General features: G+C 72.8%; 38 protein-coding genes and 2 pseudogenes. 26 read left to right on the top strand and 14 right to left on the bottom strand.

Translation table 11 applies throughout. The annotated features are described in order from the left end of the window. Nucleotides 1-224: hypothetical protein (locus tag AB0I16_RS29905; protein ID WP_363252737.1), on the bottom strand; the 224-nt coding region annotated here is incomplete at its 3' end. 186 nt (nucleotides 225-410) lie between these two features. Here AB0I16_RS29905 and AB0I16_RS29900 point away from each other — a divergent pair. Next, nucleotides 411-3572: a DUF87 domain-containing protein gene (locus AB0I16_RS29900; protein WP_363252736.1), complete on the top strand. Its 3162-nt coding sequence runs from the start codon at nucleotides 411-413 to the stop codon at nucleotides 3570-3572. On the opposite strand, the gene AB0I16_RS29895 is transcribed toward AB0I16_RS29900, so the two are convergent. From AB0I16_RS29895 to AB0I16_RS29885, 3 genes and pseudogenes are all read right to left on the bottom strand, one after another. After that, nucleotides 3551-3937, bottom strand: coding sequence for a hypothetical protein (locus AB0I16_RS29895; protein WP_363252753.1), 387 nt, complete (start codon nucleotides 3935-3937; stop codon nucleotides 3551-3553). The two genes, AB0I16_RS29900 and AB0I16_RS29895, sit on opposite strands and share 22 nt — an antisense overlap. A gap of 177 nt (nucleotides 3938-4114) precedes the next feature. Further along, a pseudogene (locus tag AB0I16_RS29890) lies at nucleotides 4115-4189 on the bottom strand (zinc-ribbon domain-containing protein); the annotation flags it as partial. A gap of 48 nt (nucleotides 4190-4237) precedes the next feature. Beyond that, nucleotides 4238-5665: an AlkA N-terminal domain-containing protein gene (locus AB0I16_RS29885; RefSeq protein ID WP_363252751.1), complete on the bottom strand. Its 1428-nt coding sequence runs from the start codon at nucleotides 5663-5665 to the stop codon at nucleotides 4238-4240. A 235-nt stretch (nucleotides 5666-5900) separates the two neighbouring features. Between AB0I16_RS29885 and AB0I16_RS29880 the strand changes: the two genes are divergently transcribed. Then, nucleotides 5901-7955: a restriction endonuclease gene (locus AB0I16_RS29880; protein ID WP_363252750.1), complete on the top strand. Its 2055-nt coding sequence runs from the start codon at nucleotides 5901-5903 to the stop codon at nucleotides 7953-7955. Nucleotides 7956-8009: 54 nt separating this feature from the next. On the opposite strand, the gene rsgA is transcribed toward AB0I16_RS29880, so the two are convergent. The 3 genes from rsgA to AB0I16_RS29865 all read right to left on the bottom strand — a co-directional run bounded on the left by rsgA (nucleotide 8010) and on the right by AB0I16_RS29865 (nucleotide 10763). Next, nucleotides 8010-9197 (bottom strand): ribosome small subunit-dependent GTPase A, encoded by a 1188-nt coding sequence (gene rsgA / locus AB0I16_RS29875; protein ID WP_363252735.1) that lies wholly within the window; start codon nucleotides 9195-9197, stop codon nucleotides 8010-8012. 208 nt (nucleotides 9198-9405) lie between these two features. Continuing rightward, nucleotides 9406-10224 (bottom strand): class I SAM-dependent methyltransferase, encoded by an 819-nt coding sequence (locus AB0I16_RS29870; protein WP_363252734.1) that lies wholly within the window; start codon nucleotides 10222-10224, stop codon nucleotides 9406-9408. Then, nucleotides 10221-10763, bottom strand: a complete 543-nt coding sequence (locus tag AB0I16_RS29865) for a GNAT family protein (RefSeq protein ID WP_363252733.1) — start codon at nucleotides 10761-10763, stop codon at nucleotides 10221-10223. Before AB0I16_RS29865 ends, AB0I16_RS29870 begins: the two co-directional genes overlap by 4 nt. Before the next feature lie 331 nt (nucleotides 10764-11094). On the opposite strand from AB0I16_RS29865, the gene AB0I16_RS29860 reads away from it, so the two are divergent. Together AB0I16_RS29860 and AB0I16_RS29855 are read left to right on the top strand one after the other, a co-directional pair. After that, nucleotides 11095-12324, top strand: a complete 1230-nt coding sequence (locus tag AB0I16_RS29860; protein WP_363252749.1) for a cytochrome P450 — start codon at nucleotides 11095-11097, stop codon at nucleotides 12322-12324. A gap of 7 nt (nucleotides 12325-12331) precedes the next feature. Beyond that, nucleotides 12332-12532: a ferredoxin gene (locus AB0I16_RS29855; RefSeq protein ID WP_363252731.1), complete on the top strand. Its 201-nt coding sequence runs from the start codon at nucleotides 12332-12334 to the stop codon at nucleotides 12530-12532. 29 nt (nucleotides 12533-12561) lie between these two features. Here the strand turns inward: AB0I16_RS29855 and AB0I16_RS29850 are convergent, their stop codons facing one another. Beyond that, on the bottom strand, nucleotides 12562-15189 hold the full coding sequence (locus AB0I16_RS29850; RefSeq protein ID WP_363252730.1) for a polysaccharide lyase family 8 super-sandwich domain-containing protein: 2628 nt from the start codon (nucleotides 15187-15189) through the stop codon (nucleotides 12562-12564). A gap of 430 nt (nucleotides 15190-15619) precedes the next feature. Between AB0I16_RS29850 and AB0I16_RS29845 the strand changes: the two genes are divergently transcribed. Beyond that, nucleotides 15620-18505 carry a glycoside hydrolase family 2 TIM barrel-domain containing protein gene (locus tag AB0I16_RS29845; protein ID WP_363252729.1) on the top strand — a complete coding sequence of 962 codons (2886 nt, stop codon included), beginning with the start codon at nucleotides 15620-15622 and terminating at the stop codon, nucleotides 18503-18505. Here AB0I16_RS29845 and AB0I16_RS29840 read toward each other — a convergent pair. Further along, a complete protein-coding gene (locus AB0I16_RS29840) occupies nucleotides 18486-18899 on the bottom strand; it encodes an ATP-binding protein (protein WP_363252728.1) in 414 nt (137 codons plus the stop codon). The genes AB0I16_RS29845 and AB0I16_RS29840 overlap by 20 nt on opposite strands. A 216-nt stretch (nucleotides 18900-19115) precedes the next feature. Here AB0I16_RS29840 and AB0I16_RS29835 point away from each other — a divergent pair, with 216 nt between their 5' ends. The 4 genes from AB0I16_RS29835 to AB0I16_RS29820 are packed head-to-tail and all read left to right on the top strand — an operon-like array spanning nucleotide 19116 to nucleotide 22504. Continuing rightward, nucleotides 19116-19955, top strand: coding sequence for a helix-turn-helix transcriptional regulator (locus AB0I16_RS29835; protein ID WP_363252727.1), 840 nt, complete (start codon nucleotides 19116-19118; stop codon nucleotides 19953-19955). Next, nucleotides 19952-20317, top strand: a complete 366-nt coding sequence (locus tag AB0I16_RS29830) for a DUF397 domain-containing protein (protein WP_363252726.1) — start codon at nucleotides 19952-19954, stop codon at nucleotides 20315-20317. The genes AB0I16_RS29835 and AB0I16_RS29830 overlap by 4 nt, the downstream gene beginning before the upstream one ends. Before the next feature lie 10 nt (nucleotides 20318-20327). Continuing rightward, a complete protein-coding gene (locus AB0I16_RS29825; RefSeq protein WP_363252725.1) occupies nucleotides 20328-21728 on the top strand; it encodes a hypothetical protein in 1401 nt (466 codons plus the stop codon). A gap of 50 nt (nucleotides 21729-21778) precedes the next feature. Continuing rightward, on the top strand, nucleotides 21779-22504 hold the full coding sequence (locus AB0I16_RS29820) for a hypothetical protein (RefSeq protein ID WP_363252724.1): 726 nt from the start codon (nucleotides 21779-21781) through the stop codon (nucleotides 22502-22504). A gap of 10 nt (nucleotides 22505-22514) precedes the next feature. Here AB0I16_RS29820 and AB0I16_RS29815 read toward each other — a convergent pair whose 3' ends face one another. Further along, nucleotides 22515-22925 (bottom strand): NUDIX hydrolase, encoded by a 411-nt coding sequence (locus tag AB0I16_RS29815; protein ID WP_363252723.1) that lies wholly within the window; start codon nucleotides 22923-22925, stop codon nucleotides 22515-22517. Nucleotides 22926-23167: 242 nt separating this feature from the next. On the opposite strand from AB0I16_RS29815, the gene AB0I16_RS29810 reads away from it, so the two are divergent. Further along, complete coding sequence (locus tag AB0I16_RS29810; RefSeq protein WP_363252748.1) at nucleotides 23168-23584, top strand: VOC family protein; 417 nt, start codon at nucleotides 23168-23170, stop codon at nucleotides 23582-23584. On the opposite strand, the pseudogene AB0I16_RS29805 reads toward AB0I16_RS29810, so the two are convergent. Then, nucleotides 23579-24301: pseudogene (locus AB0I16_RS29805) on the bottom strand (helix-turn-helix domain-containing protein); the annotation flags it as partial. The gene AB0I16_RS29810 and the pseudogene AB0I16_RS29805 sit on opposite strands and share 6 nt — an antisense overlap. A gap of 98 nt (nucleotides 24302-24399) precedes the next feature. After that, entirely contained in the window at nucleotides 24400-25542 is a 1143-nt protein-coding gene (locus tag AB0I16_RS29800; RefSeq protein WP_363252722.1) for a YihY/virulence factor BrkB family protein, read from the bottom strand. Nucleotides 25543-25559: 17 nt separating this feature from the next. On the opposite strand from AB0I16_RS29800, the gene AB0I16_RS29795 reads away from it, so the two are divergent. From AB0I16_RS29795 to AB0I16_RS29720, 16 genes are all read left to right on the top strand, one after another. Next, nucleotides 25560-27194: an acyl-CoA dehydrogenase family protein gene (locus AB0I16_RS29795; RefSeq protein WP_363252721.1), complete on the top strand. Its 1635-nt coding sequence runs from the start codon at nucleotides 25560-25562 to the stop codon at nucleotides 27192-27194. A gap of 220 nt (nucleotides 27195-27414) precedes the next feature. Next, the gene (locus tag AB0I16_RS29790; RefSeq protein WP_363252720.1) at nucleotides 27415-28755 is read left to right on the top strand and encodes a GAF domain-containing protein; all 1341 of its coding nucleotides are present in this window, start codon (nucleotides 27415-27417) and stop codon (nucleotides 28753-28755) included. Between the two features lie 23 nt (nucleotides 28756-28778). After that, the gene (locus tag AB0I16_RS29785) at nucleotides 28779-29366 is read left to right on the top strand and encodes a GNAT family N-acetyltransferase (RefSeq protein WP_363252719.1); all 588 of its coding nucleotides are present in this window, start codon (nucleotides 28779-28781) and stop codon (nucleotides 29364-29366) included. A 112-nt stretch (nucleotides 29367-29478) separates the two neighbouring features. After that, nucleotides 29479-29562, top strand: a complete 84-nt coding sequence (locus tag AB0I16_RS29780; protein ID WP_324611535.1) for a putative leader peptide — start codon at nucleotides 29479-29481, stop codon at nucleotides 29560-29562. Between the two features lie 136 nt (nucleotides 29563-29698). After that, nucleotides 29699-31396 (top strand): nitrite/sulfite reductase, encoded by a 1698-nt coding sequence (locus AB0I16_RS29775; protein WP_363252718.1) that lies wholly within the window; start codon nucleotides 29699-29701, stop codon nucleotides 31394-31396. Then, a complete protein-coding gene (locus AB0I16_RS29770; protein ID WP_363252717.1) occupies nucleotides 31393-31572 on the top strand; it encodes a hypothetical protein in 180 nt (59 codons plus the stop codon). The genes AB0I16_RS29775 and AB0I16_RS29770 overlap by 4 nt, the downstream gene beginning before the upstream one ends. Next, nucleotides 31569-32285, top strand: coding sequence for a phosphoadenylyl-sulfate reductase (locus AB0I16_RS29765; protein WP_363252716.1), 717 nt, complete (start codon nucleotides 31569-31571; stop codon nucleotides 32283-32285). Before AB0I16_RS29770 ends, AB0I16_RS29765 begins: the two co-directional genes overlap by 4 nt. Next, nucleotides 32282-32848, top strand: coding sequence for an adenylyl-sulfate kinase (cysC, locus tag AB0I16_RS29760; protein ID WP_363252715.1), 567 nt, complete (start codon nucleotides 32282-32284; stop codon nucleotides 32846-32848). Before AB0I16_RS29765 ends, cysC begins: the two co-directional genes overlap by 4 nt. Continuing rightward, complete coding sequence (cysD, locus tag AB0I16_RS29755) at nucleotides 32845-33783, top strand: sulfate adenylyltransferase subunit CysD (RefSeq protein ID WP_363252714.1); 939 nt, start codon at nucleotides 32845-32847, stop codon at nucleotides 33781-33783. Before cysC ends, cysD begins: the two co-directional genes overlap by 4 nt. 2 nt (nucleotides 33784-33785) lie before the next feature. Continuing rightward, entirely contained in the window at nucleotides 33786-35153 is a 1368-nt protein-coding gene (locus tag AB0I16_RS29750; protein ID WP_363252712.1) for a GTP-binding protein, read from the top strand. Nucleotides 35154-35416: 263 nt separating this feature from the next. Next, nucleotides 35417-36544 (top strand): ABC transporter substrate-binding protein, encoded by a 1128-nt coding sequence (locus AB0I16_RS29745; RefSeq protein WP_363252747.1) that lies wholly within the window; start codon nucleotides 35417-35419, stop codon nucleotides 36542-36544. 45 nt (nucleotides 36545-36589) lie between these two features. Then, nucleotides 36590-37381, top strand: a complete 792-nt coding sequence (locus AB0I16_RS29740) for an ABC transporter ATP-binding protein (RefSeq protein ID WP_363252711.1) — start codon at nucleotides 36590-36592, stop codon at nucleotides 37379-37381. Continuing rightward, the gene (locus AB0I16_RS29735) at nucleotides 37368-38294 is read left to right on the top strand and encodes an ABC transporter permease (RefSeq protein WP_363252710.1); all 927 of its coding nucleotides are present in this window, start codon (nucleotides 37368-37370) and stop codon (nucleotides 38292-38294) included. Before AB0I16_RS29740 ends, AB0I16_RS29735 begins: the two co-directional genes overlap by 14 nt. Before the next feature lies 1 nt (nucleotide 38295). After that, nucleotides 38296-39060, top strand: coding sequence for a sirohydrochlorin chelatase (locus tag AB0I16_RS29730; protein ID WP_363252709.1), 765 nt, complete (start codon nucleotides 38296-38298; stop codon nucleotides 39058-39060). An 11-nt stretch (nucleotides 39061-39071) separates the two neighbouring features. Then, nucleotides 39072-39929 (top strand): hypothetical protein, encoded by an 858-nt coding sequence (locus tag AB0I16_RS29725; RefSeq protein ID WP_363252708.1) that lies wholly within the window; start codon nucleotides 39072-39074, stop codon nucleotides 39927-39929. An 86-nt stretch (nucleotides 39930-40015) separates the two neighbouring features. After that, entirely contained in the window at nucleotides 40016-40528 is a 513-nt protein-coding gene (locus AB0I16_RS29720; RefSeq protein ID WP_363252707.1) for a GNAT family N-acetyltransferase, read from the top strand. On the opposite strand, the gene AB0I16_RS29715 is transcribed toward AB0I16_RS29720, so the two are convergent. Together AB0I16_RS29715 and AB0I16_RS29710 are read right to left on the bottom strand one after the other, a co-directional pair. Beyond that, nucleotides 40516-40893: a DUF4440 domain-containing protein gene (locus tag AB0I16_RS29715; protein ID WP_363252706.1), complete on the bottom strand. Its 378-nt coding sequence runs from the start codon at nucleotides 40891-40893 to the stop codon at nucleotides 40516-40518. The two genes, AB0I16_RS29720 and AB0I16_RS29715, sit on opposite strands and share 13 nt — an antisense overlap. Beyond that, nucleotides 40886-41434 (bottom strand): DUF1697 domain-containing protein, encoded by a 549-nt coding sequence (locus AB0I16_RS29710; RefSeq protein WP_363252746.1) that lies wholly within the window; start codon nucleotides 41432-41434, stop codon nucleotides 40886-40888. The genes AB0I16_RS29715 and AB0I16_RS29710 overlap by 8 nt, the downstream gene beginning before the upstream one ends. Nucleotides 41435-41605 lie beyond the last annotated feature (171 nt).

The following is a 41605-nucleotide window of genomic DNA, read 5'->3' as shown; positions in this document are numbered from 1 at the left end:
CCCTCGGGCTTCTTCTGCTGCTCGCCCTTCCCCTCGGGCTTCTTCTGCTGCTCGCCCTTCCCCTCGGGCTTCTTCTGCTGCTCGCCCTTCCCCTCCGGCGACTTCTGCTGCTCCCCCTTCCCCTCCGACTTCTTCTGCTGCTCCCCCTTCCCCTCGGGCCTCTTCTGCTGCTCGCCCTCCCCCTTGCCCTCCGACTTCTTCTTCTCATGGGTTCGGTCAGTCATCTCAGTCACCCCGTCTTCGCAGTCAGCCTCAGCCGGACGACGCGCCAGCTCATGCCACCACCCGAGCCCCGTACAGCAATTACAGGACGAAAACCCGGCGTCCGCGAATGCGGCGACGCACCCCAGCGTGCCCCGCCGTCGAGCGGATTCACCGCGCCTCGACTACCTTGGACGTGAGGCTTTGCCATGGTCACCGACCCGATCACCACCGCCACTGTCGACTATTTCCAGCGCGCCCGGCTCGTGCCGGAGCTGCCCGGTCGGATGGCGACGAGCGGGCCGCCGGAGTGCCGACGCGCCGTACGGATCGCGGGAGTCGGCCAGCCCACGCGCCCCGCGCCCCCGCGAGAGGCCGGTGCGACGGTCGAGCCGCCGACGTTGCCGCTCCTCGTCGGCCTCGCCGGCGCAGGTGTGCCGGTCGCGTTCCTTCTGGAAGGCCATGGCGAGGGCGTCACCGTACGTCTGGGCACGTGGTCGCAGGAGGGCATCGGCGACGCGGCGCTCGACGCCCGGCAGGCGATGCTGCTCGCCGTGTTCAACGCCTCCTATCCGGCCGTGGACATCGCCACCGCGGAAGTCGGGACCCCGGCATTCGCCTACGGCGCCGTCGGCCTGGGCGTGCCCGCCCTCCCCGTCGCCGACCCGCGCGACGGCGCCCTGCCCGTCGACCGCCTCGTACGGTCGATGACGGGCCGACGCTGGGCGGCGCTCGTGCTCGCGGCGCCGACCGACGCCGACGAACTCGGCGCGGACCGCAACCGCGTGCTCAACGAGATACGCGCGGTGGCCGCCGCGGTACAGGCCGCGGGCGTCCGCAGCCCGCTCGCCGAGCACTACCAGACCCTGCTGCGGAGCCGCCTGGACGCGCTCGCGGACGCGCAGCGGCGCGGCGGCTGGCGGACCGCCGTCTACCTCCTCGGCGAGCACCCGCGGGACATCGCGTCGCTGACCAGCGCCTGGCGGGCCGTCTTCTCAAGTGGCCCCCTGGTGCCGGAAGCCGTCCGCACGATCACGCACCCGGCGGTCGCCGGGCTGGCGACCCGCTGGGCGCTGCCGGACAGCCCGGAGCAGCCAGGCCCCAGCGGCTACCAGCACCCGTACAGCGCCCAGACCTTGCTGAGTTCCGCGCAGCTCGCCTCGTACGTGTGCCTCCCGGCCCTGGAGACCGCGGGGTTCGGTGTCCGCGTCGTGCCGCGCTTCGACGTGGAGCCGCCCCCGTCGACCGGTCCGAGCGTCGGCATCGGCGCGGTCGTGGAGCGGGACCGGCCGAGCGACACGGCGTTCACCGTGCCGCTCGCCTCGCTGGCCCGGCACGTCTTCGTCGCCGGGGTGACCGGGTCCGGCAAGAGCAACTCGGTCCTCCACCTGATCCGCCAGGTCGCCGCCGCAGGAGTCCCGTTCCTCGTGGTCGAGCCGGCCAAGGCGGAGTACCGCGCGCTGCTGCGCGATCCGGCCGTCGGTCCGGCCCTGCGCGTCTTCACCCTGGGCCGCGAGACCGTGTCGCCTCTCCGGCTCAACCCCTTCGAGGTGCCCGAGGGCGTCTCGGTCGCCGCGCACATCGACCTGCTGCGCGCCGCCTTCGAGGGGGCGTTCGGCATGTGGGTCCCGCTGCCGCAGGTGCTGGAACGCTGCCTCCACGAGGTGTACGAGGACCGCGGCTGGGACCTGCGGACCGACGCGAACCACCGCCTCGACCCGGACGCGGCGGCCTGGTCCGCCTGCCCCACCCTGAGCGACCTCCTCACGAAGATCCCCGCGGTCAGCCGTTCGCTGGGGTACGACGCGGAAGTCACCGCCAACGTCGAGGCAGCGCTCAGCACACGCGTCAACAGCCTGCGCATCGGCGGCAAGGGCGCGCTGCTCGACGTACCGCGTTCCCTCCCGATGGAGGAGCTGCTCGCGGCGCCGACCGTCGTGGAACTCGAAGCGATGGGCAGCGACGACGACAAGGCGTTCGTCATGGGCCTGCTGCTCATCCGGCTCGCGGAGCACCGCAGGGCGCGGGGGCAGCGGTCGGGACTCACCCATCTGTTCGTGGTCGAGGAGGCGCACCGCCTGCTCGGGGCGGTGCGGCCGGTACGGGGCGAGAACGCCGCCGATCCGCGGGCCGGCGCGGTCGAGACGTTCTCGAACCTGCTGTCCGAGATCCGCGCGTACGGTCAGGGCGTCGTCATCGCCGATCAGGTACCCACCCGGCTCGACCCGTCCGTCCTCAAGAACACCCTGCTCAAGCTCGCCCACCGGACGGTCGCCGCCGACGACCGCTTCGCCCTGGCGACCACCATGGGCATGGACCAGAGGCAGTCCGAGGCGCTCGTCCCGCTGGAAGTCGGGCGGGCCGCGGTCTTCGGGCACGGCGCCGACGCCCCCGTCCTGGTGCAGGTTCCGCCCGCGAAGGACGACAGGCTGATCCGGGAGACCGACGACGGCGCGGTCCGCGACACCATGGCGGGCTGGCGCAGGGCGGGCGGATGGGACGCGTACTGGCTGGCCAGGCCCTCCTGCACGGCGGCCTGCGTGGGCCACGCCCGGGAATGCGAGGCCGCCCGGGCGCTGCTCGACACCGCCGTCGTGCGCCGTACGTTCACCCGTGTCGTGCTGTCCCTGCTCGCCGACGCCACCAGCCTCGAACGCACCTGGCCGGACCTCGTCCAGACCGTCCGCCCGCGCCGCCCCGCGCGGCTCGACGAAACGGCCCTTCTGCGCTGCCTGGCCTCGCACGCGCCCGACTGGTACGCGGAGCGGCAGGGCGCGCGGGCGGGCTGGACGTACAGCGCGACCCTCACCTACGCCGAAGGACTGCGGCTCGCGCTGCTCGCGCCGGCCGGGAGCCGCGCTGCGGCGATCGAGACGTTCCGTACGTTCGCGACGGCGCGGCACGCCTGCGACATCCCGCCGTATCCCCGCTGCGAAGCGGTGTGCCCCGACCACACGTGCCTCTACCGGGGAGCGGCGGCCGACGTCGTCGCGACGGGGCGCTACGACGCGTCCTGGTCGGAGGCGGACGCCGAGGACCGGGGTGAGGGCGGGCGGGAGGCCACGTGGCAGGTGTGCGACGCGGTGGCGTACGAGCTGATGGAGTACCCGCCTGACGACGCGTCACCCGAGCTGAGCGCGGGGATCGCGGAGAGCAGGCGGCGGGCCGGCCTGTGCTTCGCGCAGCAGATGATCGCGGCGGACCCCACGGAGCTGCCGCGCTCGGCCCGGCAGATCATCGACAAGCTGCTCACCCGGGCATCCGATGATGCCGGACCGTCCGACGATGCCGGGCCCCCCGACGGTGCCGGACCGACCGACGATGCCGGACCGTCCGACGAAGGTTCGGCTCAGGGGAAGTCGGACGGATAGTCGGACGGAAGATCGGGGGCGGCGAAGAAGATGCTGTAGAAGTTCCACGCGATGAAAACGGCGATGGCGAGCACGATGACGCCGACGACGATCAGCACGGGCTTCGGTGTGCCCTTGGCGCGCACGGACGCACCGGTGGTGAGGTTCGCCAGCCGATTCACGTGCAGCGTTCCGCCCTTGACGCGGCCACCGGCCCGAACCCAGTCGCCCTCGTGGAGAGCGCCCTCGAACTTGTAGCCCCGCATCTCGACGGGAACGAGGGAGATCCGATTCCCGGCCTCGTCGTACCGCTCCACGCGGAACGTCCATACGGTCGAGTGGTCGGATTCCCCCTGCCGCTCGGTCCGGCTGCTCAGCGCGCGCACCTGCCCCTCGACCGTGTCGCCGGCCCCGGGGAGCCGGGCCGGTCCGCCCCTGGGCCCGGCGGGTACGGCATGCGCGGCCGCGTGTGAGGCCGCGTACGGGGCCGCGTGGGGAGGCGGCGGAGGCTGCTGCGGAGGCGGATCGGCAGGCCGCGCGGACTGCGCCTGGCTGGTCTGATGGCCGCAGTACCCGCAGAAACGCGCGGTCGGCCGATTCTCACCGCCGCAGCTGGGGCACACCCAGGGATCTTTCATGGCGGACGCTTCCGTCACCCGATGGATCGACCCTACTCACTTGCGGACTCACTTCCAGGAGACACCGGCGGCCTCGCCGCGGCAACCCGGCGCCGCCCCGGCAGCCGCCCTGAGGTGGCGCAGCGCGTAGGAGCGCCAGGGGCGCCAGGCGTCGAGGACGGGTTCGGGTTCGCCGGGCGGGGCCACGTCGGGGTCGCCGAGCGAGCGCATGCGGATGAACGCGGCCGTACGGGGGTCCATGCCGGGCAGCGCGGCGAGGCCGGCCTCGGCCTGGTCGCGGTCGGCGCCAGCGTCGAGGCGGAGGCTGCCGTCGCCGAGTGCCGAGGCCAGCGCGCCCAGCGGCCCCGCTTCGGCGGCGAGCGCGTCCGGCGCGGGAAAGAGGTGGGTGAGCCGCCCGCACGGGGCGTCGAGGGCCTGGCCGTACCGCTCGACGAGCCGCGCGGCCCGCTCCCGCCCGGCGAGCGCGCGTACGGCGTACTCCTCGGGGTCGGCGGCGCCCGGCGAACGCAGCCCCGGCCGGGCGGCGACGAGCGGGGCGAGGCGGGGGTCGGCGCCGAGCCGTTCGTCCACGGCGTAGGGGTCGGCGTCCAGGTCGAAGAGGCGGCGCAGGCGCTGCACGGCCGTGGTCAGGTCCCGCAGATTGGTCAGGTGCAGCCGGGCGTCCAGCCAGCCGCCGCGGTGCACGGCGCCGGTGGGCGTGCCCGCGTCGCGGCCCTCCTGGACGGCCACGATGCCGGTGCCGTGGGGCAGCCGGAGAGTACGCCGGTACGTACGGCCGCCGCGCTCCCCCGCGACCTCCTCGACGCCCGGCAGCGCTTCGTGGGCGAGCAGGTCGAAGACGGCGGCGGACTGGTAGGGGCCCCGGTGGGCGAGCCGGAGCGGAATCCCGGCGGCCGGGGTGGCCCGCGCGGTGCCCTTCCTCGGCGCGGCGGCGCGCAGGCCGGTCGGCGTGAGGGCGTACACCGCCTTGATGGTGTCGTTGAACTGCCGCACGCTGGCGAACCCGGCGGCGAAGGCGATCTCCGTGACGGGCAGATCGGTGGTTTGGAGCAGCACCCGGGCGGTGTGGGCGCGCTGGGCCCGCGCGAGGGCGACGGGCCCGGCGCCCAGCTCGGCGGTGAGCTGCCGCTGCACCTGCCGGGCGCTGTAGCCCAGCCGGACGGCGAGCCCGGGTACGCCCTCCCGGTCGACGACCCCGTCGCCGATCATGCGCATGGCGCGGCCGACGACATCGGCGCGGACGTCCCACTCGGCGGACCCGGGCACGGCGTCGGGCCGGCAGCGCCGGCAGGCCCGGAACCCGGAGGTCTGGGCGGCGGCGGCCGTGGCGTAGTAGCGCACGTTCTGCCGCTTGGGCGTGACGGCGGGGCAGCTCGGCCGGCAGTAGATCCCGGTGGTCTCGACAGCGAAGAAGAACGCCCCGTCAAACCGCGCGTCCCGACTCCGCACGGCCTCGTACCTGGTCTCCTCATCGATCACACCGTCCAGTGTGCGGTGTCGGTGACGGTGTCGCTGGCGGTTTTCGGACGGCGAAGGCACGCGAAGGGCACCGTCGGCGGCGCCGTTCCCCGTACGGGATATCCGTACGGGCCGCCTTGGCGCGCGCATATGCGGGACGGTCGTCGCTCGATAAAATGGGCTGGTTCACTTGGCTGCGGGGGCAGCCATGGCGCCTTTCGGGTGCCGACGTCCTGGGGAGGGCCCGCAGCACATGAGTCGTCGTTCCACCGGCTTCGCCGGCGCTTGGGCCGATATCCAACGGCAGCAGCAGCGCCAGGTACAAGCCGAGGCCAGGCGGCTCAGACAGCAGGAACAGGAAGCGCGGGCCTACCAGAGGCGAGCCGCCCAGAGCCACCGCGAGTACCGGCAGGCAGAGGCTTTACGGCGCACGGAAGAGCTGGACGCACAGGTGGCGGCGCTGCAGGGTCTGCTGGCCTCCGGATGCGGCGCCCCGCCGTTCAGAGCCGCCTCTCTGATGCGGATGGAGGACGTGCCGCCCTTCGCTCCCGGACCGTTGGCGCAGCCGGTGCCCATGCCGGACTTCAACCACTACCAGGCGCAGAGCGGCTGGACCGCGGCCCGCCGGGCGCAGGCCCAGGCCGAGGCGCGGGCGCGCTTCGAGCGGGACTGGCAGGTGGCCCAGGCCGCGGAGGTCCGGCGCCGGCAGCAACTCGCCGCCTACCACCGGGAGTACCAGCAGTGGGTCGACGCCCAGCTCGCCGATGTGCGCCAGCACAACGCGGGCGTCAGCGCGTTGGCCGACGGCGTGCGGCGGCACGATCCCGATTCCGTGATCGAGTACTTCTCCGCCGCCCTCTACACCTCCGAGGCATGGCCGGAGGACTTCCCGCGCCAGGTGGCCGCGGCCTACGATCCCGCGGCCCGGCAACTGGTGCTCGACTGGGAGTTGCCCGGTTACGGCATCGTGCCGGAGATCAAGGCGATTCGGTACATGACCGGGGTCGGCCAGGACAAGGAGGTCCCGCGCCCGGTCACCCAGCGCCGCACCCTGTACAGGGAGGCTCTGGCCCAGTGCATGCTCCTGGTACTGCACGAGCTGTTCGCGGCGGACGAGCCGGGCGCGCTCGAATCGGTGGTGCTGAACGGGTTCGTCGACGCGCATGACCCCACGACGGGGCGGCCGGGTCATATCTTCCTCGCGACCGTGATGGCCGCACGCTCCTCGTTCCGGGATCTGCACCTGGCACAGGTGGATGCGGGCAGCTGCCTGGCCGACGCACTGCGGGGCCAGCTCTCGGCCCGGCCCGACCAGCTCACTCCGGTACGGACGAGCAGGCGCCCGCAGGATGTCGGGAACCGCGTGGTGGCCCACGGCAGCGACGAGGAACCCGACCTGTTCGCGATGGACCCGATCGCCTTCGAGGGGCTGGTGGCCGATCTGTTCCGGGCCATGGGCATGCAAGCCGTGACGACGCAGCGGTCCAACGACGGCGGGGTGGACGTCGACGCACTGGACCCGACGCCGATTCGTGGCGGCAAGATCGTCGTCCAAGTGAAGCGCTACCGCAACACGGTGCCGCCCACGGCTGTGCGCGACCTCTACGGAACCGTGCAGGACGCGGGTGCGAACAAGGGCGTCCTCGTGACGACGTCGCGTTTTGGGCCTGGCTCGCACACCTTCGCCAATGGCAAGCCGCTGGAACTCATATCGGGCCCCGAACTCGTCGACCTTCTCCATCGGCATGGCCTGCGCGGACGGTTGGGCGCTGGTGTCGCCTCCGCGGAGCCGCCATCCTCCGCGCCGGCCACTCGGTTGCCGGACGACTACAACGTCCTGGGCATGTCGTGGGCCGGCAGCGTCGCCCTGGACGTTTGCGCCCTCGTCTGCAATGGGAACCACGTCCTCGACGATGATCACTTCGTCTTCTTCAACAATTCCCAGACTCCGGACGGGTCGGTGCGTGCCCTGCCTCCCACCGCACCCGACAGGGCCGCGATCTGCGTGGCGTTCGACGGGTTGCCCGCTGAGGCGGACCGGTTCGTCCTCGTGGCCGCCGTCGACCCGGAAGCCAACCCGGACGCCGACCTCTCCGGTTTCACGGACGCCTGCATCCGCCTCCTCGACCCCGGCCTGACCGAGATGGGACGTCTTGAGGTCTCCGACGGGCGGCCGCGCGAGACCGCTCTGGTGCTCGGCTCCTTCCGCCGACGGGCGAACGGGGACTGGGACTTCGTCCTGGGCGGCAAGGGCTACCAGGGCGGCCTGGAGGAACTGGTCCAGGACTTCGGCATCGAGGTGGAGTAGGGGCAAGCCGGCAGCCCCCTCGCCTCCCAGGAGGCGAGGGGGACCACGAGACCGCTAGAAGCGCCCCCGCTTGATCTGCACGGCCGCCCTCCCCTCGGCCCCCCGGAGCCGCCACTCCCGCCGGAGTTCCGCGCGGGCCCGTGCGTCGGTCTTGGCGACGATCCGCTGGTTCTCCCGGATGAGCTTCCGGTAGCTGGCGAGCCGCCGCTCGGGCAGTGAACCGTCCGCCAGCGCCGCCAGCACGGCGCACCCCGGCTCCGACATGTGCGCGCAGTCGTGGAAGCGGCAGTCCTCCCCCAGCTCCTCGATCTCGGAGAAGACCTGCCCGACCCCGGTCTCGGCATCCCAGAGGCCGACTCCGCGCAGCCCGGGGGTGTCGATGAGGACGCCGCCCCCGGGGAGCACCAGCAGGTTCCGCGTGGTGGTCGTGTGCCGCCCCTTGCCGTCGACGTCACGGATGGCCTGCACCTCCATGACGTCCGCCCCGGCGAGCGCGTTGGCGAGCGTCGACTTGCCCGCGCCCGACTGCCCGAGCAGGACCGAGGTCCCGCCGGAGACGACCGCGGCGAGGACGTCCACGCCCTCCCCAGAGGTGGCGCTGACCGGCAGCACCTGCACACCGGGCGCCGCCGTCTCCACGTCCTCGACGAGGTGCGCGAGCGTGGCGGGGTCCGGCACGAGGTCGGCCTTGGTGAGGACGACCACCGGCTGGCCGCCCGACTCCCAGCCGAGCGCGAGGAACCGCTCGATCCGGCCCAGGTCGAGCTCGGCGGCGAGCGAGACCGCGATGATGGAGTGGTCGACGTTGGCCGCGAGGATCTGCCCCTCGGACCGCTTGGACGAGGTGGAGCGCACGAAGGACGTACGCCGCGGCAGATACGCGCGTACGTAGCGGGGGTCCCCGCCGTCGGGGTCGACGGCGGCCCAGTCGCCCGTGCAGATGACCTTCAGCGGATCGCGCGGCGTGACGAACTCGGTGTCGGCGCGCACGGGCCCCTCGGTGGTGACGACGTCGCACTGCCCGCGGTCGACGCGGACGACCCGCCCGGCGATGAGCCCTTGGGCCGCGTACGGCGCGAACTCGGCCTCCCAGTCCGTGTCCCAGCCGTAGGGGGCGAGGGGATGCGGGGACGCGCCGGGAGCGGACGAGAACTCAGGGAGAGAAGAAGAGGGAGAAGGAGAGGGAGAAGGAGAGGGAGAAGGAGAGGGAGACGAGGGGGAAGAGAAAGACGAGGAAGACAAGGGTGACCCTTCACAGGAAGGCCCCGGCGGTATGCGCGCTCAACGGCGCGCAGAAGCAGCTGGAGAAGCTACGGTCAGCCGGCGGCCAAGGAGGTGGACTTGATGAACTCGCGGATGCGGGCAACGCCCATCGCAGCGACAGCCATCGGTCAACACCTCCTGATCTGCTCGGTCGGCTCCGGCGGCCGTCGGGCCACCGGGGAACAGCTCAGAGCTTAGACACCCCTCCAGGCGGAGCGCCACCTGTTTTTCCGCGCTCTCCACGCTCTCCACGCGAGGCGGTCCGCGCCACGAACACCAGCTCCCGCCCCGGCCGGTCCGGGGCGTCGCGTACGTCGGTCACCGCGTACCCCGTGGCGAGCAGGTCCGTCTCCACCTCGTCGCGTTCGCGGAACCGCAGCGTCGAGTCCGAGGTCAGGACCTCGCCGGTGGACAGGAACACGTACGTCCAGCGGAAGGAGACCAGCGGGCCCTCCAGCGCCGTCAGTTCGACCCAGCGCTCGACCTGGCCGACGCCCGTGACCTCCGTGACCGCGTGCGTGGCCGCGCGGTTCCACTGCTCCCAGGCGCGCCTGGCCGGGTCGCGGGTCTCGAAGACCAGGTGGCCGCCGGGCCGCAGCGCCCCGTGGGCGCCCCGCAGGGTCGCGCGCCACTCTCCCGGGTCCGCTATCGCCTGCGCCACGTTCGCCGTCATCGTCGCCATGTCCACCCGGAGCGGCGGCAGCGCCGTGGCGTCGCCGCACAGCCAGCGGACGCGGTCCGCGCCCGGCTTCGCCCGGGCGACGTCGAGGGACGCCCGCGCGGGGTCCACGCCGACGACCTCCGTCCCCCGCTCGGCGAGGAGCAGCGCGAACACCCCCGTACCGCAGCCGATGTCGAGGACCTTGCGCGCCCCGAACTCCTCCGCCATGCGGAGGTACGGGATCAGGTCCCCGCGGTCCGGGTCCAGCGGGTCGTAGAGCGCGGCCAGCCGCGGCTCGCCGAACGCCCGGTCCACCGCCGCTTTCCCGCGCCCGTCCCGCTTCACCACTCCTCCGCGAGGACCGACCAGATCTCCGTGTCCTGCCGTACGCCCTTGTAGAGGTCGTTGCCCCGCAGTACTCCGTCACGGGTCATTCCCAGGCGCTTGGCCACGTTGATGCTGGGGCGGTTCTCCGAGGCCACGTGCCACTCCACCCGGTGCATGCCGCGTACATCGAACGCCCAGTCGATGAGAACGCGCACGGCCCTGGTGACCAGACCGCGTCCCGAGGCACCCGGTTCCAGCCAGCAGCCCGCCTCGCACGTGCCGTTCGCGCTGTCGAAGACCCGGAACATGACACCTCCCACGAGGCGTTCGCCGAGCCAGATCCCGTACAGGCGGCCGGTGTCCGCGGCGGCCTTGTCCGCGAACACCTGGAGCCACTTCCGCGTGGCCGCGAGGTCGGTGGTGACGTCCGGGAGGCCGACGTAGCGGCCTATGTAGTCCCGGCCCCGGTCCATGTGCGCCAGGAACTCCTCGGCCTGCCACGGCTCCAGCGGGCGCAGCTCGGCGCCGTCCTCGTCACCCAGGGAAATAGCGAACACGCCCCCACCGCCTCCATACCGGCCGCACGGCCGCACCGGCCGCACCGACCGCACCGTCAAGGAAGTAGATCCTCGCACGAGCCCTCCGCCGGACGCTCGGCCATTCAGCCGCCGAGTCCGCCCGACCGCCCGGCCGCCCGACCGCCGGGCCCACCCGACCGCTCGTCCCCGCCCGCCCGGAGGGATCGATTCCGGACAGAACCCCCGCCCCGGACGATCTGGCCGGTCTTGCCGTCGACGAGATAGATGCCTCAGGCATCCAATGGGCCCGGTAAGGGATCGTCTGCGCTTGCGAGGTATGTCCATGCCGGAGTCCACCCAGACCCACCCCATGAACACCCACCCCGAGAACACGGTCGACGACGCGAACCCCATCCCCTTCCCCCAGGACCGCACCTGCCCCTACCACCCGCCCGCCGGCTACGCCCCCCTGCGTGAAGCCGCCCCCCTCACCCACGTCTCGCTGTTCGACGGACGCCGGGTGTGGCTCGTCACCGGGCACGCGGCGGCCCGTGAACTCCTCGTCGACCAGCGGCTCTCCACCGACCGCGAGCACGAGGGCTTCCCCGTGCAGAGCGAGCGCCTGGCCCAGGTGCGCGACCGGAGCGTCGCCCTGCTCGGCGTCGACGACCCCAGGCACAACGCCCAGCGCCGGATGCTCATCCCCAGCTTCTCGGTCAAGCGGATCGCGGCCCTGCGGCCCCGCATCCAGGAGACCGTCGACCAGCTCCTCGACGCCATGGTCGAACAGGGGCCGCCCGCCGAGCTGGTGAACGCGTTCGCGCTGCCCGTACCGTCCATGGTCATCTGCGCCCTGCTCGGCGTGCCCTACGCCGACCACGAGTTCTTCGAGGAGCAGTCGCGCCGGCTGCTGCGCGGTCCCGGCGCGCGGGACATCCAGGCGGCGCGCGACGAACTGGACGCCTACTTCCACGGGTTGATCGACCGCAAGCGGCGCGAACCCGGTGACGGACTCCTCGACGAGCTGATCCACCGGCAGCTCGCCTCCGGCGCGGTGGACCGCGACGAACTGGTCAGCCTCGCCACGATCCTGCTCGTCGCGGGGCACGAGACCACGGCGAACATGATCTCGCTCGGCACGTTCACGCTGCTCCAGCACCCCGACCGGCTCGCGGAGCTGCGGGCCGGCATGGGTGAGGGGGAGCCGCTGATGGCCGCCGCGGTCGAGGAACTGCTGCGCTACCTGTCCATCGCGGACGGGCTGATGCGGGTGGCCAAGGAGGACATCGAGGTCGGCGGCGAGACCGTGCGTGCCGGGGACGGCGTCGTCTTCTCCACGTCCCTCGTCAACCGTGACGGGGCCGCGTACGAGGCCCCGGAGCGGCTGGACTGGCACCGCTCCGCCCGGCACCACCTCGCCTTCGGGTTCGGCATCCACCAGTGCCTGGGGCAGAACCTCGCGCGTGCGGAGATCGAGATCGCCCTGCGGTCCCTCTTCGAGCGGCTGCCGCGCCTGCGCCTCGCGATGCCCGCCGAGGACATCCCCTTCAAGCCGGGTGACACGATCCAGGGGATGCTCGAACTCCCCGTGACCTGGTGAGGACGCCATGACCATGATCCATGTCGACCGGGACCGGTGCGTGGGCGCGGGCATGTGCGCGCTGACCGCGCCCGGCGTCTTCACCCAGGACGACGACGGCTTCAGCGAGGTGATCCCGGGCCGCGAGGACGGTGCCGGCGACCCGATGGTCAAGGAGGCCGTGCGCGCGTGCCCGGTGCGGGCCATCACCACCGTCGCCCGGCCCTAGGGCGGATCGGTCCCGCAGCTCAGGGCGGATCAGTCCCGCAGCGTCACCGTGAAGCTCCTGCCGTACGCGTGGTACGTGTCGGCCTCGACGCGCGTCCCGCCGGGCGCCGCGCTCACGCGTACCCCCCGGTCGGCCGAGACCTGACGCAGTCGGCGGCCGCGCAGCAGGACCGTCACCGTGTCCCGGCCCATGGTGGGGTCGGACACGGCGACGGAGGTGGTCCCCCCTCGGCGCTCGCTCGCGCGGACGAGGACCGAGGCGGGGCCGTCGATCCGCAGGCCCGCCGTCTCGTGCCGCCCCGCGGTGAAGGAGTTGACGCCCGTCAGACCGAGACCGCTGTGCGCCACGGCCTGGAGCCGGGTCGAGTTGGCCAGCACCCTGAGCGGACCCCGTGGACCCCGTGAATCCCGCGAGCCCCCCTTGCCCTCGCCGTACCCCCGCACCTCCTCCGCCGTGGCGTTCGGCAGCAAGGCGTACGCGAGGTGCGCGGGCCGGGCCCCGGCGGCCCCCTCCACGGTCACGCCGAACACCGACCGCGTCACGGCGGTGTCCGCGTTGGCGGTGCGCACGGTCCGGCGGCTCCGGGTGACGCGGTCCAGAGTGACCCGGACGGGCGGGGCGTCGAGGAAGACGTAGCCGACGGAGATGTTCCGCGTGGCGTTGGCGTAGCGCAGCCAGCGCAGGTCGGCGGTGCCGGGGCCGCTCCACGCGCTGCCGTCGGCGCGCGCCCCGGCGAGCGTGACCCGGTCGCCGGGGTCGGCGATGCGGGCGTCGACGGTCGTCGTCACGGCCCGCCCCCCGGAGCCGCCACCGGAGCCGTCCCCGGAGCCGCCGCCCTCGACGTCCCCGACGCCCGCCGCGAGCACCACGATCTCGTCGTCGAACAGGAACCACGACTTGGTGGCCGAGGCGCCTCGGTAGACCAGGAAGTCGTCGGGGAGCAGCTTCCTGTCGCGGTGGGCGACGTCGCTCGACTGCACCATCGCGGCGGTCCCGTACGCCCCGAGGACGGCGCCGCCGGAGTGCCGGGCGGTGCCGCGCGGGAAGTAGACGTACGTGTTCTGCGACTCCGAGGACGAGGTGAAGTGGAGGGGGTGGCCCGGGTTGTCGTAGTACGGCTTCCCGTAGGCCTCGGGGACCGTGCGGCGGCGCTCGACCGGGGCGGTGACGCCCGCGAGGCCGTACGGCGAGACCGTCGTGTAGTAGTCGACGCCGTACGCCTGCGTCTGGTCCTGACCGGTGAGGTAGAGGAAGTGCGCGCCCTCGCCCTGGAACCACGGCATGAGGTTCTCGCCGTTCATGTACTCGTACTTGCTGATCCGGTCGGAGCTGCGCGCCAGCGCGAAGGCGTAGCCGGGTCTGCGGTGGACGGTCTTGTCCATGGCGTTGAACGCGACGCTGCGTGCGGCCGGGTTGAGGTCGGCGGGGACCACGGAGTCGTCGGCGACGATGTCGGCGTGGCGCACGATGCTGACGGGTGAGACGAAGCGCGCCGGGTCGAGCGGGGCGCGCGAGGTGGCTCGGAGGTGTTTGACGTAGCCCTTCAGCGCCGCCGCCGCGGCCCCGTCCGCCAGCGAGGAGAGGTCGACCGCGGCCTCGGCGACGACCGCCACGTCGGTGTAGCCGGAGTCCGTGCGCGAGACCGCCCTGCCCTTCACGATCTCCATCATCCAGCCCTCGAAGATCACCGGGGCAAAGCCGTCCCTGACCCAGCCGAACACGGTCGGCACCAGCTCGCCGCCGTGTGCGAAGCCGGTCCCTTCGAGCACCTTGAGGGTCTGGACGACCCTGCTGAGCAGGCCCTTTCCATACGATCCCGTGTACGCGACGGAGGCGTGCTGGATGAAGGAGCCGTCGGCGTAGTGGCCGTCGGTCACCCCGTGGGAGAGGTGGTAGGGGTCGATGGTGACGAAGACCGTGAGCTGGTCGACCAGGGCCTTGCGGATACGGGCGTCGCCGTCCGCTCCGAGGAGGGCGCCCTGGAGGATGCGGTTGGTGGTGATGTCGGCGAGGTTGGCACCGGTGTGGAAGCGCGAGTCGAGGTCCACGTCGCCGTCGGTGCCGTTGCGGAGGTAGGCGTCCATGGAGGCGACGTAGGTGCGCACCAGCTCCGGGCGGTACGCGCGCACTTCGTCGGCCAGCAGGACGAGCGTCTTGCTGATGTGCTGCGAGAGACCGATCTCCCAGTGGAACCAGTTCCCGTAGTAGCCCTTCGTCTGGTCGCCGTAGTAGCGCTCGTGCAGCCATTCGAGGCCGTCGACGACGCGGCGCCGCACGGCGGTGTCCCCGTGGAGACCGGTCGTCGTGCCCGGGGTGGGCGCGCTGGTGGCGAGGGCGATCTCGTACAGGCGGCGGTAGGCGGTGTTGAGGTTCGCCTCGTCCGTGCCGAGGGCGAGCCCGGCGAAGAGCTCGCCCTCGGCCGCGTCGTCCATGGCCTTGAGGTTCGCCCGCGCGGCCCTGTCGATGGCCGCCAGTCTGCCCGCCGTCTCCGGTCGGCCGTTGGACGCGGTGGTGCCCGCGAAGACGTCCACGGTGTTGGCGAGCAGCCGCGCGCGGCCCTCGGCGGACGCGGCGGCCACCGCGGGGCCCCGCGGTACCACCGCCAGGAGTCCGGCCGCCGCCAGGGCCGACAGCAGGCGTCTGCGAGTGATCTCCATGCTGGCCTCCACCGCCGGACGACGACAGGCCCGAATGGGCCTCGTACGTAGGTTCAGGCGGCCGGAGTCAAGCAGATGCCCCCAGCCGCCACAAGGGTCCCCGCACGGTCGTTCGCCCCGGCATTGATACGGTCCCCACTGATCTTGACGCGTACACGGACGCGGCCACGGACGCGACACGCATGTGGAAGAGGCCCCGCTCCTCAAACGCCGGAGCGGTTGTCCTCTACTTCCCACCAGAGGCGCTGCTGATCTTCACCGCCCCGGCGGGACCTTTCAGCCCGTCCGGCGTTTGAGGACGAGCCCGCAGGGCGATGCACTGACGACTCGCCCCACCGGGACCGCGCCCGCAGGGCCACGCCCGAAAGAATCATCAACTCCCCCGCCGAAACAATGGAGACCAGCCGCGCCCGCAGGGTTGCATGGAGGCATGGATCTCCCCCTCCACGAAGATCTGTCCCCCGGCACCGGCACCCTGCCGCCCCGCGCCTGGTACGCGGAATCCGACGCCCCCTCCCTCTCCCTCAACGGGACCTGGCGGTTCCGGCTCTCCCCCACCGCCGGCCCCGAGGGCGGCGGGGACGGCGAGGGCGGCGACGGGTTCGCCCGCGACGGCTACGACCACAGCGCGTGGGACGAGGTCACCGTCCCCGGCCACTGGGTGCTGCAAGGGCACGGCGCGCCGCAGTACACCAACACGCTGTACCCCTTCCCCGTGGACCCGCCCCGCGTCCCCGACGCGAACCCCACCGGCGACCACCTCCGCACCTTCGACCTCCCCGCCGGCTGGCCCGCGTCCGGCGGCGCCACGCTCCGCTTCGACGGCGTCGAGTCCTTCGCGCGCGTCTGGCTCAACGGCACGGAGCTGGGGTCCTTCAAGGGCTCCCGGCTCCCTCACGAGTTCGCCGTGGGCGAGCTGCTGCGCCCCGAGGGCAACGTCCTCGCCGTCCGGGTCCACCAGTGGTCCTCCGGGTCCTACCTGGAGGACCAGGACCAGTGGTGGCTGCCCGGCATCTTCCGCGACGTGACCCTCCTGCACCGCCCCGAGGGCGCGCTGGGCGACCACTTCGTCCACGCCACGTACGACCACCGCACCGGAACCGGCACCCTGCGCGTCGACTCCGGCACCCCCGGCCGCGTCACCCTCGGCGAACTCGGCGTCGACATCGCCACCGGAGAGTCCGTCACCGTCCCCGTCCAGCCCTGGACCGCCGAGACCCCCCGCCTCTACGACGCCGTCCTCGCCACCCGGGGCGGAAGGGAAGGCGGGGGCGAGCGCGTCGCCCTCCGCGTCGGGTTCCGCACCGTCGCCCTCGAAGACGGGCTCATCAAGGTCAACGGCCGCCCCCTGCTCCTCCGGGGCGTGAACCGCCACGAGTTCCACCCGGAGACCGGCCGCGCCCTGGACGCGGAGACGATGCGCGCCGACGTCCTGCTCATGAAGCGGCACAACATCAACGCCGTCCGCACCAGCCACTATCCGCCGCACCCCGCCTTCCTCGACCTCTGCGACGAGCTGGGCCTGTGGGTCGTCGACGAGTGCGACCTGGAGACCCACGGCTTCCACGCGTTCGGCTGGCGCGCCAACCCCGTCGACGACGACCGCTGGACCCCCGCGCTCCTGGACCGCGCCGCCCGCATGGTGGAGCGCGACAAGAACCACGCCTCGGTCATCATGTGGTCGCTCGGCAACGAGTGCGGCACGGGCCGCGGCCTGACCGCCATGGCCGAGTGGATCAGGTCCCGCGACGACAGCCGCCTCCTCCACTACGAGGGCGACCCCTCCTGCGCCGACACCGACGTCTACTCCCGCATGTACGCGGACCACGCCGAGGTCGAGAGCATCGGCAGGAGGGAGGACGGCGGGCCCGAGAGGCGCGCCCGGCTGCCGTTCGTCCTCTGCGAGTACGCGCACGCCATGGGCAACGGCCCCGGCGGCCTCTCCGAGTACCAGCGGCTCTTCGAGACCTACGAGCGGCTCCAGGGCGGCTTCGTCTGGGAGTGGATCGACCACGGCCTCGCCCACCCCGCGCACGAATACGCCTACGGCGGTGACTTCGGCGAGGAGGTGCACGACGGCAACTTCGTCTGCGACGGGCTCGTCCTGCCCGACCGGGCGCCCTCCCCCGGCCTGACCGAGTACAAGAAGGTGATCGAGCCGGTCCGCGTCGAGGGCGGCGGCCGCGAGGGCACCGTCCGCATCACCAACCTGTACGACTTCACCGACCTCTCGCACCTCGCCTTCACCTGGTCGTACGAGGTGGACGGCGTGAGCGTCGCCGAGGGCGTGCTGACCGTGCCGCCCCTCGGGCCCGGCGAGCAGACCGAGGTGAGACTGCCGCCCGTCCCGACGCGCGGCAGGGACGCCGAGACGCAGTGGACGGTACGGGCCGTGCTCGCCGAGGACACGGCGTGGGCGGCGCGCGGACACGTCGTCGCCTGGGCGCAGTTGCCCGTGGAGCTGGGCATGATCCAGCCGGTGCCGGGCGGTACGCCCCCGGTCCGCGACGGCCGGCGGATCACGCTCGGCCCCGCCGCCTTCGACTCCCGGGGCACGCTGCTCTCCTTCGGCGGCCTGGAGGTGCGGGACCTGCGCCTGGACGTGTGGCGGGCGCCGACCGACAACGACAACGGCATGCCGTGGCGCCCCGAGCCCTCGGTGGCCGCCCGGTGGCGCGCGATCGGCCTGGACCGCGTGCACCACCGCGTCGACGCCGTGGACCTGGGCGACGACGCCCTGACCGTACGCACCCGCGTCGCTCCGGCGGCCAGTGACCTCGGGCTGCGCGTCACGTACCGCTGGACGTCCAACGGGATCAAGCTCCGTCTCGCCGTCTCCGTGGCACCGGACGGCGACTGGCCGGTGCCGCTCCCCCGGCTCGGCGTCCGCTTCGGGCTGCCGGGGGCCGCCGGGCGCGTCCGGTGGTTCGGCGGCGGCCCCGGCGAGGCGTACCCGGACACCCGCGCCGCCTCGATGCTCGGCCGCTGGGAGTCGGACGTGGACGCCATGCAGACCCCGTACGTCCGCCCGCAGGAGAACGGTGCCCGCCCCGGCATCCGCTGGGCCGAGATCGACGGCCTCCGGATCGACACCGACCACGAGCCGTGGCTCACCGTCCGCCGCTGGACCACGGAACAGCTCGACGCCGCCGCGCACCGCCCCGACCTCGTCGCCGGCGACACGGTCTGGGTCAACCTCGACAGCGGCCTGCACGGCATCGGCACGGGGTCCTGCGGACCCGGCGTGCTCCCGGAGCATGAACTGCACGCGCGCGTGAGCGACTTCGCGTACACCTTCAGCCTGACCGGCCGGTGACCCGCAGCTCCGCCCAGACGGTCTTTCCCGGGCCGTCCGGGCGGGGCATCACCCCCCAACGGCAGGCCAGCGCCTCCACGAGCAGCAGCCCCCGCCCCCTCTCCGCCTCGGGGTCCACCACGCCCGCGACCACGGGCAGCCGTTCCGCGCGCGTGTCGGTGACCTCGACGCGCACGGTGCCGTCCACCGCCTCTGCCAGGTGGACGCGGAAGTCCCGCGCGGGCACCGTCCGCCCGTACCGGGCCGCGTTCGCCGCCAGCTCCGCCGTGATCAGCGCGAGGGTCTCGTTGACCTCGCCCGTGTAGGGGTGCCCCCAGGTGTCCATCCGGTGCGCCACGAGCCGCCGGGCGAGGCGGGCGCCCCTGGGCGTCGAGCTGAAGCACTGGGTGAACATACGTACGGTAACTGGCGCATGGGCCTTGGCTCGCACTGTCATGCGCCCACGGTTGCGGTCGCGCGCGGCGTTTGACCAGGGGTGGAGTCCGTACGTGACCCGTACGCCGACTTGGCGTACGAGTACGAGGACTGGACTGTACTGGTCACCGTCCGTGACCATGGGCGGTCTGGCGGGGTTCACCATCAGAACACCAGACACCTGGGGGTACCAGCCGTGGCCGCCGACACCATCAGCAGCGAACCCGGGCCGTGCGAGAGTCTCCGGATCTTCGGCGCGGTCCTCCAAGGCTTCCGCGAACGCGCGGACCTCACGCAGGAGGCGTTCGCCCGGCGCGTGCGGTATTCCGTCCACTTCGTGGCCTCGGTGGAGCAGGGCCGCCGGTTGCCTCCGGCGCGGTTCGTGGAGCGGGCCGAGGAGGCCCTCGACGCGTTCGGCATCCTCCAGAAGGCCGCGCACAGGGTGACCCGCCAGCCGGGCCTGGCGGCCTGGTTCCGCAAGTGGGCGAGCCTGGAGGAGCAGGCGGTCACTCTGCATACGTACGAGTGCCGGGTCGTCCCCGGCCTGTTGCAGACCGAGGCGTACGCGAAGGCCGTGAGCTGGTGCGTGCCGCCCCTGCCGACTCCCGAGGAGATGGAGGAGCGCGTGGCCGCGCGGCTCGCACGGCAGCGGCTGCTGAGCGTCGACCGGCAACCGGCCGCCTCGTTCAGCTTCATCCTGGAGCAGTCCGTCCTTGAGCGGCGCACCGGCGGTCACGAGGTGGCGCGGGAGGCCATCGACCGCCTGCTCGACTTGAACGAGCGGCACTGGAACGTGGAATTGCAGCTCATGCCGCTGCGACAGCCGACCCACTCCGGTTTAGACGGCCCCCTGCGGCTTCTGGAAGCCCAGGACCACCAGTGGTTCGCGTACTCCGAAGGCCAGCAGGCCGGACTGCTGATCTCAGACCGGAAAGACATCAGCGTGCTCCAGCAGCGATATGCCAAGCTACGCTCGCAGGCCCTCACCCCCGAGGACTCCGTAGGCCTGCTCCGGCAGATGCGAGGAGCGCTATGAGCACCGAAGAACTGGCCTGGTTCAAGAGCAGCTACAGCGGCTCGCAGGGCGACGACTGCATCGAAGTCGCCCTCGACTGGCGCAAGTCGACCTACAGCGGCGACGACAGCGGCGACTGCGTCGAGGTCGCTCAAGATTGGCGCAAGTCAACGCACAGCAGCGGCTCCAGCGGCGACTGCGTCGAGGTCGCACAGAACTGGCGCAAGTCGAGCCACAGCAGCGGCAGCGAGGGTGACTGCGTCGAGATCTGCTCTTGCCCGGCCACCATCCACGTACGAGACTCCAAGAACCCCCAGGGGCCCCAGTTGGCCCTCGACCCCCAGGCCTGGGGGGAGTTCATCAAGCACACCGTGAACCGCTGAAGCGAGCAGCATGCGAACCGCACCCGTGCGCGGGCCCTCCGCGTCGCCCGAGCCGGAGCCCGAGCCGCCGCCGGCGGGCAGGGTCGTGTCGTGGCTCGGCACCCTGGGGCCGATCGCCGTGGGGTACGGGGTGTTCCAGGCCCTGGTGGGGCTGCTGCCCGACGCCCTGTACGGCGACACCGCACGGTATTCGCTCGCCCTGGTCAGTGGTCTCGGCACCGGGCTGTGCGCCTGGCTCGCCGGAGCCCTGACGCGGGCGCGGGCGGCGGCCGGGGACGGGGCCGCGGGGACGCTCGACGGGGTCCCGGCGCAGCGGGGGTCCGGCACGGCCGCGCGGGGCGGCGGGGCGGGCCCGCTGCCGGGGCTCTCCGCGGCCACGTACGAGACGCTCGCCGCGCGGCTCACGGTCTTCGACGATCCGCTGCGGGGCCGGCTCACCGGCTGGCCGCACGCGCTGGACGAGCAGGCCGCGCCGGTACGGCCGACCGCGACCGGCACGGCGTACGGACTGCACACCGTGCTGGAACTCGGCGTGCCCGACGGCAGGCTGCGCGCGTCCGAGCTGGTCGAGACGCTCTGGCGGCTGCGGCTTCCCGACGGCGGCTGGGCGGCGCGTTCGCAGGGCGCCGTGCCGCGCCCCGAGGTGACGGCGCTGGTGCTCGGCGCGCTCGCGCGGGCGGGCGCGGACCCGCAGCGGCTCGCGGTGGAGGCGGAGCAGTGCGCGGACCGCTTCCGGCACGAGATGGAGCCCGCGGGCCTGGAGATGACGCACGTGGTGACCACCGTGCTGCGCGGGCTGCTGCGCGCGGCGCCGGGGACGGACGCCCTGCCCCGGCTGCGGGACGCGCTCGTGGACGGCGCGGTCACCGATCCGGCCCGGCAGCACCGGCGCTGCTGGGGCGCGCGGCTCGCGCCGATCGGCGGGCGCCCCGTCGTGCCGTCGCCCGTGCACACCGCGCAGGCCGTGGTCGCCCTCGACCGGACCGCGCGGGTGCTCGGCGAGGACGTGAACGCCCGTGCCACGCGGCAGGACGGCATCCGGTGGCTGCTCGCCTGCCCGGGGCCCTCGCACGACGGCTGCGAGGACCTGGAGAGCGGCCACGAGTCGGTGCGCCGCCCGCACCCGGTCGACGCCTCGCGGCACGAGGTGCTCGCCGTACGGCACTTCTCGGCGGCCTGGGTGATGCGGGCCCTGCTGACGCCCGGGGCCCGGGAGACGGCGGCCGACGAGGGCCTGGACGCGGCCTGGCACGAGATGCTGGCGGGGGCCGCGGCGGCGGTCCGCAGGCGGCAGAGCGACGGTATCTGGACGTGGGACGGTGACGATCTCGCCCACCCGCTCTGGATGACCTACCAAGGTCTTTCCGCGCTGCGGGCACATGCCGTATGGATGTATCAGCCGGGTGACTGAACCCCCGGCTCCGCGTGCTCGCGTGCGCGGTCGACGAGGGGGAGAGTCCATTGGGTGGTCGGCACGTCCACGGCGCGAGACGGCTCCTCGAAGAGGCACTCGACGAAGCCGCCGGGGACGACCTGGTGCGGGCCGCCCGCGCGGTCGTCTCCGAACTGGGTTCGGAGGAACGGCTGCTGCCCCTCGTGCGGGAGCTGGCCGACGGTGTGGGCGACCCCTCGGGCTGCGCGCTCCTGTCGTACCGCCACGTGCTCGGCTTCGACAAACTGCTCCTCATCGACGGCGGGCCGCGGCACATGCTGCGCGCCCACATCTGGCACCCCGGCCCGAACGGCCGCGAGGACATCCACAACCACCGCTCGCCGCTCGCGTCGCACGTGGTGCGGGGCGCGCTCGGCATGGAGCTGTACGAGACGGCCGACCCGGCGGCGGGCAGCGGCGTCGAGGCGTCGTACTACCGCGAGTCCCTGTCGGACGACGGGGCCGACTGGCTCCTGGAACCGGCGGGCGGCGCCCGGCTGCGGCTCGCGCTGACCATGGAGTACGCGGCGGGCAGCGGCTACGCGCTCCCGCCGTACGCCCTGCACCGGGCGTGGTGCGCCTCGGCGGGCCCGACGGTCACGCTGTTCCTGGAGACGGGGGCGGAGCGGCGCCGGTACACGGACGTGTTCACGGGGCCGGGCGCGGCGGACGCGGGCGCGATGGCGAGGAAGAAGCCGCTGGACGTACGGGACTACCTGGCGGAGCTGTCCGTACTCGCGGAACTGCTCGGCTAGACGTGCCTGTTCAGCTGAGGGCCTGGCGGACGATCTCGCGGTTGTAGTCGTCGATGTCGACCGAGTCGAAGTCGGCCGGGGCGAGCCAGCGGTAGGCCTGGTCGGGCAGGGGGAGCGTCACGTCGAGGGTGAGGGGGCGGACGAGGAAGTTGTCCTGCCAGTTCTTCACCTCGTGGCCGTGGTACACACTGAGGAAGGACGATTCGCCGACCTTGCGCATCACTTCGCCGAGGAGCCCGGTCTCCTCCTTGAGCTCCCTCAGGACGCCCTCCCGGGGGCTCTCGTCCGGCTCCAGCTTGCCGCACGGCACGCCCCACACCCGGGGGTGGAACCGCTCGGTCTCACTGCGCCGCACGAGCAGGACGCGGCCGTGGTGGGCCACGACAGCCGCCGCGAGCCGGTTGTCACCGGGATAATCCATACCTTCCAACGTAGCGGGGATCGGGGGAGGCTGACAGTCGGCGAGGGCACGTCTCGGCCATCCGGCCCCGTTCTGGCTGGTCGCGCGGGGGCGGAACGTAGACGTCCGTCGACCGATGGCCGTAAGCCGCTCACCCACATGGCGGTCGACGCGTCCGCACGGGTGACCCGGCGGCCCTCTCCCGCGCGCCGTGTCCGTTTCCTTCAAGACCCCGCGCCCGATGCCTTCCTACGCTGCGAGGCATGAACAGCACACCGATCCCGCGCTTCGACCTCATCGGCCTCGTCGTCTCCGACATGGCCGCCTCCCTCGCCTTCTACCGCAGGCTCGGCCTGCGCTTCCCCGAGGACGCCGAGAGCGCCCCGCACGTCGAGGCGCAGGTCCTCGGCGGTCTGCGCGTCGCCTTCGACACCGAGGAGTCCGTCCGCTCCTTCCACCCGGACTGGCGGCCGGGCAGCGGCGGCCGGATCGGCCTCGCCTTCCTGTGCGCCTCCCCCGAGGCCGTCGACGCCTCGTACGCGGAGCTGACGGGCGCCGGGTACGGGAGCGAGCTGAAGCCGTTCGACGCGCCCTGGGGCCAGCGGTACGCCACCGTGCTCGACCCCGACGGCAACGGCGTCGACCTCTTCGCGCCACTGGACCACATCCCCGTCCAGTAGCGCACCGAGCGTCATCCCGGTCAACTCCCGCACGTCGCGCGCGAGGTGCGCCTGGTCGGCGAAGCCCGCCTCGGCCGCCGTGCGCGCGTACGGCAGGCCGGCGCGGGCCAGCGCCAGTGCCCGCTGGAGCCGCAGCACGCGGGCGAGCGTCTTGGGCCCGTAGCCGAACGCGGCGAGGGAACGTCGGTGCAGGGTGCGGGCGTTGAACCCCACCCGCGCGGCGGTCCCGGCGACCGGCAGGCCCGCGGCCAGGGAGCGGACCACCTCGGCGACGAGCGGGTCGGGCGGCGGCGCGCCGGCGGCGCGCTCCACGGCGACGGCTTCGAGCGCGGCCACGGGGTCGCGCGCGGCCTCCACGCGCCCGGCGAGGCGCCGCACTTCGGCGGGGCCCCACAGGTCGCTCAGGTCGACCCTCCGGTCCCGCAGTTCGTGGGCGGGGACGCCGAGGAGGGCGGGGGCGGTACCGGGGTAGAAGCGGATGCCGGTGTAGCGGCCGTCGGACTCCGTGGCGCCGGGGACGTAGGCGCGGGTGTCGGGGCCCGCGACGAGGAGCCGGCCCTCCTTCCACAGGAGGTCCATGCAGCCGTCGGGGAGCACGGGGCGGACGGCGGCGCCGCCACCGCCACCGCTGCCGGGGGCCGGGGCGCGGGTCCACAGGACCGCGCCGGACAGCCGGGAGGGCCGCTCGTGGTAGAGCGCGGTGTGCTGGTCGGCCACGCCCCTCAGGTTACGCCGCCCCGCGCGCGGTGCTCGGGCGCGCCCCGGGGAGGGCGAAGCCGGGCGGGGCCCGCAGCGCACCCCCGTGGGCCGCGCACCTACTCCGGAGGAGGCTGGTCGCCGTTCTTCTTCGCGTGCGTCCGCAGGCGGGACGTCACGTCGTCCGGGGGGAGGAAGCGGGACCAGCGTTCGGGGAACTCCGAGGGCATCTCGGGGTCGTCCGGGTCCTGGTCCGCGTACGCCTCGCGCGCGGCGGCGGCGCGGGCCACGACCTCCGCGGCCTGGGCCTCCCTTATGCGGTCGTTGGCGGCGCGCGCCGCGGCCGTGGCGACGGACGGCCAGACCCGGTCGATCGCCGCGTTGACGGCGGCGCCCACCAGGACCGCGAAGGCGGACACACCGATCCAGAGCAGGACGGCGACCGGTGCCGCGAGGGAGCCGTAGATGGTGGGCCCCTCCACGGTGCTGGTGAGGTAGATGCGGAGCAGGAAGCTGCCGAGCACCCACATCGCCAGCGCGATCAGCGCGCCCGGCATGTCCTCCACCCACGGCGACCGCACCGGCACGGACACGTGGTAGAGGGTCGTCAGGAAGACGATGGAGAGCAGGACGACGACCGGCCAGTAGAGGATCTGCACGACCGTCGTGGAGCCGGGCAGGAGGTCCACCACGGCGTCGGGACCCGCCACCATCAGCGGCAGCGCGACCGAGCCGATCAGCAGCGCCACGATGAACAGGCCGAAGGCGAGGATGCGGGTCTTGACGATGCCGCGCACGCCGTCCAGGCCGTACATGACGGTGATCGTGTCGATGAAGACGTTCACCGCGCGCGAGCCCGACCAGAGGGCGAAGAGGAACCCGATGGAGATGACGTCCGGCCTGCTGATCTTGAGGACGTCGTCCAGTATCGGCTGGGCGATCTGTTTGACCCCCCGGTCGGACAGGACCGTACGCGACGCCTCAAGGATGTTGTTCTGGACGCTGGCGATGGTGTTCGCGCCCGTCCACCCGTCGACGTAGGCGAGCAGCCCGATGAGGCTCAGGAGCAGCGGCGGCACGGAGAGCAGCGTGAAGAACGCCGCCTCGGCCGCGAGCCCCAGGATGCGGTACTCGATGCACGAGTTGACGGTGTCCTTGAGCAGCAGCCAGGCGGTCCTGCGCTTGGAGACGTTGCGATACAGAGCGCGGGCCCGGTGCCAGCGCCCCGCGGGCCGCCCGGGTGTTTCTTTTGCCTGGTGCACCTCCTTACCGTAGCGGCATGGCAGCCACCACCCACACAGTGACCAACCAGGCTCCGCCCCTGGTGGGATATGACGTATTCGCGTCGGACCGGGCCCTCGTGGAGGGCGTGGAGCGGCATCTGGACCCGGCGCTCATCGACACGGCCCGCGACGAGCTGTCGCTGCTCGGCCGCAGCGCGGGTTCGGCCCAGGCGCAGGAGTGGGGGGCGCTGGCCAACGAGAACCCTCCGGTGCTCCGCACGCACGACCGGTACGGCCACCGGATCGACGAGGTCGACTTCCACCCGTCCTGGCACCGCCTGCTCGGCAAGGCCGTCGGCGCGGGCCTGACCGCCGCCTGGGCGCGGCCCGGCGGGCATGTGCGCAGGGCCGCCGGGTTCCTGGTCTGGTCGCAGACCGAGAGCGGGCACGGCTGCCCGGTCTCCATGACGCACGCGGCGGTGCCCGCGCTCCGCGCCGACCCGGCGCTCGCCGCCGAGTGGGAGCCGCGCCTGACGTCGACCGTCTACGACCAGGGCCTGCGGCCCGCGGCGCAGAAGGCGGGGGCCGTCTTCGGGATGGGCATGACGGAGAAACAGGGCGGAAGCGACGTCAGGGCCAATACGACACGCGCGCGTGCCCTGGCCGAGGACGGCACGTACGAGCTGACGGGCCACAAGTGGTTCTGCTCGGCCCCGATGTCCGACGGCTTCCTGGTGCTCGCCCAGGCCGAGCAGGGGCTGACCTGCTTCCTCGTGCCGCGCGTCCTCCAGGACGGCACGCGCAACGTCTTCGCGATCCAGCGGCTGAAGGACAAACTGGGCAACAGGTCCAACGCCTCCGGCGAGGTCGAGTTCGACGGGACGTGGGCGCGCCGGGTCGGCGAGGAGGGGCGCGGGGTGCGCACCATCATCGAGATGGTCGCGGCGACCCGGCTCGACTGCGTGATCGGCTCGTCGGCCCTGATGCGGCAGGCCGTCGTGCAGGCGGTGCACCACGCCACGTACCGGGAGGCGTTCGGCGGCAGGCTCGTCGACAAGCCGCTGATGCGCAACGTCCTGGCCGATCTGGCCCTGGAGTCGGAGGCGGCGACGACGCTGGCGATGCGCCTGGCCGCCGCGTACGACGACGGGGGCGAGCAGGAGCGGGCGTTCCTGCGCCTCGCGGTGCCCGCGGCGAAGTACTGGGTGACCAAGCGGTGTACGCCGATGGTGGGCGAGGCCCTGGAGTGCCTGGGCGGCAACGGCTACGTCGAGGAGTCGGGCATGCCCCGGCTGCTGCGCGAGGCGCCCCTGAACTCCATCTGGGAGGGCTCGGGCAACGTCCAGGCACTCGACGTGCTGCGGGCGTTGCAGCGCGAGCCGTCGGCGCTGAACGCGTTCCTGACGGAGGTCGGGGCGGCGCGCGGCGCCGACCACCGCCTGGACGGCGCGATCAAGGACCTGCTGACGGAACTCGCCGACCTGACGGGCGCGGAGGCGCGGGCCCGGCGCCTGGTGGAGCGCATGGCGCTGGTGCTCCAGGGATCGCTGCTCGTGAGGTACGCGCCCGCCGAGGTCGCCGACGCGTTCTGCGCCTCGCGGCTCGGCGGCGACTGGGGCGCGGCCTTCGGCACGCTGCCGCACACCCTGGACCTGGCATCCGTGGTGGAGCGGGCCGCGGCCCGCCCGTAGCGCGGACTGACACGGGGGTGGTGCTGCGCCGACACGGCACCACCCCCGCACTTCAGGCCCCATAGGGAGCGTGAACACCGCACGGGCGGCGTTGCGTACAGACTCGTCCGGCGGCCGGGGCCGCGCCAGGGTTGCAGGAGGTTGCAACGCGCCGCGGTACCGGAGGTTGATTCATCGTCGAACCACCACGTGGCGGCGTGATCACGGGCACGATGAGGAGATGCCCCGGCACGCCGGTCCGGTACGAAGGGACTCCGTGGTGATGAACGCCCTCTCGACGATCGACCTCGCTCGCATCTCCGCCATGGACCGCCGGCACGCCGAGCGGCTCCTGATGGGCGTGCGCGACGCCACGCTCTCCGGACGGCGTCCACTCGTCCTGCCGCGGCCCGTGATCGGCGAGTCCTGGGTGCGCATGATGAGCGGCGGCATCGACCCCGACCGCGGACTCCAGTCGAGTCCGCTGGGCGAGGAGCAGCTGGAGCAGCGCAGGCGGGCCTCGCCACTGGCGGAGGTGCTGCCGGTGATGCGGCACGCCCTGGTGTCCGTGGCGGACGCCGCGCAGCACATCATGGTGGTCAGTGACGCGGACGGGCGGGTCCTGTGGCGCGAGGGCAACGCGGCCGTGCTCCGCCGCGCGGACGCGCTCGGCTTCGCTCCCGGCGCGGACTGGAGCGAGGACGTCATGGGCACCAACGGCGTCGGCACCCCGCTGGTGGTGCGGCGGCCCGTGCAGGTGTTCTCCGCGGAGCACTTCGTGCGCAGCCAGCACGCGTGGACGTGCACCGGGGCCCCGGTGACCGATCCGCGCGACGGCAGGCTGCTCGGCGTGGTCGACGTGAGCGGCCCGCTGCGGACCATGCACCCGGCGACGCTCGCCCTGGTCGACTCGGTCGCCAAGCTCGCGGAGGCGCGGCTGCGGGAGGGCCACGAGAGGTCGCTGAACCGGCTGCGGGCGGTGGCGGCCCCCCTCCTGGCCCGCCTCGGGGGGCGGGCGCTCGCGGTGGACGTGCACGGCTGGACCGCCGCCGTCACGGGGATGCCGCCCGAGGACCGCCTGGCCCTGCCCAAGTCGCTGATGGCGGGGCGTTCCTGGCTGCCCTCGCTGGGCGTGTGCCGGGTGGAGCCGCTGCCCGGCGGCTGGCTGCTGCGCCCGGAGGTCCCGGGGGGCGAGCCGGAGCCGCCGGTGGCCGCCCGGCTCGTCCTGGACGTCAGCGGGGCCCGCCGCTGGACGGTCTCGGCGCTCGGCGGCGTCCGCGACTGGACGCACGAACTGAGCCCCCGGCACGCCGAACTGCTGTACGTCCTGTCCACGCACCCCAAGGGCCGCAGCGCCGCGGACCTGGCCCGCGACATCTTCGGCGACCCCGCCCGCACGGTGACGGTCCGCGCCGAGCTCTCGCGCGTCCGCCGGTATCTGGGCGCGCTCCTGGAACACCGCCCCTACCGCTTCTCCGAGGACGTCCGGGTCGATGTGGTCCTGCCGGACGACCCGGCCGCCCTCCTGCCGCACTCGACCGCGCCCGCCGTGCGCCGGGCACGCGGCGTGGCGGGTCCGTGAGCACCCGTGATTCGCTGGGCCCCATGAGTCTCACTGTCACCACCTGGTCGCTGGAGCAGACCTCCCCGCGCGACCTGCTGCCCGCCGCCGCACCCGAGGGCGACGTGCGCGTCGTGCGCGCGGAAGTGCCCTCGCCCGAGTTCAGCCGCTTCCTGTACGCCTCCGTCGGCGGGGACATCCGCTGGACGGACCGGCTGCCCCTGACCTACGCCGAGTGGGAGAAGCTGCTCGGCCGGCCCGGGGTGGAGACGTGGGTGGCGTACGACAGGGGCACTCCCGCCGGGTACGTCGAGCTGGCGGCGCGCGGCGAGAGCGGTGACGGGCCGGAGGGCGTCGTCGAGATCGTCTACTTCGGTCTCCTCCCCGCCTTCCGGGGCCGCGGGATCGGCGGCCACCTGCTCTCCGTGGGGGTGGCGCGCGCCTGGGACCTGGCGGAGCGGTGGCCGGGGCTCGCGCCGACCGAGCGGGTCTGGCTGCACACGTGCTCCAAGGACGGCGAGCACGCCATGGACAACTACCTGCGGCGCGGGTTCCGCCTGTTCGACACCAAGGTCGAAGAGGAGCCGGACGTGCCGAATCCGGGGCCGTGGCCCGGGGCCGCGCGGGACTGAACCAGCCGGCTCGCATGTGACCGACGACACCCTTGTCCACGATACGGGACAAGGGTGTCCACATTCTGGATAATGCTGGACTGGGCCGAAAGTCCCGTGACACGCTTCCGTCATGGATCGCACTGGAACTGCCTTGGTGAGTCGACGTCACGTCGACCTCGGCCGCATGTCCAGCGCCATGTGTCCGGCCTGCTGATCGACTCAGCACCGCCGCACTTCCGATCGCCGGTCTTCCCTGACTTTCTCCCTGCGCAGCGCCGCGCGCACTTTTCGCATGTGCCGATTTCCGCAGGTCAGAGCCGCATTCCCGCTGCCCGAAGGACGATATTTCCATGCCCGCCACGCCAGAGAAGCCCGCCCCAGCCACGCCCCGCCGCAAGGCGAGCCGTCACCGCGGCGAGGGCCAGTGGGCCGTGGGCCACTTCACGCCGCTCAATGGGAACGAGCAGTTCAAGAAGGACGACGACGGTCTCAATGTGCGGACACGCATTGAGACGGTCTACGCGAAGCGCGGCTTCGACTCCATCGACCCGAACGACCTGCGCGGGCGCATGCGTTGGTGGGGCCTCTACACCCAGCGCAAGCCCGGGATCGACGGCGGCAAGACCGCGGTCCTCGCCCCGGAGGAGCTGGACGACGAGTACTTCATGCTGCGCGTCCGCGTGGACGGCGGGCGGCTGACCACCGAGCAGCTGCGCGTCATCGGCGAGATCTCCGAGGAGTTCGCGCGCGGCACCGCCGACCTCACCGACCGGCAGAACGTCCAGTACCACTGGATTCGCATCGAGGACGTGCCCGAGATCTGGCGGCGGCTCGAAGCCGTGGGGCTCCAGACGACCGAGGCCTGCGGCGACACCCCGCGCGTCATCCTCGGCTCCCCCGTGGCGGGCGTCGCCGAGAACGAGATCATCGACGGCTCCCCCGCCATCGACGAGATCCAGCGCCGCTTCATCGGCAACCCCGAGTTCTCCAACCTGCCGCGCAAGTTCAAGACGGCGATCTCCGGCTCCCCGCAGCTCGACGTGGCGCACGAGATCAACGACGTCGCCTTCGTCGGCGTCCACCACCCCGAGCACGGCCCCGGCTTCGACCTCTGGGTCGGCGGCGGCCTCTCCACCAACCCGAAGCTCGGCGTGCGCCTGGGCGCCTGGGTGGCCCTCGACGACGTACCGGACGTGTTCGCCGGTGTCATCGGCATCTTCCGCGACTACGGCTACCGCAGGCTCAGGAACCGCGCCCGCCTGAAGTTCCTCGTCGCCGACTGGGGCCCGGAGAAGTTCCGCCAGGTCCTTGAGGACGAGTACCTGAAGCGGAAGCTCGCCGACGGACCCGCGCCCGAGCAGCCCGCGGGCGTCTGGCGCGACCACCTCGGCGTGCACCGGCAGAAGGACGGCCGCTTCTACGTGGGCTTCGCCCCGCGCGTCGGACGCGTGGACGGCGCCACCCTCACGAAGATCGCCGACGTCGCCGAGGCCCACGGCTCCGGCCGCCTGCGCACCACCGCCGAGCAGAAGATGATCGTGCTCGACGTCGAGCAGGAGCAGGTGGACTCGCTCGTCACCGCGCTCGAAGCCCTCGACCTGCGGGTCAACGCCTCGCCGTTCCGGCGCGGCACCATGGCCTGCACCGGCATCGAGTTCTGCAAGCTCGCCATCGTCGAGACCAAGGCGCGCGGCGCCTCGCTCATCGACGAACTGGAGCGCCGCGTCCCGGAGTTCGACGAGCCGATCACCATCAACCTCAACGGCTGCCCGAACGCCTGCGCCCGCATCCAGGTCGCCGACATCGGCCTCAAGGGCCAGCTGGTCCTGGACGACGACGGCAACCAGGTCGAGGGCTACCAGGTGCACCTGGGCGGCGCCCTCGGGCTCGACGCCGGGTTCGGCCGCAAGGTCCGCGGCCTGAAGGTCACCGCCGACGAGCTGCCCGACTACGTGGAGCGGCTCCTCAAGCGCTTCCAGGCCGAGCGCGAGGACGGCGAGCGGTTCGCCACGTGGGCCGCCCGCGCCGGCGAGGAGGCCCTCACGTGAGCGAGCGCGCGGCTCCCTTCCACTGCCCCTACTGCGGCGACGAGGACCTGCGCCCGAACGAGACGGGACACGGCGCGTGGGAGTGCGGGGCCTGCAACCGGGCCTTCCAGCTGAAGTTCCTCGGGCTGCTCGCCCGGGGCGTCCAGCGCACCGACGGCGGAGGGGAACAGATATGACGACCGCTCAGGCCCACGCGGCCCGTACGGACGACGAGCTGAAGGCGCTCGCCGAGCAGGCCGGACGCGACCTGGAGGACGCCTCCGCCCTGGAGATCCTGACCTGGGCCGCCGAGACCTTCGGGCCCCGGTTCTGCGTGACCTCCTCCATGGAGGACGCCGTCGTCGCCCACCTCGCCTCACGGGCCATGCCCGGCGTGGACGTCGTCTTCCTCGACACCGGCTACCACTTCCCCGAGACCATCGGCACCCGCGACGCCGTCGAGGCCGTGATGGACGTCAACGTCATCACCCTCACGCCCCGGCAGACCGTGGCCGAGCAGGACGCCGAGTACGGCCCGGAGCTGCACGGCCGCGACCCCGACCTGTGCTGCAAGCTCCGCAAGGTCCAGCCCCTCGAAGAGGGCCTGACCGGATACGCCGCCTGGGCGACCGGGCTGCGCCGCGACGAGTCGCCGACCCGCGCGAACACCCCGGTCGTCGGCTGGGACGAGAAGCGGCGGAAGGTCAAGGTCTCGCCGATCGCCCGCTGGACGCAGGACGACGTCGACGCGTACGTGAACGAGCACGGCGTCCTCACCAACCCCCTCCTGATGGACGGCTACGGCTCGGTGGGCTGCGCGCCCTGCACCCGCCGCCTGCTTGAGGGAGAGGACGCGCGGGCGGGACGCTGGTCGGGCAACGCCAAGACCGAGTGCGGTATCCACGGATGACCGCGGGACAGCAGATTCAGGAGAGTGACGTGACCGGAGCCACCGTCTGGCTCACCGGCCTGCCCAGCGCCGGCAAGACCACCATCGCGTACGAGCTGGCGGGACTGCTGCGCGCCCGGGGCCGCCGCGTCGAGGTGCTCGACGGCGACGAGATCCGCGAGTTCCTCTCGGCGGGCCTCGGCTTCAGCCGCGAGGACCGGCACACCAACGTGCAGCGCATCGGCTTCGTCGCCGAACTCCTCGCCCGCAACGGCGTCCTGACGCTCGTCCCGGTCATCGCGCCGTTCGCGGACAGCCGCGAGGCGGTGCGCAAGCGCCACCAGGCGGGCGGCACCCCGTACATCGAGGTGCACGTCGCGACGCCGGTCGACGTCTGCTCCGTACGCGATGTGAAGGGCCTGTACGCCAAGCAGGCCGCGGGCGAGATCTCCGGGCTCACCGGGGTCGACGACCCCTACGAGGAGCCCGAATCGCCCGACCTGCGCATCGAGTCGCAGGACCAGACGGTGCGGGAGTCCGCCGCGGCCCTGCACGCTCTGCTCACCGAAAGGGGTCTGGCATGACCACCGTGGCCACCGTGACCGACGAGGGCACCGACAGCCCCTACGCGCTCAGCCACCTGGACGCCCTGGAGTCCGAGGCGGTGCACATCTTCCGCGAGGTGGCGGGCGAGTTCGAGCGGCCGGTGATCCTCTTCTCCGGCGGCAAGGACTCGATCCTGATGCTGCACCTCGCGCTGAAGGCGTTCGCGCCCGCCGCCGTCCCCTTCTCGCTGCTGCACGTGGACACCGGGCACAACTTCCCCGAGGTCATCGAGTACCGCGACCGTGTGGTGGCCGAGCACGGGCTGCGGCTGCACGTCGCCTCCGTGCAGGAGTACATCGACGCGGGCAAGCTGCGCGAGCGCCCCGACGGCACCCGCAACCCGCTCCAGACCGTGCCGCTCACCGAGAAGATCCAGAGCGAGCGGTTCGACGCGGTCTTCGGCGGCGGGCGCCGCGACGAGGAGAAGGCGCGCGCCAAGGAGCGGGTGTTCTCGCTGCGCGACGAGTTCTCGCAGTGGGACCCGCGCCGCCAGCGCCCCGAGCTGTGGCAGCTCTACAACGGCCGGCACGCCCCCGGCGAGCACGTGCGCGTCTTCCCGCTCTCCAACTGGACCGAGCTGGACGTCTGGCAGTACATCGCCCGCGAGGACATCGAGCTGCCGCAGATCTACTTCGCGCACGAACGCGAGGTCTTCGCGCGGTCCGGCATGTGGCTGACCGCGGGCGACTGGGGCGGCCCGAAGGACGGCGAGACCGTCCAGAAGAGGCTGGTGCGCTACCGCACGGTCGGCGACATGTCCTGCACCGGCGCCGTCGACTCCGACGCGACGACGCTGGACGCCGTCATCGCCGAGATCGCCGCGTCCCGCCTCACCGAGCGCGGGGCGACACGGGCCGACGACAAGCTCTCCGAGGCCGCGATGGAAGACCGCAAGCGCGAGGGGTACTTCTAACCATGGGCAACACCACCGCCGTGACCGAGCAGTTCGCCGACCTGTCGGCCACGACCCTGCTGCGGTTCGCCACCGCCGGTTCCGTCGACGACGGCAAGTCCACCCTGGTGGGCCGGCTCCTGCACGACTCCAAGTCGGTCCTCACCGACCAGCTCGAAGCCGTCGAGCGCGCCTCGGCCAGCCGCGGGGCCGACGCCCCCGACCTGGCGCTGCTCACCGACGGCCTGCGCGCCGAGCGCGAGCAGGGCATCACCATCGACGTGGCCTACCGCTACTTCGCGACCCCCAGGCGCCGTTTCATCCTCGCCGACACCCCGGGGCACGTGCAGTACACGCGGAACATGGTCACCGGCGCCTCGACGGCCGACCTCGCCGTGGTCCTCGTCGACGCCCGCAACGGCGTCATCGAGCAGACCCGCAGGCACGCCGCGGTCGCCGCGCTCCTGCGCGTCCCGCACGTCGTGCTCGCCGTGAACAAGATGGACCTGGTCGCCTACGACGAGAAGGTCTTCGCCCGGATCGCCGAGGAGTTCACCGCGTACGCCGGAGAGCTGGGCGTCCCGGAAATCACCGCCATCCCGATCTCCGCGCTGGCCGGTGACAATGTCGTCGAGCCGTCCTCCCACATGGACTGGTACGGCGGCCCGACCGTCCTCGAACACCTGGAGACGGTCCCGGTCAGCCACGACCTGGCGAGCTGCCACGCCCGGCTCCCCGTGCAGTACGTGATCCGCCCGCAGACCGCCGAGCACCCCGACTACCGCGGCTACGCGGGCCAGATCGCGGCCGGCACCTTCCGCGTGGGCGAGTCGGTGACGGTCCTGCCGTCGGGCCGCAGCTCGAAGATCGCCGGGATCGACCTGCTCGGCAAGCCGGTGGACGTGGCGTGGACGCCGCAGTCCATCACGCTGCTCCTGGAGGACGACATCGACATCGCGCGCGGCGACCTGATCGTGCCGAGCGCGGACGTGCCGCCGTCCACGCAGGACATCGGGGCCACCGTCTGCCACGTCGCGGACGCGCCGCTGAGCGTCGGCCAGCGGGTGCTGCTCAAGCACACCACCCGCACGGTCAAGGCGATCGTCAAGGAGATCCCCTCCCGGCTCACCCTCGACGACCTCTCCCAGCACCCGGACCCCGGCCGACTGGTCGCCAACGACATCGGGCGCGTCCTGGTGCGCACCGCCGAGCCGCTCGCGCTCGACGCGTACGCGGACTCGCGGCGCACCGGATCGTTCCTGCTGATCGACCCCGCGGACGGCACGACGCTCGCGGCCGGCATGGCGGGCACCGCCTTCGCCGCGCCCGACTCCACCGGGGCCGGGGTGTCCGCCGCGGACCCGGCGGACGACGAGGGCTGGGACTTCTGACCATGCCTCACGTCGACGTGTTCGCGACGTTCGCGAAGGAGGGCGGCCGCATCGGCAGCGGCGCCCCCGGCGGAGGGTCCCCCCGAACGGAGTTCGGGGGAGGCCAGGGGGGCGTGGCCCGATGTGCGCGATGACGTACGCGCACCGCTCGCGCGCCCACCGCACCGCCCTGCGAAGACAGATACCGCCGAGATCCCCGGCCGCGCCCTGACGGCGTGAGCGCCGGGCCGACGAGAGGAACCCCTCCCGTGCCAGCCCGCCCCATCCCCCACGCCGCAGGACACCGCCGCGCCACGGGCCACCGCACCCGCGCCGCCCTCGCCGCCCTGCCCCTGCTCGCCCTCGCCCTGACCGCCTGCGGCTACGGCTCGCAGACGGACGAGGGGGGCGGCCCGGCGAAGATAGCCGCGGGCGCGAAGAAGATCGAAGGACTGGACAGCGTGCGGATCGGGTACTTCCCGAACCTCACCCACGCCACCGCACTCGTCGGCAACCGCGAAGGCGTCCTCCAGAAGGAGCTGGGCGGCACCGAGGCGAAGTACTCCCAGTTCAACGCCGGTCCCTCGGAGATCGAGGCGCTGAACGCGGGCTCGATCGACATCGGCTGGATCGGCCCCTCGCCGGCCATCAACGGCTACACCAAGTCGCGGGGCGAGAACCTGCGCATCATCGGCGGCTCCGCATCCGGCGGCGTGAAGCTCGTGGTGAACCCCGAGAAGATCAAGACCGAGAGTGACGTCAGGGGCAAGAAGATCGCGACGCCGCAGCTCGGCAACACCCAGGACGTGGCCTTCCTCCACTGGATCGCGGAGAAGGGCTGGAAGGTCGACGCGCAGAGCGGCAAGGGCGACGTCTCCGTGGTCCGTACGGACAACAAGATCACCCCGGATGCCTACAAGTCGGGCTCGATCGACGGCGCCTGGGTGCCCGAGCCGACCGCCTCCAAGCTGGTCGCCGAGGGCGGCAAGGTCCTCGTCGACGAGGCCGACCTGTGGCCGGACAAGAAGTTCGTGATCACGAACATCATCGTGCGGCAGGAGTTCCTGGAGAAGCACCCGAAGGTCGTCGAAGCCGTCCTGCGCGGCTCGGTGAAGACCAACGCCTTCATCCAGGAGAACCCGGCCAAGGCCAAGGCCGCCGCCAACGCCCAGCTCAAGGCGGACTCCGGCAAGGCGCTGCCCCCCGAGGTGCTCGACCCGGCCTGGAAGTCCATCCGGGCCACCGACGACCCGCTGGCCGCCACGCTCGACGCCGAGGCGGACCACGCGGTCGACGCGGGGCTCCTGGAGAAGCCCGACCTCAAGGGCATCTACGACCTCGGTCCGCTGAACAAGGTCCTCAAGGCCGCGGGTGAGTCCCCGGTCGACGACGCCGGCCTCGGCGTCGAGTAAGCACCGAAGACGACCGGTTCCCTCGATTCCCTGGAGGTGACGACCATGGCGACCACCCTCGCCACGGCCGCGGATGACACCCGCACCGCGGCCACCCACGCCGCCCGCATCGAGCACGTCTCCAAGCGGTTCGACGGGCCCGCGGGGCCCCAGCTCGTCCTCGACGACATCACCCTCGATGTCGCGCCCGGCGAGTTCGTGACCCTGCTCGGCGCCTCGGGCTGCGGCAAGTCGACGCTGCTCAACCTCGTGGCCGGGCTCGACAGGCCCTCGGCAGGGGCCATCACGACCGACGGCCGCCCGGCCCTGATGTTCCAGGAGCACGCCCTCTTCCCGTGGCTGACCGCGGGCAAGAACATCGAGCTGGCCCTGAAGCTGCGCGGCGTTCCGAAGGCGGAGCGCCGCCCGCGCGCCGACGAACTGCTCGAACTCGTCCGCCTGCAGGGGGCGTACGGCAAGCGGGTGCACGAGCTGTCCGGCGGCATGCGCCAGCGCGTGGCCCTGGCCCGCGCGCTCGCCCAGGACAGCCGGCTGCTGCTCATGGACGAGCCGTTCGCCGCCCTCGACGCCATCACGCGCGACGTGCTGCACGACGAGCTGACCCGTGTCTGGCGCGAGACGAACGTCTCCGTCCTCTTCGTCACGCACAACGTCCGCGAGGCCGTGCGCCTCGCCCAGCGCGTCGTGCTCCTCTCGTCGCGCCCCGGCCGGGTGGCGCACGAGTGGCGGGTCGACATCCCCCACCCGCGCCGCATCGAGGACTCCGCCGTGGCGGAACTCTCGCTGGAGATCACCGAACAACTGCGTGGGGAGATCCGCCGCCATGGCCAGCACTGAGACGACCGGCCTCGCCAAGACGACCGGCGTCACCAAGACCGCCGGCGACGGCCAGGACCTCGCGGGTCTTGAGGCGGGGCTCGACGCCCTGGAGTCCCAGGCGGGCCCGGCCCGCACCCCGGTGCGCCAGGTCCTCGTACAGAAGGTGCTGCCGCCGCTCTCCGCGGTCCTGCTCGTCCTGGTGGTCTGGCAGGCGCTGGTCTCCTTCGAGATCGTGGACGACCCGAGCAAGCTGCCCGCGCCCTCCGCGGTCTGGGACGAGGTCCACGCGGCCTGGCTCCGGGGCACGCTCCTCGACTACATCTGGACGTCCGTCTCGCGCGGTCTCCTCGGCTTCCTGCTCGCCCTCGTGATCGGCACACCGCTCGGTCTGATCGTGGCCAGGGTGCGGTTCGTCAGGGCGGCCATCGGCCCGATCCTCTCCGGCCTCCAGTCGCTGCCCTCGGTGGCGTGGGTGCCGCCCGCCGTGCTCTGGCTGGGCCTGGAGAACAGCATGATGTACGCGGTCATCCTGCTCGGCGCCGTCCCCTCGATCGCCAACGGCCTGGTCTCCGGCGTCGACCAGGTGCCCCCGCTGTTCCTGCGCGCGGGCCGCACGCTCGGCGCGAAGGGACTGCGGCACACCTGGCACATCGTGCTCCCCGCCGCGCTGCCCGGCTATCTCGCGGGCCTCAAGCAGGGCTGGGCGTTCTCCTGGCGTTCGCTGATGGCCGCCGAGATCATCGCGTCGTCGCCCGAGCTCGGCGTCGGCCTCGGCCAGCTCCTGGAGAACGGCCGCAACGCCAGCTCGATGCCCATGATCTTCCTGGCCATCCTGCTCATCCTCATCGTCGGCATCGCCATCGACCTGCTCATCTTCAGTCCCCTTGAGCGGCGGGTCCTGCGCGGTCGCGGCCTCCTGGTGAAGAGCTGACATGCACCGGCCCGTGCTGCTCGTCATCGCCCACGGCAGCCGCGACCCGCGGCACGCCGAAACCGTCCACGCGCTGGTGCGCCGGGTGCGGTCGCTGCGCCCGGGGCTACGGGTGGAGACGGCGTTCCTCGACTTCGACGCGGCCACGGTCCCCCGCGTCCTGGAACGCCTGGCGGCCGAGGGCGTGCGCGACGTCGTGGCGCTCCCGCTGCTGCTGACGCGCGCCTTCCACGCCAAGGCCGACATCCCGGCCGTCCTGCGCGGGGCCCCGGCCTGCCTGCGCATCCGCACGGCGGCGGTCCTCGGCCCGTCCCCGCTGCTGATGGCCGCACTGGAGCTGCGACTCCACGAGGCGGGGCTCGACCCCGCCGACAAGTCCTCGACCGGGGTCGTGCTGGCCTCGGCGGGGTCCTCCGACCCGGAGGCGATCGCAGTGATCGCTGACATCGCGCGGGAGTGGCGGCACACCGGTTGGTGCGCCGTGCGGCCTGCGTTCGCCTCCGCTCCCCTGCCGCGCACGGAGGACGCCGTGCGCGCGCTGCGGGCCGAGCCGGGGGTGCGGCGGGTGGCCGTCGCCCCGTACGTCATCGCCCCCGGTTTCCTGCCGGACCGCATCGCGCGCGGCGCCGCGGACGCGGACGTCCTCGCGGACGTCCTCGGCCCCGCGCCGACGGTGGCCCGGCTGCTCGTGCGGCGCTATGACGAGGCGCATCTTTCCGGCACCGGCCCGGCGGCTCCTCTGGCGCGGACACCCGCACTGGCCTAGCTTGTGGATTCATGACCCCGAGCCGATCCCGCACGCTGTGGCTGCGGACCGAACCCCTGCACGCGGTGATCTACTTCGAGGAGCACTGCCGCGGCCTCGGCCGCGCCGTGGGTCTCAAGGGCTTCTGGATGGGGTACTTCGCCGGCCGCACCGCCCCGATGGGCCGGGTGGGGCCCGGCGTCGCCGCCGCGGCCCTCGGGGTCTTCGCGCCCGGCATGGTCGAGCGTGCCCTGCCGTCGGCCTGGGAGTACGTGTCGCCGGACCGCGTCGTCGAGGAGCGGGCCCGGCACGCGGCGCGGGCGCTGCGGCACCTCGTGCCCGACGTCGAGAGGCTGGCGGCCACGGTCAACGCGCCCCTGGCCGCCGCCGTCGCGGACGCGCCGCCGCTCGCCCGCCCCCTGTTCGCCGCCAACCGCGCCCTCGCCGACCGCGCCGACCCGGTCGAGGAGCTCTGGCAACTGGCGACCTGCGTACGGGAGTTCCGCGGCGACGCCCATGTGGCGGTCCTCGCCGACCACGGCCTGGACGCCCGCGAGGCGCTGGCGCTCGCCGCCGTCACCGGCCGGGTGGACGCGGGCGGCATCCGGCAGGCCAGGGGCTGGTCCGAGGAGGAGTGGGCGGCCTCCGTGGACCGGCTGCGGGGCCGGGGCCTGATCGACGGCTCGGGCCGGGTCACCGACCGCGGGCTCACGGAGCGCGAGCAGGTGGAGGACGACACGGACCGCCTCTCGGGGCACCTCCTGCGTCCCCTCACGAGGACGACGACGGACGCCCTGCTGGCCGCCCTGCTCCCGGCCGCCCGCTCCGTCCTCGACTCCGGCATCCTCCCCTTCCCCAACCCCATCGGCCTGCCGCGCGCGTCGGGCTAGCGGGCCCGCGGGCCGACCGGAAACGGCCCGCCGTGGCCGGTCGAAATCCCTTGCTCCCCGGACCCGGGCCCCCTAGCGTCTCGCGGATGACACCCGAACTGCGGTCCGAACGCCTGACGCTCACCGCCTACGTCGCCTCCGACGAGACGCACTTCGTGGCGCTGTTCCAGGACGAGGCGGTGGGCCGCTGGTTCGGTGAGGGCGTGCAGAGCGCCGCCGAGGACCGCGCGCTCTTCGGCCGGATATTCAGCCTCGTCTACGCCGAGGAGCGCTTCCCGGTCTGGGCCGTGCGGTACGAGGGCCGCTACGTCGGCCACGCCGAGATCAAGCCCTCCCCCGAGAGCTGGCTCGACGGCCACGAGATCGTGTACGGCCTGACCAGGGAGAGCTGGGGCCTCGGGCTCGGCACCGAACTGGCGCGGCTGCTCACCTCGTACGGCCACGAGACGCTGGGGCTCGCCGAGGTGCACGCGACCGTGGACGCGGAGAACACCGCCTCGCTCGCCGTCCTCAAGCGCCTCGGCTACACCCAGGGCCGCGAGGTCACCGAGGACAACGGCAGGACCACCCTGCTCCTCACCTCGCGTCAGCCGCTCTGAGCGGAGTCGAAGGGCGTCCCCTGGTGGAACCAGAGCCGCCAGCCGTCGTCCGTGCGCCGCCACAGCGAGCTGCGGTGGGCCCTGTGGCCGTTGCGGTCCGTGTCGAAGGTCAGGTGCACCAGGTCGTCGGCGAGCTGTACGCCCCGCATGCCGGACGTGGTGGTGGGGCTGGTGCCCGGATCGGGACGGGCCGTGAGGACGCCCACGATCGACGCCCGGTCCCAGCGCTTCCCCGACGCCCCGATCTCGGTGAACTCCGGGTGCAGCAGGGCCCCGAACAGCTCGGGCGACGCGCGTACCTCGGGGTCGAGGAGGTGCAGTTCGCCGTCGATGGCGGCGTCGACGGCGGGGTTGCGCTCAGTCACGGGTCATCTCCACGAGCCGGGTGACGGTGTTCCAGTTGCGGGTGGTGGCGACGAGGCCCCTCGTCACGCCGGGTCTCGCGAGCCGCTCGGCGAGCCTGGAGCGGCCGAGGCCGTCGGGCGCGTAGAGATAGAGGGCGCGGTCGCCGAGCCCGAAGTCCTCGGGCGCGTACGCCGGCCGGTCGACGGCGGCGAACCTGTCCGCGTCGACCGGCGCGGAGAAGTAGGTGACGTGGAGCTGCTTGGGCGCCAGTCCGGCGGCCGGGAAGGGGCAGGCGTCGGCCACCGCCCGCAGATAGGCGCCGTCGCGCACCAGGACGTCCGCGGCGAAGCCGAAGTGCTCCTCGACGGCCGTCCGCAGCCCGGCGGCGAGCGAGTCCTCGTCGTCCCCGGCCGCCGTGAACACGGCGTTGCCGCTCTGCAGGTACGTCCGTACTCCGCCGTGCCCGAGCCCCTCGATGAGCGTGCGCAGCTCGGCCATCGGCACCTTCTTGTGGCCGCTCACGTTGATGCCGCGCAGGAGTGCCGCGTATGTCTTGGTCACCATGCGCACACGATAGACACGCGGCGGGGAGGGCGCCCGCACGGCGGAGCGGTCGCCGTGCCCCGTGGGGGTGGGCCACGCGCTGGCCTCCGAAGAGAGCGGCCGCAGCGTCGGCATCCTCGCCGACCTTCAAGGCCCGAAGATCCGCCTCGGCCGCTTCCACGAAGGCCC

Origin of the sequence: Streptomyces sp. NPDC050703 (assembly GCF_040654435.1) — a bacterium.
In the GTDB taxonomy this organism is placed as follows: Bacteria; Actinomycetota; Actinomycetes; order Streptomycetales; family Streptomycetaceae; genus Streptomyces.
This window is presented reverse-complemented; position numbering and strand designations above follow the sequence as displayed.

Coding starts and splice junctions, on each gene's coding strand:
- AB0I16_RS29740 (WP_363252711.1), top strand. CDS start 36,590: ATGGCGACCACCCTCGCCACGGCCGCGGATGACACCCGCACCGCGGCC.
- AB0I16_RS29775 (WP_363252718.1), top strand. CDS start 29,699: ATGCCCGCCACGCCAGAGAAGCCCGCCCCAGCCACGCCCCGCCGCAAG.
- AB0I16_RS29830 (WP_363252726.1), top strand. CDS start 19,952: ATGAGCACCGAAGAACTGGCCTGGTTCAAGAGCAGCTACAGCGGCTCG.
- AB0I16_RS29880 (WP_363252750.1), top strand. CDS start 5,901: ATGAGTCGTCGTTCCACCGGCTTCGCCGGCGCTTGGGCCGATATCCAA.
- AB0I16_RS29855 (WP_363252731.1), top strand. CDS start 12,332: ATGACCATGATCCATGTCGACCGGGACCGGTGCGTGGGCGCGGGCATG.
- AB0I16_RS29725 (WP_363252708.1), top strand. CDS start 39,072: ATGACCCCGAGCCGATCCCGCACGCTGTGGCTGCGGACCGAACCCCTG.
- AB0I16_RS29845 (WP_363252729.1), top strand. CDS start 15,620: ATGGATCTCCCCCTCCACGAAGATCTGTCCCCCGGCACCGGCACCCTG.
- AB0I16_RS29810 (WP_363252748.1), top strand. CDS start 23,168: ATGAACAGCACACCGATCCCGCGCTTCGACCTCATCGGCCTCGTCGTC.
- AB0I16_RS29795 (WP_363252721.1), top strand. CDS start 25,560: ATGGCAGCCACCACCCACACAGTGACCAACCAGGCTCCGCCCCTGGTG.
- AB0I16_RS29720 (WP_363252707.1), top strand. CDS start 40,016: ATGACACCCGAACTGCGGTCCGAACGCCTGACGCTCACCGCCTACGTC.
- cysD (WP_363252714.1), top strand. CDS start 32,845: ATGACCACCGTGGCCACCGTGACCGACGAGGGCACCGACAGCCCCTAC.
- AB0I16_RS29900 (WP_363252736.1), top strand. CDS start 411: ATGGTCACCGACCCGATCACCACCGCCACTGTCGACTATTTCCAGCGC.
- AB0I16_RS29735 (WP_363252710.1), top strand. CDS start 37,368: ATGGCCAGCACTGAGACGACCGGCCTCGCCAAGACGACCGGCGTCACC.
- AB0I16_RS29785 (WP_363252719.1), top strand. CDS start 28,779: ATGAGTCTCACTGTCACCACCTGGTCGCTGGAGCAGACCTCCCCGCGC.
- AB0I16_RS29750 (WP_363252712.1), top strand. CDS start 33,786: ATGGGCAACACCACCGCCGTGACCGAGCAGTTCGCCGACCTGTCGGCC.
- AB0I16_RS29815 (WP_363252723.1), bottom strand. CDS start 22,925: ATGGATTATCCCGGTGACAACCGGCTCGCGGCGGCTGTCGTGGCCCAC.
- AB0I16_RS29790 (WP_363252720.1), top strand. CDS start 27,415: ATGCCCCGGCACGCCGGTCCGGTACGAAGGGACTCCGTGGTGATGAAC.
- AB0I16_RS29825 (WP_363252725.1), top strand. CDS start 20,328: ATGCGAACCGCACCCGTGCGCGGGCCCTCCGCGTCGCCCGAGCCGGAG.
- AB0I16_RS29765 (WP_363252716.1), top strand. CDS start 31,569: ATGACGACCGCTCAGGCCCACGCGGCCCGTACGGACGACGAGCTGAAG.
- AB0I16_RS29840 (WP_363252728.1), bottom strand. CDS start 18,899: ATGTTCACCCAGTGCTTCAGCTCGACGCCCAGGGGCGCCCGCCTCGCC.
- cysC (WP_363252715.1), top strand. CDS start 32,282: ATGACCGCGGGACAGCAGATTCAGGAGAGTGACGTGACCGGAGCCACC.
- AB0I16_RS29860 (WP_363252749.1), top strand. CDS start 11,095: ATGAACACCCACCCCGAGAACACGGTCGACGACGCGAACCCCATCCCC.
- AB0I16_RS29730 (WP_363252709.1), top strand. CDS start 38,296: ATGCACCGGCCCGTGCTGCTCGTCATCGCCCACGGCAGCCGCGACCCG.
- AB0I16_RS29780 (WP_324611535.1), top strand. CDS start 29,479: ATGGATCGCACTGGAACTGCCTTGGTGAGTCGACGTCACGTCGACCTC.
- AB0I16_RS29850 (WP_363252730.1), bottom strand. CDS start 15,189: ATGGAGATCACTCGCAGACGCCTGCTGTCGGCCCTGGCGGCGGCCGGA.